Consider the following 57,671-nt stretch of genomic DNA (forward strand, 5'->3'; position numbering starts at 1 on the left):
TTGCTTTCAGCTGACCTGCACTCATATCTTATAGTTGTTATTGCCTAAGAAATGAAATGATCTATGCGCTCCATAACTTTAGCCGTTGCACCCTGCCTGCCGAGCACATATTGCTTAGCAGCTACTGACTTCTTTTGGTACATATCTGTATTATCAAAAGAAACTAAAGCCAGTATCAGATCTTCGGGTTTATTGATGACCTCTGCCCCACCTAATTCAACAAGCTCCACCGCCTCAGTAAACTGGTGAAATACAGGTCCGTAAAAACAGGGCATTCCATAAACAGCAGGCTCCAATACATTATGTACCCCTGCCTTGCCAAACCCGCCACCTACCCATGCAGCCGTGCCATATCTATATAATTGCAGCAGAAATCCTACCTTATCTATCAGCAGTACTCTTTTATCACTCTTGCCGTTCCAATCGCTCCACTTCACCACATCATTTCCATATAACCTTACTATCTCATTAATATGGCTTACATGTACCTCGTGCGGAACTAATATTAATTTCCAGCCGGTGGGTAATGATGGTAATGCATTGTAAAGCAGTTGTTCATCATCGGCCCACGTACTGCCAGCTATCAATATTTTATAGCCCTCGCAAAACTCTTCTGCAATAGGTAGCACCGCTACCTGAGCAGCTGCCTTCACAACTCTGTCAAAACGGGTATCTCCGCCAATTATTGCGTGATTGATGTTTATACTCTTCAACAGATCTATGCTCACCTGGTCCTGTACAAAAATATCAGTGAAACAATCCAGCATTTCTCTTTGCAAACTACCATACCATTTAAAGAATCCCTGTTCTTTATTGAACCGGGCGGAAATGAGTATCGTTTCAACAGCATTCTGTTTCAATGCAGACAAATAGAAATACCACAACTCGTACTTAACGAACAGGCAAATAGAAGGGCCAACAATATCAACGAACGCCTGAGCATTTCGGGGACTATCCACTGGTAGGTAAAATACATAGTCTGCACCATCATAATCTTTCCTTACCTCGTAACCTGATGGAGAAAAAAACGTCAACACTATCGCATAATCAGGATGCTTAGCTCGTAACGCCTCTATTACCGGCCTGCCCTGCTCAAACTCGCCTAACGACGCGCAATGCACCCATATACGGCGACGTTGCTCGGTACTCAGTGCCTGCCTTATCTTATCCAGCAACCCTTTACGGCCGGCTATAAATAACTTAGCCTTGGGTTTAAATAGCGATGCTACCCTTATACCCAAAGCATATAACCCAATAACTAACCTGTAAATGAGAACGTTGATCATTCAAATGTTATGTCTTCTGATTTGCGTTTGAAAATAGGTATCATCCACCCTGCACGCACTCCCAGCAACACATCATTCCTCTTCTTATCATCGGCATGGCCTACATCAAACAGATAGGCTCTTCTACCTTCTGTAAAGCCCCACATAAGATCCAAACCAAAATTGAAATTTAATAGACCATTTTTAGCAAAGTAAGTATAACCCGCATACTGTTCCACGAACATGCCCTGCGTAAGCCTGTCATACCCTTTCTTATAGTCACCTTGCAGCATCTCCACATCACCATCACGATTGTAAATATTAATCCTGTGCTGTATAAAACCAACAGTGGTCAGCAACATTAGTCCATTGTCCTTTTCGCCTTTCTTAAGCGGAATGATCTTACCTGCCTGAATACCGGTAAGAAAACCACGCTCGTATACCGGCACACCCACCCGCTGTCCATTAATATTAATGGTCTGGAATACCTTACCATTAAAATCACCGGAATACTTGTCTTTTATATTAATAGCAAAAGAATCTTCAGTGATCTTGTTACCGAGCAGAAAATCGTACTTAATACCAAACAACCAGTTGCCTTTTGTTTTGTAAGTAACCGAAGCCCCTATCCTGTAACTGGCGCCGTAACGCTTAGCCATATCCAGCAGCGGCTTGTCGGCAGAAACATTTCCATTGAGTATAAAACCGTAATGCTGCTTCTTAGCAGCACTTGTGCCAAATAGCTCGTCCTGACCATAAGAAATGATACCGGAAAATAATAACAGGGTTGTAAAAATATATTGCTTCATATAAAGACTGCTTCTGCAAATGTGAAATTAGGTAAAAACTTAAAATTTAAAAGTAAAAAGCGCGAGTTGAGACGCGCCAGATAAACCCATTTCAAATCTCCTTCTGCAAATGTTAATATTTTATTTATCCCAAAAATAAAAGAAACATGTTTCAAAGAAATTTATAACTTTGTATCTCAAAGTGCTTTTGTATGGACACAACCAATAACAATGCCTCATTAGAAACGCTGCAGGATATACGCAGCATTATGGATCGCTCGGCAAGGTTTGTATCTCTGAGTGGAATGAGTGGTATTTGGGCCGGAGGTGTAGCACTGGTTGGCTCTTATATAGCTTATCAACTTTTGCAGCAGCCCGCATACAAATACATAGGCAAGCCGCTTGATGGCACGCCAGAGTTTTTCGACAAATTCACGCTGCATCTGTTATTGTTGGGTATGGGCGTATTTGTGGTTGCGCTGGTCGGAGCATTCTACTTTACATATAAAAAGGCCCGTAAACATAATCATACGCTCTGGAATAATGCATCTCGTCAACTTTTGATACAAGGTTTTTTCCCACTGCTTGCAGGTGGCGTTTTCTCAGTAGCATTTATCTATTATGGATGCGGCATGTTTGTAGCTCCTGTGTGCCTGGTGTTTTATGGCTTGGCATTAATAAGTGGCAGCAGGCACACATTATCTGACATACGATATCTGGGAATGCTGGAGGTAGTATTGGGCTGCAGTGGACTTTTTTTCCCGGGTTTCGGTCTATATTTCTGGGCAATAGGATTTGGTATACTGCACATTTTTTACGGCGCTATGATGTGGAATAAATACGATAAATAGCAACTGATGAGCAACCCCATAGAGCAACTTAATAAAGTATTTGACAGTCGTATACGCATTGGCATTATGAGCGCACTCATAGTGAACGAAAGTGTGAATTTTAACGACCTCAAATCGCTTATTGATGTTACCGATGGTAACCTTGCAACTCACCTGAAAACACTGGAAGAAAACGCTTATATAAAAGTAGAGAAAGGATTTATAGGCCGTAAGACCAACACTACCTACACCATAACAAAAGCAGGCGAAAAGGCTTTTAGAAGCCACCTGGATGCACTGGAAAAGATAATTAAAGGGTTGGGGTAAATATTATGAATCGCTCACAATAAAAGAAAAGCCACACAGTTATATTAGCACAAGAAAGCAGGATACTCCTGCATTTTTTTAGCGCACATCACTTTGTATTTAAAAGCACTTTCAATAAAATAAATAATCACACCTAAATCAAACAAACCACATGTACACAAACGAACCGGAGCCAGGCTTCTATGAAAAAAACAGTATTCTGATAAAGGGATTGCTTGTAGGCTTCCTCATATTGATCATGCTCATACCGGGTGTTTTTGTAAGCAACCTGGTGAGTGAGCGACAGGCCAGACAGGAAGCTGTGGTCAATGACGTAAGTAATAAATGGGCTGGCAAACAAACCGTAACCGGACCAATGCTGCTACTGCCGTACAAAACAGACGCCGGCACCGTGAAAATGGCATATGTGCTACCAAATGATCTACGTATATCCGGCAACATAAACCCCATAAAGAAAAAGCGCAGCCTATACAACGTGATGTTGTATACATCTAACCTGCAATTGGATGGAAGATTCGATATCCCTTTTGAAAAACTACAACTGAACAGAGCGGATGTACTTTGGGGAAACGCCCGACTGGTGCTTGCAGTAGGCGATCTGCATGGTATAACCGAACAGGTAGCACTCAACTGGAATGGGACCAAACAGTTTATGGAAGCCGGAGTACCGGAGAATAAACAAGTGTCTGAAGGGTTAAGTACACCCATTGTGATGAATGAAGATGGAACTGCAACTTTCTCTATCAATCTCAGTATTAAAGGATCGGAATATCTATACTTCACGCCATTAGGCAAAAGCACGGACGTTAACATCAGTGCGGCATGGAAAGATCCCAAATTTGATGGTCAGTACTTACCCGACACTTCTGTAATAGGCAAAGACCATTTCACCGCCCACTGGAAGATCCTTCCTCTATCTCACAATTATCCGCAGAGCTGGAAGGACAATGTCTATGCCCTGGAAAAGGCAGCGTTTGGTGTAAGCCTGATACAGCCTGTGGATGAATACTCGAAGACAAACCGTTCAGTAAAATATGCCATCCTCTTCATCGCACTCACCTTCACATTCTTTTTCTTCCTCGAAATACTACTGAAGAAAAAGATACACGCCATTCAATATCTGTTGGTAGGTATGGCGCTCACTATCTTCTATACACTACTACTTTCCATATCAGAGTACGCGGGTTTCAACGTAGCCTACCTTATAGCATCTATCGCTACCGTAATGTTGATCAGCATGTATGTATGGAGCATTTTCAAAAATACCAAAACAGCCATAGGCTTCACATGCACTCTTGCAGGATTATACGGCTACATATTTATACTTATTCAATCTGAAGACTATGCCCTGTTATTTGGCAGCATTGGCCTGTTCCTTATACTGGCAGTGATCATGTATTACTCCAGAAAAATAGAATGGTATGCACCTGCAAGAGTAAAAGCAGAAGTGCCCCGCAACGATTATAAAGTAAACATAAAAGATGACAACAATGAATCACGTGACGAAGAAAACAATGAACAGATCCAGTAAAAACATGACCCTCACTTCCCGACGCAATAGCATTATTTATGCTCTTAATGGCATAAAGCTATTGCCCGGGGAGCCCAATATAAAGCTCCACATTATAGCTACAGCTGTAGTAGTTATAGCAGGGTTTCTCAAACACCTTAATGGCAACCAGTGGATAGCAATAGTAGCCGCAATAGCACTTGTTTGGATCTGCGAGACCATCAACACCGCCATAGAGAAGCTCTGCGATTTCGCCTGCAATATGGAACGCAGCGATGCAATAAAAGCAGTAAAAGACATATCGGCAGGGGCAGTACTCATGGCATCTGCAACAAGTGTGGTAATAGCAGTGATCGTTTTCTTTTTTCAATAATTATATAACCGATACAAAATGAAATTCTTCAATCAATACAAGTGGCTGGTACCACTCCTTTCTTTTACTGCCGTAGTATTACTTATGCGCATGGTTCATACCCGCACGTTAATTTTCTTCTTTATTCCATGGAATCTGGTTCTTGCTGGCATACCGCTTGTATTCAGCTACTGAATAAGTAAGGTAGAAGATAAAACAACAAGCTGGGGAATTTTCTTTCTGTGGCTACTCTTCTTCCCTAATGCAATGTACATTGTCACCGATCTGTTCCACTTAAATGAAAGCACCAATGTACCTAAGTGGTTCGACTTGCTACTCCTCTTCTCAGCTGCACTGAATGGTGTACTTATGGGTATGTCATCGCTATACAACATAGAGCAGTTCTTAAAGAAGAATATTTCGGTAAAGTATGTCCCTGTTGTTGTCTTTTCACTGTTGCTCTTATGTGGCTATGGCATATATCTTGGTCGCTATATGCGCTGGAATAGCTGGGATATATTTACTCAACCATTCGGGCTATTAATGAATATTGCTCATGATGTTAAACACCCATTACGCAAGACAGACAGTTGGATGCTGAGCGGACTGTTCGCAACATGGTTATTTATCTTGTACAGGTATGCTACGCAGGTATTCTCAAAGAAACAGACACAGGAAACTGCATAGAAGATCACGAGTAAAAATAGATTTGACAACTTTCTAAAAAGTTGTCAAATCTTATTTTCAGGCAATAAAAGAATACGTGCACTAAACAGGAAACAATTCCTCAATATTCTTCAATTGCGTTTTAACAATAGGCGTCACAAATGCATCTGGCAATAACACAACAGACGTTCCCTTTTGCTTCCACCAGGTATCTCTAACCAGTTTAGAAAAATGAACAACACCCACCACATACGTTCGTGCATCATTACCGGACCACTCATCTATCCGCTCAAAGAAATTAGCCGGAATTGGATCATCAGGACCTGTACTTACATAAATGCGTAAATAAAAGTCATTGGTAAGTTTTGATGGCGACTGATTGTATAGTTTCTTGTACTCATACCGATAGTTATAACGTAGCGCAGATAGGTCGCTGATCACCGCAGAAGCTGTAGGAAAGCCACCTGCGCCCTTACCGTTAAAGAATTGTTTATCTGCCAGTCCACTCTCTATGATCATCCCATTGTATTCATTTTTTACATGGAACAGTGAATTGTCTTTTTGCAGAAACTGTGGAAATACAAAGGCCGCTATCTTACCATTGTCCAACTTGTGCGCATGAGCCACCAGCTTTATCTCATATCCTTTCTCTCTGGCATATTGGGCATCATGCTCTTCCAGGTGATGAATGCCTGTGTAGGTAAGCTCGCTGGGGTGACTGACAACTCCATAGGCATGTACAAGAAGTATGGTCAACTTATTCAAAGCATCTGTACCTTCAATATCCAATGTAGGATTACTTTCTGCAAAGCCCTTTTCCTGTGCCTGTTTTAATGCCTGCGTAAAGTCCAGACCTTCTTCCGCTATTTTTGTAAGAATGTAATTGGTTGAGCCATTCACTATTCCACTGATGCTTCTCAACAAGTCATTATCGTAATACTCCTCCAGATTACGAATAACGGGTATACTGGCACAGCAGGCAGCTTCATAAAGAAATGGAGCATCAAACTCTTTTTGTAAGGCCAGCAACTCCGGCAAATGTTCTGCTATCATTTTTTTATTGGCACTCACTACAGCCTTACCACTCTTAAGTGCACTGCTTACTATATCATAGGCCGCATTGGCATCATCGATCAGTTCTACTAAAACATTTATAGAATCGTCACTAAGTACCTCATAAGGATTAGCGGTAAATAATTCCTTTGGGGCGTTACGTTCTTTTTCAGGATGCTTAATACAGACCTTACTGATCTGAGCATTGAGCGATGTATTGTTTTGTAATACTTGCCACAGGCTCTCGCCCACTACACCAAAGCCGAAGAGGCCTATATTGAGTTTTGTTTGTTTAGACATTTTATGTGTTTTTATGGTTTGATAAAAGAATTAAAAGGGGCTGTAAAAATTGCTATTGACAGGTATCGCAACTATCAAAAAAGGCCACTAATAAGCTATGGCAGCAGTCTCTTTAGTATATTTCAACTTAACGGATCCGGTCAATGCTTTATCAATATCTTCAAGCAGATCAGCCACATCTTCCAGCCCTACACTCAATCGTATAAGGCTATCCGCGACACCCGATGCATGCCTTTTTTCTGCTGGTATGCTTTTATGCGTCATTGTTGCAGGGTGACAAAGCAGGCTCTTTACACCACCCAGGCTCTCCGCCAGTTTGAACAGTTTAGTACTACACACCACATTTTTCGCTGCTTCTGCTGTGTCTTCTTTCAGCGTAAATGAAACCACTCCGCCACCTGCGCTCTGCTGTACTGCAGCAATGCTATGATTGGGATGTGTAGAAAGGCCAGGGTAATATACATTGGCAACAGCAGGATGCTTTTGCAGGTAGCGGGCTACTATTAGTGCATTACGGCTATGCTCCGCTACGCGCAGATGCAGCGTTTCTATTCCACGTATCACCAGCCAGCTATCATGTGGTGCCAGTATGGCTCCGCTCGCATTCTGTATAAATTTGATCTCATCGCCGAGGGCTTTTGTTTTGGTTACTACAAGCCCTGCAATCAGGTCGCTATGGCCCCCAAGATATTTGGTGGCGCTATGCACCACAATGTCAGCGCCCAGCAGTATCGGCTGCTGTAGAGCAGGCGACGCAAAGGTATTGTCTACACACAGTAACGAACCATTGTCATGGGCTATTTTTGCTATCGCCTCAATGTCGCTGATCTTCAGTGTAGGGTTGGTAGGTGTCTCCAACCAGACCAGTTTGGTTCTAGCAGTTATAGCAGCCGCTACATTACGGGCATCTGTGGTATCAACGTAGTTGACATTAATGCCGAACTTCTGGTAAATGTGCGTAAACAATCGGAATGCGCCCCCGTAAATGTCATCAACCGCCAGTATCTCGTCGCCGCTTTGTAATAGCTTCACTACCGCATCAATAGCCGCGAGTCCGCTGGCAAATGCATACCCTGCGGCACCTTCTTCCAACTCTGCTATCACTTTTTCAAGCACAGCTCTTGTGGGGTTATTACTACGGGCATAATCATACCCCTTATTTTCTCCGGGCGCGTCTTGTACAAATGTGGATGTCTGGTAAATAGGTACTGAAATGGATCCTGTCAATGGGTCTACCGGAATACTGTGAATCAGTTTTGTTGCTTTGCTCATCTTTCTTGGTTTTTATATGATTAATAAATAAAATACTTATCTAATGATCACTTACCAAGGTTTACCGGCAGAGCATTTTTATGTGCATGTCAAGTACTGACATACCACAAATAAAAAAAGCTCCCACCGATAAATCAGGGGAGCTTTAGTTATGTAAATTCCGTGTGTTGCTGCACGAAAAATATTGCCAACTATTACGTCTGACTTATCTTTCCTGCCTTCAGAATTTCTTCTTCAGGAGGATGGAATTAGCACCTGTTTCCCGTATTGCTACGAGAGAGGTTGCTAAGGCTTCAACGGGCCATAACCCTCTGCCTTTCTTGATAAGCGATCTTTTAAAAGAACTGGTGCAAAGGTAAACGCACAACTTTCAATTTTCCAAAACATTTTTTCAAACACTTGCAAATATGCAGCTTTCAAACCCACAAGACCATTTCCTGAAACCATTGTCCATCAATGGTTTACAACAATATGGAACCGCGCAATTAAAACTTAAAATTGTAAGTGATACTAGGTAGCAAAGGGAGAATATAGACCTCTTTCACCTTCAGTTTTATGGTGCCGGTGTTACCCACCTCCGACCTGTCTACATACAAAAAGTAAGGATTAGCATGATTGTAAATATTATACACAGAGAACGTCCAGCTACCCTGCCATTTATGCGGCTTAGTATGCTGCGGAGTGTAGGTAGCCGACACATCTAAGCGATGATATGCAGGCATACGATACGAGTTGGTTTTACTGTATTGCTCCACCAGCGTACCACCTACAAAATAGAAAGCTGTTGGCAGTGTTATAGCATTACCAGTACCATAAATAAATACGCTTGAGAATGTCCATTTCTTACTTTGCTCATAGCTCGCTACTACAGATATATCGTGCCTTCTGTCGTACTTGGCAGGGAATTCATCACCATTATTTAGTAAGGCAAATTTTTGGTATGTCCACGATAAAGTATACCCTACCCAACCCGTAAATCGGCCTTGTGTTTTATTGATAAACAACTCTGCACCATATGCGGTTCCTCTACCAAAAACATAAGACAATTCCGGGTCCTGAAGTGAGTTAGGAACGTAGCCATCCTTGTACTGCACCTGGTTATTCATTCGCTTGTAATATACCTCTACAGCGGTTTCCAGCTTATTATCGAGGAAATTATGAAAGTAACCCGCTGAGTACTGCCATGCATTCTGTGGCTTTACAATGTAAGTACTTGGTGCCCACACATCGGTAGGTAATGTGCTGCCATTATTAGTTACCAGGTGCAGGTATTGGTATGTCTTGGCCACACTTCCTTTTACTGACGAATTTTCATTTATGGTGTAGCGAATATTAAATCTCGGTTCAAGCCCATCGTAGACTTTTGCAAGGTCACCTTTGCCATATTTTGTACTATCCCTTTTGTTACCGTTGGTATCCACATCATAGGCTGTGTAAGGCCCCACCTGACCGAACCATGTGTATCTCAATCCTACATTTATTTTGATCCTTTTAGTAAGGTCAAAATCATCCAACACATATGCACCTGCTTCATGCACGTATTTGATCAAAGCATTGTTGGGTTGCAGTTTTATAGTATCTGCCTGGCCCGATACCTGGTTAGGGATAAAGGTGTGATTGGTATATACGAGCCCTCCCTTAATGTGGTGATTGAAAGATGTATAATAATCAAGATCGCTCTTTATGTTGTAGTCTTTTACACCCGATGATATCTTTATACCAAATGCTGCATTTGCAGATGCCCCACTACCCTGCTCAAAGCTTGATGCAAAATTATAAGTGTTGTAAACAGCGGTAGTATTCAAAAATAACTTATCACTAAACTGATGATTCCACCTTAGCGAAGCAGTGGTATTACCCCAGGGTATCTTCGCTTTAAACGTACCGTTCTCACTTTCAAATTTAAACTTATCAAGCCCCAGATAGCCACTTAAGTATAGTCTGTCTTTCTCTCCCAATCTGTAATTGGCCTTCAGATTAAGATCATAAAAATAATAGCCTGTGTTCTTCAATCGTTCTGTAAATGGTCGCAACAATACATCAATGTAAGTGCGCCTTCCAGCTATCATAAACGACCCTTTATTTTTCTTAAGTGGACCTTCCAGTGTAAAACGGGAAGCTATCAATCCTATACCACCCTGCCCGTGAAACTCCTTATTATTCCCCTCCTTCATAGTCACATCCACCACCGATGACAAACGACCACCGTAGTTAGCAGGTGCGCCACCCTTAACAAGGGTTACATCCTTAATGGCATCTGAATTGAAGACAGAAAAGAAACCAAATAAATGGCCCGTGTTATAAACAGCCGCATCATCAAGCAGTACCAGATTCTGATCCGGACCGCCGCCGCGCACATAAAAACCTGCATTACCATCACCTGCAGATTGCACTCCGGGCAACAGCTGTATCGTCTTTAACACGTCAACCTCGCCAAACAAAACCGGCAGTTTTTGTATTCGTGCAATGGATAGAGTTACAGTCCCCATTTCCGTATTCTTCACATTCTCATTCTTCCTGCCGGTAGTTATTTCCACCTCCTTCATCAAAGTAGAGCTGCGCATCTCTGCATTGTAAGTATGATTTGTGTTAAGGTCGATCTTTCGTATTTGTGTCTGGTAACCTACATAAGAAAAAGTGACAGTGTAAGTGCCTGGAGGTACGGAAACCGAATAAAATCCATATCCATTAGTTTGTCCGCCAAGATTAGCTTCTTTAATGTAGATAGATCCGCCAATCAGCGTTTCTCCCGAAGCCGAGTCGCGCATATAGCCGCTCAGCGATGCCTTTTGGGCAATAGCTAAGACCGGCAGGAGTATCAGCAGAAGTAGAAAACGAAATTTTATAAACATGATAGTTGGTATAGACTGTATAAGTAGATCTTAATTAAAATGATTCCTGCACCTCTCCACACTCCAGCATTTTCTTGCCGAAATACGGATTCTTAATCTCCTCTTCTTCACTCAGCCAATACGCGCCCTTATCATTGAAGGCCATTGGGCAATATTGCTTGTGCACTCCTCCATTCTTCAGTCCTGCATGCTTTAGCATGGTATACATAGCTGTAGAAATGCCGCTGAATGCCAGCCGCTGCTTTTCACAGGTATTATCTTTTATTCCTGCTATCGTTTGGGTCTGCATGATCACAGTATCAAGGTATGGCTGCAGTGGTAGTTTATTTGCCGAATCTGCGCTAAGAAAGGCGCTCATATTCCTTGCTTCGTTCATCAGTTCATTACTTTGGGTGGCAGTTTTTGCTTCGTCAGAAGCCACCAAAGCATTTTTTAATGAGTAGTATTTGGTCACTAGGGTCATCATCTTAGTCGTACCTGCGGCAGACAAGTTACTGCTCAATGGTCCCTTTTCTACTTTCTTATCATCTGCCTTGGGAGAACTGCTACTGCAACTCAAACAAAATAAAAGGATGGCTACACTCAGGCATTGTACAATACGCATGATCGGTAAAATTGAATTGCAAAAATAATGTAACCGTGGTTAATCATTTCCTTTAATAATCAATAACAATATTTATACCATATAACTGCACCGTCAGAATTATTTTATTGGCAATATTCACTACCTCACGTTTTAATTTACATTTGTGTCAAATAAAACCAAAAAATGAAAGCATTAAAATTATCCATAATGGCGATTGCCATTTCTGCTACCGGCCTTAGTGCTTATGCTCAGAAAACCGGTGACGAAGTAATTCAGAAACATATTGACGCTATAGGCGGCGAAAAAAACTGGGATAAGATCAAATCTGTAAAAATGGTCGGCGCAATGAGTGCACAGGGCATGGAGATCGCTGTAACCCAAACCATCGTTAATGACAAAGCAATGAGAATGGACATTGCTTTAATGGGCCAAAACGGATACATGATCTATACCGACAAGAGCGCATGGCAGTTCATGCCATTCGCCGGCGATACAAAACCAAAGGAACTGCCTGCCGACCAGGTAGCCGCCAGCAAAGACAAGCTCAACTTTAAGAATACCGTGATGGCAAATAAAGCTATGATCTCAAAAGCAACGCTTGACGGTACCGACACTATCAATTCTGCGGCTTGCTACAAGGTAAAGATCACCGGTAAAGACGGTAATGAATCTGTATGCTATTTCGACGCTAAAACATTCTACCTGGTAAAGCAAGATGCAAAAGTGAAAGTTCAGGATGAAGAGCAGGAAGTGTCTTACACTTTCAGCAATTTCAAAAAACAACCTGAAGGCGTGGTTATTCCTATGACTTACGGTACTCCACAAGGCGATATCGTTTTCAAAACTGTTGAGATCAACAAAAAGATAGACGAAAAATTATTTCTACCTGAAACAAAATAATGTTTCAATAATTCTAAATAAAAAAGCAGTTTACGGTTCACACCATAAACTGCTTTTCCTTTTTTAGGATGGTTTTTACTTTTTAGTTTCTACTTTTTATTTTCGATTATATCCACCCATTGTTGTGCAATAACTTGGCTATCTGCACAGCATTGGTTGCGGCACCTTTTCTCAGGTTATCGGCTACTATCCAGCAATTCAGGGTATTGGGCTGTGAATAGTCCCTCCTTATCCTGCCTACAAAAACCTCATCTTTACCTTCTGCTTCAAGCGGCATAGGATACCCATTCATTGCAGGGTTATCTATGACCACAACGCCCGATACATTAGACAACTCCTCCTTTATATCCGACTCATAGAAATCGTTGACAAATTCAATGTTCACACTCTCACTGTGCCCACCTATTACAGGTACACGCACTGCTGTTGCCGTTACCTTTATACTATCATCACCCATTATTTTACACGTCTCCAGGCTCATTTTCATTTCCTCCTTGGTGTATCCATTCTCCTGGAAAACATCAATATGGGGGATCACATTCAGATCTATGTGGTGCGGATATACACCCTGCCCGCTTTTGCCGGCACGTTCATCCATCAACTCTTTAACCGCTTTCTGCCCTGTACCCGATACCGACTGATAAGTACTTACCACCACCCTCTTTATCTTGTATTTTAAATGCAATGGCTGCAAAACCATTACCATCTGTATTGTGGAGCAATTAGGATTAGCTATGATCATGTCTTCCTTGGTGACAACGTGCCCATTCACCTCGGGCACCACTAGCTTTATATCATTATGCATGCGCCACGCCGATGAATTATCTATCACCCGGCAACCAGCTGCGGCAAACTTTGGCGCCAACTCCAGAGATACACCGCCGCCCGCAGAAAACAATGCAACGGCCGGTTTCATATCAATAGCAGTGTCTGCAGATACTACATCATATTCTTTCCCCTTAAAAGTAACTTTCGTTCCAACAGATCTTTCAGACGCAACCGGAATGAGTTCTGTCACCGGAAAATTCCTTTCCTCCAGTATTTTCAGCATCATGCTACCTACAAGGCCCGTGGCACCAACTATGGCTACTTTCATATTATACGATATTTAAATTGGTATTTCATTGAGGTAGCACACACAAAAAGAATGCCTCCAAACTATACATTACAAAGTTATAGCAACATATATCATAACGGTAATGAAAAACTAATTTTCACAAAATGAAAATTTAAACAGGCAATATCAAATAACTTTGCCCCACCAATGAGTAAGCTCAGTTCTGTTAATAAATACTTTATCAAATACAAATGGCGCCTGTTTCTAGGATTGCTATTCACCACCGTATCCGGCAAATTTGCTGTAATGCCTGGCAATAAAATTGGTAAGATTCTAGACGACGTCAAACAGTTAGTAGATTCCGGCGCTTCCAAAGAAGTAGTGATGCCAATTGTTGTAAAAACGGGACTCGTGCTATTAGGATTGGCATTACTTAGAGGCTTCTTTATGTTTATGACTCGGCAAACTCTCATTGTAATGTCTCGCCATATTGAGTATGACCAGAAGAATGAGATCTATAACCAATACCAAAGACTAAATACAGGGTTCTACAAATCCAACTTTACCGGCGATCTGATGAACCGCATATCAGAAGACGTTTCTCGAGTGCGCATGTATACTGGGCCGTCTATCATGTACTTCACCAACATGCTAGCCATAACAACCTTTGGTGTCATCGAGATGTGGAAGGTAAATCACATACTCACGATCTACGTGCTCACACCATTGCCATTTCTGGCATTGTCTATCTATTATGTGAACCGCATCATCTTCAAAAAAAGCGGTAAAATACAAGCACAATTATCCGGACTCACTACCACAGCGCAGGAATCTTTTTCCGGTATTCGTGTCATCAAGTCATTCGTACAGGAAAAGAACATGATGCGTTTCTTCAATGAAAATTCTGAAAACTATCGTCAGAGTTCTATTAACTTGTCTGTTACTGAGGCTGTTTATTTTCCCTCCATGAACTTTTTTATTGGCCTAAGCATGCTCAGCACCATTTTGATAGGTGGCTATTTTACTATCAATGGTAAGATCACCGGCGGAGACATTGCAAAGTTTGTTTTTTTAATAAATCTCCTCATGTTCCCTATATCAAGTATAGGCATGGTAGCCAGTATGACCCAGCGCGCGGGTGCTTCACAGAAAAGGATAGATGAATTCCTGGATTTGGAACCAGCCATTACTTCGCCGGCAAATGCAGTAAAACAAACATTAAAGGGAGATGTTGAATTCAGCAATATTTCCTTTACCTACCCCCATACCGGCATCAATGCTATTCAGCACCTGTCACTAAAGATCAAGCCCGGACAAAAGGTAGCCATCATTGGTAAAACCGGCTCGGGCAAATCTACGCTCGCGCACATGATGCTGCGTATGTACGACACTACGGGCGGAGAAGTATTACTTGATGGTGTGGACATTAAAAAGTTTGACCTTCACGATCTACGTCGGCAGATCGCCTATACCCCGCAGGAGGCCTATCTTTTCTCAGACACCATATACAACAACATTAAGTTTGGCAAAGACGATGCTACTGAGGCAGAAGTAAAAAATGCAGCCCGCATGGCCGATCTGGAAAACGACATCGCAGGCATGTCGCACGGTTATGAGACTGTTGTAGGTGAGCGGGGCGTAATGCTGAGTGGGGGGCAAAAGCAGCGCATGGTGCTTGCTCGTGCCATAATTAAAAACAGTCCGTTGCTGATATTAGATGAGTGCTTATCTGCTGTTGATACACAGACGGAGAAAAATATACTGGCTAATCTTAAAGAATTCCTGGTAGATAAAACCACTTTGGTAATAACGCACAGGATCTTCACCTCTTGGACTTTCGATCAGATCATTGTACTTGATGATGGCAATATTGCAGAGCAAGGTAATCATGAAGAACTGATGCAACTCAATGGCAGGTATGCCCAGTTATATATTCACCAGACCAGTTAGTCATCATTTTCATCCTCAACTTCTTCTTCCTCGGTTTCATCCTCTTCCCTGTTCTTGTACTTATTCTTACTCTTGCCTGTTTCTTCCTTTACCACCTTCCCTTCTATCACCATTACAATTTCTCCCTTTGGCGGGTGAGCTTCATAATGCGCTGCCAGTTCGGCCATAGTAGCCTTATTGGTCTCTTCAAACATCTTGGTCAATTCTCTGCACACAGCCCCTCTGCGATCTGCACCAAAGTAAGTAACAAACTCCTGCAGCGTCTTTACCAGCCTGTGAGGCGATTCATATAAGATGATAGTGCGTTCTTCTTCCGCCAGCTTCTTCAGCATGGTTTGCCTGCCCTTTTTAGGCGGTAGGAATCCTTCAAACACAAACCTGTTGCTCGGTATACCCGACTGTACCAATGCAGGTACAAATGCCGTAGCTCCCGGCAGGCACTCTACATGCACACCATTAGCTATACACTCGCGCACCAGCAGAAAACCAGGATCAGAGATGCCCGGTGTGCCCGCATCTGTGATCAGCGCGAAAGATTTCCCGGCCTTCATCTGGTCTACCAGGTGCGGTACTACTTTATGCTCATTATGCTGATGATACGCTGTTAGCGGCTTCTGTATGTTGTAATGCCTTACCAATACCCCACTTGTTCGGGTATCTTCGCACAGAATGCAGTCTACCTCCTTCATTACCTCTACCGCCCGGTAAGTAATGTCACCGAGGTTGCCAATAGGAGATGGAATGAGGTATAATGGCATTTACTAAGTCAAAATTTAAAAGTGAAAACCCAAAAGTGCTACATTATATGCAATGGACTCGCAGGTGCAATATCAAAGACATAAACAAAATGAGCAGCCCTGAAAGGGTTACGTAAATAGAGAGAGGTTTAAACCCCTCGTATGAAAAACAAAAAACATAAAGCCCTGTAAGGGCAGCATACTATTTGAGCAAACAATAAAAAACTAAACCAATCACATCACTTTACAGTCTAATGTCTGTCAATTGCAACACTTTTTGGTTTTCACTTTTAACTTTTGCCTTAAACCTACTACCCTTCAGTGATCGTCAGTTCAAAACCTTCCATTACCTGGTTAGCCAACAGCTTCTTGCATGCTTCGTGAGCAGTCTTTTCTGCCGCGTCAGCTGTTGCTGCTTCTACCTGCATTGTAACGTGTTTACCAACTCTTACACCCTGCACGTTAGTAAGACCCAGATTGTGCAAACTATTGCTTACTGCCTTACCCTGTGGATCAAGCAATTCCTTAAGAGGCATGATGTTGATATGCGCTGTATATTTCATGATATAATTATTTTCAGATTGATTATTGAGCAGTTGTTTGTTCTTCCGGATATTTATACACCAACGACAACAGCACATATAGTGCAAATGCCAGTGGTATAGAAGCAAAGCCTAAAAACGGAATAGCTACCAATGCAGATATTACCACAACAAGTTGCGGCCAGCTATACGCCAGCTTCATCTTAGGGGGTATCATTTTAAAGAACTTTATTTTGGACACCATCAGGAAACACATTAAAGCAATGATGCCATACAATGCCCATTTGTTATGTAGCACTTGTGGTATGTTCAGTGAATTATTCCACAGTATTATGGGAAACGAACCAACCAATATACCCACAGCCGGTACAGGCATACCAATAAAATAGCTCTTCTGGCTATCAGCAGTAATATTATACTTGGCCAATCTTAGCGCTGCAAAACAGGCTATCAAAAATGCAGGACACATACTCAGCATGCTGGCATCAAGTGCATCATGCCCCATCATCACCGTATCCCACAGACATTTGAACATAATAATAGATGGTGCTACTCCAAAAGAAACTACATCGGCCAATGAATCAAGATCTTTACCTATCGGCGAGAAAATGTTCAATGCACGCGCGGTAAAACCATCCAGCATGTCGCAGATAGCGGCTATGCCTATAAATATGCTGCCCATATATATCTGCTCCGTACCCATTATCCATTGCAGGGAATGATCACTCACACTACGGTATACATATGGCTGTGCAGTAAGTAAATATGCGATGGCAATACAACCGCAAAACAGATTTCCCAGCGTTAGCAGGTTGGGCAAGTGCTTCATATTGGCCCAAAAGTAAGGATAATGCACCAATTGCTCAATAGCGACCTATAATCTTAGGCACCAATAAAAGAACAATCTTTTAAAAATGGAAAAACCCACCTGTTTAGGGTGGATTTTTCCATTTAATGTCAAGCATAAATTAAGCATTCACCAAGGCTGGATAATCATTATATCCCACTTCACCCGGTGTATAGAACGTTGCCTGATCCGGAGCGGCCAAAGCAGCGCCTGATGCTAAACGACTTACCAGATCCGGATTGCCGATAAATGAGCTACCGAAAGAGATCAACTCAGCACGACCGGCTGTCAGATCTGCTTCTGCCCTATCCTTTGTGTATCCACCATTAAGAATAAATGTGCCGCCAAATATCTGGTGCAATTCATCTACCAGTTCAGCAGGCATAGCAAAGGTCAGGAAGTGTATGTAGGTCAATCCTACTTTCTTCAGTCCTTCTACCAATGCCTTATACTGTTCTGCTTCATGCTCATCCGCCTTCATATCATTGAACGGGTTGAATGGAGAAAGGCGGATACCTACTTTATCCTTACCTATTGCCGCCGCCATAGCTTCAGCCAGTTCCAATACAAAACGGTTCCTGTTTTCAAAGCTACCGCCGTAATTATCAGTGCGCTGGTTAGCGGCAATGTTCAAAAACTGCATAGGCAGGTAACCATTTGCTGCATGTATTTCCACACCATCAAATCCTGCCGCTATAGCCGATTTTGCGCTATGTACAAACTCTGCTATCAGAGCAGGAATGTCAGCCACGGCCTCAGGCACAGGCAGTTCCTTCATACCTTCTGCATCTGTCCACATTTGTCCCGCAGCAGCAATAGCCGATGCACTTACCACTTTACCACCTTCAGGCAGGTTTAATGAATGGCCCTGACGACCGGTATGCATCAATTGCACAAATATCTTTCCACCCTTTGCATGAACACCTTCTGTAACGGCCTTCCAGCCTGCTATCTGCGCCTCACTGTATAACCCTGGTATGCGTGCATAACCCAATCCGTTTGGCGATGGAGACACACCTTCTGTGATGATCAACCCTGCCTCAGCTCTGTCGCTGTAATGCTTTACCATTAATTCGTTAGGGATATTTCCTATCGCACGGGCACGTGTCATTGGGGCCATTACTACCCTGTTCTTCAATTGTATGCTACCCAGCGCATACGGGCTGAATAGTATTGATTGTGTTTGTTCCATTTTAAATTGGCTATGTTTATAATGCCAATACAATATTATGCACCATACTCCATGTAGCTACACCTATTATACAAATCTCGCAATAGAGAAAAAATATAACTAGCTCCTACTCATACTTCGCAAATATCCCCTTGTCTAGTATCGCCCACAAACAACTCCTTTGTCCGCATCTCTTTAAAGCACTATTAGCCCAGGTATTACAAGTATAGAACAAACTATACCTTCCGGTGGCTTCATAAAATGCATCAGTCATTCCGTAGTTGGCTTTGGTGTCAATATGTACAAAATGACCATCCTTGTCTCTTTGAAAACTATTGACTACATGTGTTACAAGCCTTGCATATTGTTCTTTGCTGATGTTGATCTTTCTGCAAGTACTATTCTCCCGTATCTGTTTGTAGAAGGTGGCATGCACCGCGGTAGTGCTCAGGCCAAATGCAGCTTTAAAGGCAACAGAAAATTTCAGGTCTTTCCACTCAGGTGTTTCCAGGTAAAACCCCTTGTCCCCCCACCCAAGTGCCAGGTATTGGCAATTGGTATCTTTTAGCCCAGTAAATGCATATTTCACTTCCTTACTCCAGTCCATTTGCTCACTCCTTACAGGTACCACAATATCAGTATGCACACCATTGGTCTTTATGTAAATGGCTATTTCTTCTTTAGCGTCTTTTTCCCTTTCAATAGTAATACGAGAACAAGCGTATGCGGCAAGACCGTACACCACAAGAAATAATACTATACCCAACAATACTTTGCCTGAAAGCTTCAAAGTCCTTTTTAGCATCCTACTCATAGAGATCAAGATAATGGTGGTAACCAGCTACCTGCCGTTACTTAATACTACGGATAAAAGAAAGTAACCTACCTGATTACTTAAGGAAATGGTAATTAATGTTCCTGCCAATATCAGTAGTCTGACAGCATCTATGAACAGCACTAAATCACTCCTTTACAATAACACCATTCTGATTTACATCTGCTCCTACTACCTGGTAAGAATAAATACCTGCTGGTAATGCACGCAATGAAGCAGTTGCATCACCGGATATTTCAGCAATATAAACCGGCACGCCTGTTACACTAAAGATCGACAACTTATACTCTTTCCCCGATGGCACAGAAATATGTACATCATCGCGACACGGATTAGGATATATACTTACAGACAACGAATGGGCATCACTGCCAACAGATGCTGTACCACACAGCGCGCAGTTCTTCAAGTAATTAATAGCAGCATCAGAGGCCAACTTAGTATCAAAATGATTACCGGCAATACAATCTCCTTTCAGATGAAAGTTAAGCCAGGGTACCAGGTAGGTATCTATCGCCGCCTGCTGCATGGCCCGTGATATCGCAGGTGCAGGGGTACAGGTAGCCTCGCCAAAACTACAGGTGGTGCTTGCATCTGCCATCTGGCAATGGCTGCCACCTATGATACCAATATATTGCTTGCACGAACTTCCAAGAGCAGCATACATTAATGACTGGTTAGTAGCCGGCGGAGCTACACAATCATTTACACCCGCAATGACCAGCCCGGGCGCAACGATAGATGCTGCGGCAGATACGGCAGATGGCGTGGTTTCAGCCGCAGCCAGTGTAACAATACTTTTTATTGTGTTGTCTGATTGCGCAGCAAGAAATGCCGCTCCGCCACCCATACTGTGGCCCATCACACAGTTCATAGTATCTACCTTATTGTATAATACAGAGGTGCTGTTATTTCCAAGTTTCGCAACACTCTTCAATACAAAAGCAAGGTCTTTTCCAAATGCATCGTGACTAGGAGACAGAGAACCTTCTGTAGTAGGGAAAGCAATAATGTAACCCTCTGCAACTACCGAATTCCTGATATTGAAATACGCATCGTAGGTCATCACAAACCCATGTCCAAAACTGATCACAGGCGCTTTGCCGGCCATTGCTGTAGCAAAACTTACATTGTCACCTGTCATGTCTGCAGGATAATATATCTCTGCCGTTACCGACCTGTTACTACGGTTGCTATCGATGAAGGTGGCAGTTATATGCCCAGTCTGATAAGGCTGCGCATTGCTGCAAGTGACAACCAGGAATAAAAGTGCTGCAACTATTAAATATTTCATGATCGACAATGTTTTAAACAACTAAAGTTAATTTATTTCCGGTCTGCTTGCCCGCTTCTTCTACACGATCATTTTTCTCTGGGTAATATCTTTAAATGTAACTACAAACTCTTTTGTTGCTTCATTGTAATTAAAACTCCCGCCTAACTGTTTGCTTAAACTGCTCATAACTACCTGCCCCAGAGTAGCACTGCGGCTCATATCAAAACCGGCAGGTAGTCCGGGTCCACTATCGCGGTAGGTCAAAGTATAATTGCCATCCAGTTCACTCACATGTATGTTTATGCTACCCTTTCCGCCATCTCCAAACGCATACTTATAACTATTGGTCATCAGCTCGTTCATGATAAGTCCAAGCGGCACTGCGGTATCTATGTCGAGCATTTTATTGGTAACATCATGTGTCAGTACAATTTCCTGACCGGGCTTCTTAAAGAGCATTGTCACCTGCCGCATCAATTCGTCGGTAAATCTTGGCAACTCAATACCCGCCATTTCATCGCCCTGATACAATTGCTGATGTATTAAAGAAATAGACTTGATCCGACCCATCCCTTCAGATATAGCCTTACGTGCCACAAGGTCATTAATGTTATCCAATTGCAGGTCCAGCAGCGTACTTATAACCTGTAGGTTATTCTTTACCCTGTGGTGGATCTCCTTCATCAGTATATCCTTCTGCACAAGCAATTTATCAGCTACCTTTTTCTGTTTCTCCACCTCTGTTTTTTCTTTCACCACCTCTGCGGTTCGCTCCACAACTACCTGCTCCAGCTGCTCTTTATCTTTCGTTAATTGTACTGTACGCCATCTCAACAAACAATATATAGCCAGTGCTGCTAACAAAGCATATACACAATAGGCCCACCACGTTCTGTAAAACGGTGGTAATATTTCAAAAGAATACTCCATCGGGACACTCCATACGCCTTCGGGACTCAGCGCCTTTACCTTAAATGTATACTTACCTTCAGGTATATTACCAAAGGAAGCAGATGTTTTATGGGTAAGTGGCCCCCATTCTTCATCGTATCCGTCAAGAATATATTGGTATTGAACAAGGTATGACCTCGAAAGGTGAATCGCAGCAAAATCGATGGTAATTTTATTGTGTTTGTAGGGTAACACCAGTTTGTAAGGTATCGCATAAAACCTGCCCAGACTATCGAATGTAACTCCGCCAAACTGCTTTCGCATAGTATCTTTTGCGGCCGCACTAAGTGCACTGCCGTAAGTCGTCACTTCTTCGTTTATAGCCGCCAACGAATCATAAGTGGCATATCTACCATTCTTTACCTGCAATGTATGCCAGGAGACACTTCCCCCGTTTATTTTCACATCTTTTATAAATACTTTTAGCGGAGAGGTATCGCGGTAAATACCCGTGCGGTCGAATCGCACAAGCATATCTCCCGCACCTGCCCAGATCACCCCCTTGCTGTCCGCATACATGGCTTTAGCTTTTACATTGCGCACGGGGTATCCATTCTTAAAATTATATGTTTCAACTACCGGAGCATACCCTTTGCAAATAGCGTCATTACTAATATCTGCATCAACAGGCACTACCTCCTTACCCAATACGCCACCGCCATTCTTCCTTAACCCCGTTATGCCACTAAAGCCTTCATTTGTGCCCATCCATATCGTCCGATCCTGATCTTCTACTAATGCAGTAACATAGTTGTTAGCAAAGCCATCAGCCATGGTAAAAGTGAAAAACGTTTTTCCATCATAACGCGTCACGCCAACCCCATCACTCCCAAACCATACATTGCCGCTACTATCAGAAAGTATGCAGGGCACCACATTAGATGGCAATCCTTGCTTCGTAGTATAGTTAGTAAATACTCGCCCATCAAATCGGCTCACACCACCACCATTCGAGCCAAACCACATATTGCCATTCTTATCTTTCGCCGCGCTAATTATATAAGGATGGCAAAGCCCCTGGGCTACATTGTAATTGGTACTTACATTTCCTTCCAATCGCGTTACTCCGTTATAAGTTGTAAACCATTGAGCACCTCGCCCGTCTTCAAGTATGCTGTATACGGTCCTGTTATTGAGCAATTGTGCATCATCATATGTAGTGCACGTTTTACCGTCAAATCTGGTTACGCCAACCCCACCTGTACCAACCCACAGATTGTTATTCCTATCAACCTTTAATTTTTCAATAAATCCAAACGGCAATCCCTGGCGCACGTCAAAAGGAGTAAATGAGATACCGTCATAACGTATGATACCAGACCCTGCTGTTCCAAACCACATCACACCAGCTGTATCCTCGCCGATAGTTGTTATGCGGTTATTAGTTAATCCTTCCCTGGTAGTGAACGTAGTGAATGCATTACGGTCATAGCGGCTCGCGCCGCCACCTAGCGTACCAAACCATATGCTTCCGCTTTTGTCTTGTACTATACTCGACACCCTATTGTCTCCAAGACCATTCTCGGTATTAATTGTAGTGAATGAATGTCCATCGTAGCGGCTTACACCACCGTCAGTAGCAAACCATAAGTAACCTCTGTCATCTTCCAATATATCGGCCACATTGTTATTCGCAAGCCCATTAACTGTAGTATAGGTAGTAAATGACTGACCGTTGAAACAGGAAGCACCACCTCCTCCCGTACCGAACCAAATATTACCATGCTTGTCCTTTATCGCGCACCGTACTATGTTGTCGCCAAGGCCCTGCTCTTTGCTATAATTGGTAAATTTATGCCCGTCGAAATGGCTTGCACCTCCGCCCCCAAGGCAAAACCATACACTTCCCCTTTTATCTTCAAGCATATCAAAGACAAGGTTAGCACCCAGGCAATCACCATTACATACCCAGCCAAGCCCCTGCATATCTGTATACACTTCATAGCCTTTGCCATTATAGCAGCTTACACCACCACCAAATGTGCCGTACCAGGTGTTGCCAGAAGAATCAACAAGCATGCTGGACACCCCATTATTATCAAAATTTGTTATTTTAAATTCGCTTGTGTTGTGTGTGGTAAATTGTACACCATTATACACACTCACGCCCCCTCCCATGGTACCAAAACAGATATTGTCTTGCCTGTCTTCATTGATCGTTAAGATGCGATTATTGCTTAATCCCTGAGCTTTGGTGTAAGTAGTAAATGTTGCTCCGTCGTATCGGATAGAACCTCCACTTTCAGTACCAAACCACATATGGCCGCTTCTGTCCTGATACATACATGAAATGTTGGAAAACAGGCCGTCATCAGCATTATAAGTGGTGATGCGTGCGCGGAAACCTGCCGGCTTTGAGATAGCCTGAGCAAGATGAAATGTATCATTATAATAATTGTATTTCCCCGACTTTGCCGATGTAGAAACTATGAGTGGAGCAACACAGGTATCTAACAAACGTACAACAGGCGGCTTCAATGTATCCTGCCTGGGAACAATTCCTACAGCCGCTATCGGCGATCTGCCTGGTTGTTGCTGATGCGTGTCCTTTTGACTACATGAAAACAATAATAACGTCAGAAATAGCGCCAGTGCTACCCTACACAAAGCAAGGTTTCGGACTATAAACTGACAGGACAAGCAATTCATTTTCTAAAAATACACTTTCATAGCATTATTCCACAGGTTTTAATACATCGCAACAAATACACATACAACCACCTATTAATTCGCTAGTCTTTAAATTGAATAGATCTCGCTACTGCATTAAATAACGGCCGGTATCTGCGGGCATATTTTACCTGTGTTCCGGCAGTAATAATGTAGGCAACACCATTCTTAGGAAATATGTACGATACCAAAGTCGACTTGGTCCCCTCCAGATCTATTTCGTAATCATACCAGCAGCCAATTATGCCGTTGGCAGTTATAGACCCTGTATCAAAGTTAGTGGCATTTGGAATGTACTTTTTTACCGACTCCATCGTTTTTGTCCTGTACGTCTCCAGGCTCAGTTGCTGCATACTTTCCGTGATCACGTTTATACTGGTATTGGGGTCTTCTTTTGTTTTAGGAGCCAGTAAATAAAAGTAATCCACTCCATACATAGTTTTATGCTCTGTGATCCAACCGTCTGGTATAGAAATGCTGTACGCCGCAGACCCAACATTCATGTTCGTTGGCTCAGGTAATTTTGCGGCAATTTCCCTTACTGCCTTTCTGTATGCATGTCTGCCTTTACATGACAACAACATCACAGACAATAATATAATTTGTACAACATTCATCATGATACTTCAATTAGCCTTTCTCTCCGACACCTCAACCATTCCCTGTATCTTTCCCTACATCGGCATATGAATATGTATCAGTCCCTGCTTTTGCAATAGATACAATATTCCACCAACTATAATAAGCAAAATGAGTAACGCCGGAATAATAGGAAAACTCTTCTTGGTAAACGGATCGTTCAGGTTAACTTTCGCATCCTTAGGCAACGCTGCAAGCTGTGTAAGCGTGCGTCCAAACTGAATATTTATTTTCACCCTTGCATTTATGGCCCAGCCATTTGCATCCAGTATAGGCGCAAGATTGCGCTTCCTCAGCTTAAGGTATGCAAGTATCATCGACGGTGCGGAAATAATCAGCAGTATACCCATGATTACCAGAGGCATTTTCCACCAGGTAAGCTTCATAAACCCACCTATGGCAGCTGCCAGCACAGTACCCAGCGCGCCTATTGCTAATCCTATCGCCGCAAATATTCCGGCAAATTTAGCCACGTCAAATGGTGGTGGAGGAGGTGGTGGTGGAGGAGGAGCTTGCGACACATCATTAGTCGTTTTCAGTTCTTCTCCTTTTGCTGATGCGGCCACTACATTTTCATTCATTTTGGCTGCTATCTTCTCATTTGCTGCAGATGCCGCCTTATGTACCTGTGTTTCTATAAGATTTGACAACTTACGGTATGGCGCAAAAAAGGCCTGCTTTATGCTCGTAGGATTCTCCATTATCTTAACAATGGTCGCATCCCAGTCAAGGCCCTGCCTGTCATAAAAGATGGCATTCCTACCTATCACAAGGTCATCTACATCCCCGTTGGTCAGCGCCGCTACAATGGTCATCTTTTCATTGGTCGCTTTCGATGTGCATTCACAATAAATTAGGTACATACCTCCATATTGCGCCAGCGCACCCTGCCGGGCCATATCCCGCACCCTTATGCATAGATCGCAGCTACGCTGGTCTATATACAATGTACCTGCCTGAAACACCGCCTTGCCACCGGGAGTATAAAAATCGAAGAAGGTCACAAAATTCTTCAACAGCGTAAACAGATCGCGGTGATACCTTACCAGCTTATCTACAAGTATTATGTTGTTGGCCTCACTCTCTACTGCCATATCGCTCGCTATCAAGGCCGTCAGTTGGTCTTTCATTGAGCCTGCCAGTATTTCCCTTATCCTTGTCAAACCAAGCAATTCAACACTGGCACCCTCCTTTTCAGATTTCCATTGGGCAAAGGCGGCAAAGGTCTGTGATACCTTAATCCACTCTTCCTCTGTAATACTGTCCTTCCCCGAAAACAATCGATCTGTCACCAAGCGTTTGAATACCGCTATATGCGCCTCCCAGGCCGGGTTTATACCTGTTGCTAACGGCAGCGATCCATTGGCCCTTACCTTTGCTATCGGATATCCGGCTATCTCACTGATACAATCAGAAAGATCTTTATCGGCAATACTTTCCACTCTGGCCACTTGCAGGTTCAATGTCTCTGTCGATTGATGATCAAACGCTGCCAACCGGCACCGGAGAAAGAAGTCATCGATCTTCGCTTTTACCTGTAGATAGTTACTATAAGCTGCATCCGTGCTATCATCTAATGGAAGTATTACTTCCGGTGCTGCTTCTTGTTTCGCATACCAGGCGGCATACTTTTCACATTCATCAAAAAATAGCTGCACTATCTCCTGCGTGACGCCTGCCTTGCCATTGCGGTCGACCGCACTACCGGCATACACCATTACCTCTGCCAGCAACATTGATAACTCCTCATTGCCACCAACAGTATCTTCTGTTATTATGCCATCTCCGTTAAAAAGAGTACCGGCAAATATTCGGGTAGTATCAGATGTATCTTCTACAAAAAGTGATGTCGCAGATTCTTTCCCTAGATTTTTAAGGATTGTCCTTGCCGAATCCAGCAACTGCCTTCCTTGTTCTGTATGAGTATTGATCGCGGACAAAGGAAATTCGCTGGCTTGCTTCAGCAGATCATCAGGATTATTGATCACAGAAACGATCCAATCTATAGCACCCAGTATTTCGGGCACCCGTATTTGGCCATCACTGTCAGTATCTATAAGCTCCAGTGTCTTCCGGTCTATTTCCAGGTCACTAGCCGGGCAGCTCAATGCGGTCCACAACTTAGGGTCCAGCTCATGCAAATGCACCAGGTCGCTACCCGACTCCAGATTCACACGCTTAACACCACCAATGGTAGAAAAGCTCCACACATGACTACCGCGCTTTGTATTGTCCATAACTCACACTGTTTGTAACAATAGTAATACCAAAAAAGCAAAAAAACAAACAACAACAACAACATAAGTAGCATCCCTGTGGGCCTTCCTACGTTCTAAATATCTACCAATACAATCAACATAACATACGTAATCAACATAACATCCAACTAAATGACAATCAAATATTTGCAAAATGAAAAACTTCAATTTACCATTGCTGATACAGAAGAAATTATTTAGTATTGTAAGGTCAATGTGAAGTCTGGCAATCACAATAAAAACGGGGCACATCCGAAAAGCCATAGTAGTAGGGATCAACTAAAAAAAATACAGAAACATGAAGTTCCTGATCAATGCATCTTATTCAGCAGAAGGCGCTAAAGGCGTATTACAATCCGGTAGCGGCACCAAACGCAAACAAATGACCGAGTCAATGATCAACGGCTTGGGCGGTAAAATGGAAGCATACTATTATGTGAGCAATTGTGATGCCTTTGTGATCTGTGAACTTCCTGATGCTGCAGCAGCTGCTGCAATTGCCTTAGCCATTAAAGCTAGCGGAATGGGATCTATTACAACCACCCTACTGCTCGAAACCGAAGAAGTAGACCGAGCAACACAACTAACAGTACAATATCAACATTCAGCAAGTTAGTTTTGCCATATATATTTATAAGGAGAAAGGGAATAATTACTGGAAAGGGATCGGCAACCAATGGAAGCCGATCCCTTCTAATTTACCAAATATGCGGAGTACAATTAAAATACGTCACTGCTATTGCAAATCTTCAAATGGCGAAACGACACCTATCTCATATCAACTATAATAACTCCACGCCAGCCCCTGCGATACACTATTCAAGTAATCACCTGATCTTAGTTTATCCGCTCCAAACCTGTCATTCATCACATCCTGCAAAGCCCTTACCTGCGCCGATCCACCTGTAATAAATACTGTGTCTATCTGGTCAGGTGATATCCCATTCTTAACAAGAAAGGAATCAAGGTATCCGCCAATTTTGTTTATGTCACCACCAATGATGGAATTATAATCGTCAATAGATACATCTTTAATGATCTCGATCGACTCCCTGTCAAACTGAAACGTTGTCTCGTCCATATCAGACAGATCGATCTTCGTGCTTTCTATTGCTTTAAACAATGAATAACCCAGATTCTTTTCTATGAGCACCATAAGGTTCATCAGCTTTTCATCCTTCCGGGTATAGACATAAAAACGGTCTATCTCTCGTATCAACTTGTGTACATTAAAGAAGTTCATCTTCTCCCACGAAATGATGTTGTCAAACAGCACATTCGGCACTTCCAGCATTTTGCCGGGGCTCGATTCGTAAAGTAGATTCTTCCCAAAATATGGCGTCAGCGCCTGAGACATAAAAGAAGAATCAAAACTATCACCACCTATGTATACACCGCCCTGGGCCAGTATATCTTGGCGCCTGTTGGTCGTCTTGTATTTCTCAGGCCCAAGCTTCATCACGGTAAAGTCAGAGGTACCACCACCAATATCTGCCACCAGCACAGTTTCATCTTCAGCCAACGTTCGCTCATAAGCAAATGCCGCAGCTATAGGCTCCATCTGGAAGGAGATATTGGTAAAACCTGCACTCACCGCTGCTTTTTGCAACCTGGTCTGTGCCAGTTCATCTTTTACCGGGTCCTCATCAAATACTACCGGCCTGCCCAATATTATTTCCGTTATATCCTCACCAATATATGCATCCGCCATCCCCTTCAGGTAGCTAAGTATCAGTGTTACAAGGTCGGCTGCTGTATACTTTTGGTTATACACTTTTGTATCGGTAAAGCTGGCCCGTGGTAAAACCCTCTTTACCGACTTCATAAACCTGCCGCCCATACCATTGGCCAGGTAAGCCTCAATGGCCGGCTTACCTACATAGCTCACTACCTTACTGCTACCCTGCAGCTGTATAAAAAAAAGTATAGATGCCTCATTAAACGTCTTAACTATCTTATTTTCCTCCACATCCAGAATAGACAATGCAGAGTTGGTGGTACCGAAGTCGATACCGTAAATATATTTTTTCAATGGTGTTTATTATTGTTGTACTTCAAAAAAGGAAATCATGAGTAATGGAAAAGCGAAAAACCTATGCAACAACCCTCAATCTCATCCTACACGTCGCATCTATTTTGGCGGCAAAAATAGCGTTTCCAACAACACAATATTCACCTTTAAGTGAATGTTAAAACATTTCGTTTTCGATATTATATTGACCTTTGATTTAGCAGAGTAACACATATCTCTGGCCGACGCATCACTCCAAACGCAGAAAATCCAGATCATGTCCCGGTCGCCGCTGTAACAATTATTGCTTTGTCGGCTTGTTGGTCATCTTTGTCAATGACAATATTTATCTTGTTGTATTTTTGCTTATCAGTGCGAAACCCATTAATTTGAGGAATGAAATTCTGAAGATGTATTTTTGACATCTGCAAGGATTGTGCAGAATGATCATGCGGCCCGTCGCCTCATAGTAACCTCATCGTATGAATGAAGAAATAAGGATCCTGTTAGTTGAAGACGAAGAGGTTTGGCGCAAGTCACTTACTATAAAGCTGAATCAGCTTGGATATACAGTGGCCGGTGAAGCTGACACCTTTGAAAGTGCAATTACTTTACTCAACACTGCTCAGTACGATCTGGTGTTACTAGACATCAATCTGAACAAAAGAGACTCAGGTATAGAACTAGGCCATATGATCAACCTGATCTACAAAAAACCCTTCATATACATATCCTTAACGCTCGATTCTATGATCGGCGACAAAGTAGCCGGTACAAACCCGTCTGCCTATCTGCATAAACCTGCTAACACCATTTCCTTGCGCGTAGCTATCCAAAATGCTTTGAAGCGATTTAGCGACCCTTCTCCCGGCCCTTTCCAACATACCACTGCAGAGCAGGATTTCTTCTTTATAAAACAAGGTACCAATTATAAAAAACTGGAATGGCAAGACATCGTACATTTACGGTCGCATAAAAATTATACGTTGCTATATAATGCTTCAGACAAAGTTGAATATTCTATCCGCAATACACTTACCCGCACGCACCAGCTTATTCTGCCCGAGCAGCAGAAAGGCAACTTTATCCAGATCAATCGTTCAGAGATACTGCAACTGTCTTTTATATCAGAAATAAGGGGCGAAGAGGTAAGAACAAAATTTGGTACATACGCTGTTACAGACGGTTACCTTGACAGCCTGAAAAGCAGGATGCATATACTCTCCTAGACGGCAAGGCGCAACAAATACCAGCTTGCTTTCCACACTCCTCAGCTTTTAATAAATTAATGTAGGTTTATCCTTTACTAGCCTTGTCAGTTCGGCGTATATCTTCAATTTGCAAATGTCCACAAAACAAAAACGGAGAACACATCGCTATACGCTCTGCCGCTCTCCGTTCTCTTAATTGTACCCCTAACTGACATTTCTTCTAACCAATTGCGGCAATTCTTTGTCGAAATTTATGCCTCTTTAAGACAAATTTCAAATTGAAGTAACTAATGGGGATATACGATTTAAAAATGCAATTAGTTTTCAAGATTACTTTTCAAAGTCACCAAACTTATATTCATATCTTTTTCCAGCATTTTTACTATCATTGGCAACATTATGTTTAGCGGGTATTTTATTTCACTGGCGGTATTCCAGATAACTTTTGTTTGATTATCTGATAATGATTCAGTGGTCATCTTTGCATTGGCAATACCTGCAAAAGGTCTTACGAAACGTAGTTCCATTTCAATATCCTTCCCTTCGACAATTGCCTTGATTTCTTGCTCCCCTTCACCTGCTTCTTTATTCCCGTTCCACGCATAAACGAATCCAACAGTTCCGTCAGTTCCCCGGTATTCTTTTTTCATGTTAGGATCAACCATTATCCATTTATTAAAGTTGTCTTGGTTCCTGATTTGCTTTAGGTAATCAAAAACCTTTTGCTTAGGCAGACGAATGGTTATTTCCCGGTGCGTATTATACCGTTTTTTCATAAAAAGGGCGATAATTAGAAGCAAGAGAATTAGTCCTGCTACAACCGATAAAATTGCAATCACAATATTCATTTTTTATTTTTAAGATTAGGTAGTTTTAGTCATCTCCACTTTTCAAAAAGGACTATGTCTGTTTTAAAATAGTTATTTATTATTTGAGTTCAGATAAAAGTTCATCCAGCTTTACAACGGTTAATCTCATACCATGTTCTAGACAGGCTGAAATTATTTTAAAAAACCATCCCCTTAGAAATGAAAAACCCTTGAAAGCTGCTGCTATCAAGGGTTTCCGTTTTTGAATTGTGCCCCAGACGGGAACAATTTATTATACCGTATTGAGCCACTGGCAACACTTCCATTCGTTTGTATAGTTTTCTGGGGACAAATAAGGGACAAAAACTGTAGTTATAACATCTCAGAATGCGAATATACAGTTAAGACCTCAAAATGTAATAAGCGCTATTCTGAGAAATTATGGATGACTCCATATGAATAGCGCTTATTATTATCTGCTGGGACGATTTGCTTAAATTACATAGGCAGTTTGATTATAATGAAACAATATTGTGGATTTACGTTTTCAGGGGTTTTTGATTGGAGATAAAAACCGTCTCAAAAGTAATCAGCGTAAAATGAGGTAATGTGCACTTACATCATTCTCTTATAGCTGCAAACAAAATACAGCGTAAACTCTCGGTGCCATGTAACTCCGGCTATACCCGGTATGCCTAACCATACCATGCCTTATAGGTGGGTATTTCGCATGTTAGAAATTGGCAACTATTTTAAAATTCTTGTGATAGTATGCGCCCTCTCCGATGAAGTAGATCAGCTCATCTTTTTCACCAGCGGAAACTTCATCTACATAAACGAAAGAGCCTGTTTTAAATCTGCCAACGGCCTGAGTGCATTGCACTTTAAAGGGAGTGTGCAGGTGTCTTATCAGTCCTTTGCTATTAATTATCAGGATGCTGCTCTTATCACAATACTGAACTGAATACTTGCTACTGGCCATGAGTATGAATGCCGGTAGAAATTACTGGCTAATTTTATGGGTTATTAATTCAGGTACCAGCAGGTACCTTTTTGCTTCAGAGCTGTCCTCAAGGTGCTTGCAAGTTGGAAAGCGTTCAATCCCCGGTCCAGAAAAGTGTCTATATAGCTGCTTTTGTTAGCTCCGGTAAACAAATTGTAGAGTTTCCACAGATTAATACTGCCGTCAGGATTACTGCAAAAGCTATTGTCCGAATAGTAGTCTTTACAAACTGAATTTATCTGCGCGTCACCGAAACTCATATCGGGTATGTCCTGCCTTAAAATTTCAGGCATGTGGCGGTACATCCTACAGCGACCTAAGAGGTTAGCAAATTGACGTTCCGAAAGCTCATAGTTATTCAACTCCTTCAACTGGCCTGCAATGTTTACTGCATCGAAATCCTGAAGCATCATCCTTATTTCATTTCTTAGCATGTCCACATTCTTCACCTTCAAGTTGGCTTGGTATCCATCGGTAACTACACACAGATTACAGCAAACAGTATTTTTGAAGCCGACAAAGATTTTGAAATGCTGGTCTTGTCCAGACTTATTGTAAAGATTGTCCAGGTTGTATGCCTTAACGCCACCGACAGTAAGATTTAACCGGTTACCATTAATGTCAGTGTAGATCGTTGGCATTTCAATAACGAACATCATTCGTTCAAAGTAGATAGTCTTTTCGTGTTCTAACAGCATATTGGCCGGCTTATTCTTGGCTTCCGGAACTCTACCCTTGATTTCATGTGACAACCTCACATTGGGCTTTAAAATGCCCTCTCCCCGAAATACGTCCATGGTCACGCCCAAGGCTGTTTCTATAAACTCCGCATGTGATATCACAGGCTCATTATCCTTGACCCAAACCGGTATGATATGGCCGTGCTTCACCTCGGTCAATGTGCTGCCGATGGTATTGGCTTCAATAAAAGCCTTTCCATCTGATACAATTTCAATTTGATCGATTACTGCAGGCAATGACTCTCCGACTGATTTGACTTCTTCGCTAGCTGTTAACTGCTCCATTTTGAATAGCTTTTTGATTGTTTGAAATGTTGTTTATTGTTTCTATTTCCATGCGGCGCTTTGAAAATTCAGCAGTCATCGTTTGCTGATATGCCGGATAGGTATTGTATAGGGTCAGCAGGTCTTCATTTGTCTGGCAAGAAGCAATGGCCTGAAGCACGTCCTCTTTGGTTATGGTAGGATAACTGCCGATACCATCGTTGCACCACTTCAGGATGATTGCACCAGTATCAACAGTAGGTATAAATTCAGGCTTGCCAAAGAATAACTGTGTCCTGTCTTTAGATGACTTTGCTTTCAATGCCATGTCCAAATCCAGCACTACCGTAAATTCATAGTCCATACCTTCCCGGGTAATACCTTTCATACCCACTTTTTCCGGCACCTGCTTGCCATTCTTTTCAGACAACACGTATTCCTGCTTGGTGCGGATATTACTGATGATATGAACGTCTGCCTGTAGTAATGTCTGGACAAATGCATTATGCCTGGGAGTAAGCTTTGCCCAGTTAGTGAAGGAGTTGCCCAGCATACCTGAATGAGCCTCCAATATGCCGCCAGTGCCTTCCCACTCATGTGAAACACTATCGACGATTATAACCTGTATGCCGGCTGCGATGCATACACCAATAGCCTCGATGTAGCGCTCCGGCGTAAAAGGAGGAATTAAAGGCAACACGTTGTAAGGGCCAAGATCAGCATACAAGTCTGCCGACCTATTCTCTGTGTCTATCACCCCAATCTTCTCCCATGACCCGCAAAGGCCATAAGCTATTAGTAAGGCTGATTTTGTTTTCCCGCTGCCAGACGGGCCTTGAAGTGCCATCTTGATTTTGGCTTTCTTTCGGCTTGCTGTTTGTAACTGCATGGCTGTTGTTTTTATTGATTAAAAATGACTTCTAACAAATTCAAAAGGGAAGTAGGGAAATTAACCCCACCTCCCTCCGGTTCACAGTAGATAGCGTCTATTTGGTCTTTGCTATTTCATTTCTCTTTCGTTGTGAAGCAGCCTTAACTCCATCAGCAGGTTTCTCCTGCGCTTTAGGTTCTTCAATCTCGAAAGCTCCATGTCCAATAAGTTCTTTAGAGCCAGCCGGCTGATACGAGTAGGTATAGGCAAGTGATATAGCTTCCCCGGTACGTTTTACTGTGTAATCGTAAGGGTCACAAGGCACACGTACTATTTCTCCTTCGATCTTTGAACCAATCATCATTTTGGCTATTTCTGCATCAAACGTAGAAGGTATGCTGCACTTGCGTACAGTGGCATACATGTTCCCAGTGTTCTGGGATTGAACAATTTCTAATGACCCCATAAGATCAAGGGCAATAAACTCCTCTCCGCTTTTGTTTTTGCGGATGTTGTAACCAATTACCTGTACCATACAATGTAATTTGAAATGAAATGAAACCTCCTTTTCTTATGCCTGGAGGAGATGGGCAGCAGCATTAAGTACCCGGTGTAGCCGAGGTCAAACACTTGTGCTCCAAGAAAGAAAGGCAGCGGGATTAAGTGGAACTTGAGGTGAAGGTCTTGTCAACAGGACACTTCTGCCAAAGGCGGAAGTAAGAAAGGAAGCAAGGTTTAGAAATGGAGTTGATGTACTATTATGGGAAAGAAAGAAGCGGGTTTAAAGTGGGAGTTCGTAAAATCCTAATGGAAATAATGTAAACACTGGATGCGGTGTTTTCACTACATATAAAATACAGAAATTCAGAAGGTGGGGGGTACACCGGATTTAGAAAGCACCGGGGGCAGTGATGCATGGTAGGATTGGTGTCACTCAAATATAAAAGTAAAAATTTGGAGAAATTTATTTTGCAACGAATGCTTCACTCGTGAAAATAGCCTTTGCTCATTTGTTCAACCATATGTTCTACTAGAACATAGAAACCAGCATGATATTTTACCAGTTTAGTGTGGTGCGTATTCCTATTGATAAGTTTTCTGCATAACAATTACTGCACTCCCTTGAAAATATGTATAGCTAATAATTGGATTCCCGGTGTCTTCAGTCAATTCTAAACTTGATTGCCCTATGATTGACTTACTATTATTTTATGCCTACAAGGTTTTAAAAATACAGAAATAATCCCTATGCCGCGGCTGTATAGACAAAGTTAATGTTTTCAGCGGATGTTCTCTACCTGTTTATTATTGACCACCTAAGAGGACATACTGGATATGTCAGTGAATGGTCGGTTAAATAGTATCTCCACGATAATAATACCATTGGTAATTAGGTATCGGATTATTATGTCAACAAACAGTATTTTGAAATTGATTGAGTGCAGGATTATTGATAAACTTGCCGAATACGAAAAGTATCACTTTTGAGTAATTATGTCATTGATTACAATAATTCGAGAAATTCTACCCTCGCAAACAGTAGATTTTTTCATCCTTGTTTTAGTCTGAGAACAGACCAGCCCCTATAAACCCTATCACCATGAAAACAAGATAAAAATAATAGATCGGCAATAATGCCATTCTATTGTACTACAAATTTCTTTCTAACAAAAAGATTGTTACTATCGGAAATAGTAAACATATAAATCCCCGCACTTAAATTAGATAAATCACATCTCAATGATTGATCTCCGGCGCTTAGCTTTCCAAAATTTGTTGTTTGAATTGTTTGACCGACTAAATTACTAACAGACAATGTAACTTCTGCGGAAGAATTGAGCGAAAAATATAAAACTGTTTGGCCATTAGCAGGGTTAGGAAATATGGTCAATGGGTTGGTGTCTTTTAAATTATCAAGACCTACCGGACCACACAAATTAGAAGCAACATATTCCCAAGTGCTTACAGAACCTCGTGGATATTTGTTCAGCGTATCTTGATAAACCTTCTTATTCGGACAGATAAAGTATAAGGTCGGGAAAAAAGTATTGTTATAATTGCTAAGGAAATCGTTTAAAGCAACACCTGTTGGGTTCATTATTGGATACTGGCTACCTGTTATCCAATCGCCCTGCGTGCTTGTTCCTGTACCCTGAAGATCAGCTAATGTCGTAGCACCATCGCCTTCAAGAAACAGTACTTTCCATGTATTATCACCTGGAACATCGTGTTGTGTATATAAGCTATCGAATGACCCTGTTTCATGATACAACCAACAAGGGTGGCACCATGTAGCTGAAATGTCAATCGCTACATACTTACCTGCGTTCAGGTAAGCATATAGCGATTGAGTATTCCCATTAAGATCAGTAAACGTAAAGTCAGGTGCAGTAGAACCATCAACTAACTGGCAATATGAAAAGTTTGTCTGAAACACCACAAGAAGAAATACCACTAAAGCCTTTTTCATAAACAACCTTTTTATTTAAAGAACATAATTTATTGAACAATTACTTTACTATAGTAGCTTTTGCCTGCCTCGTCCTGCATTACAAAGTAATAACCGCCTTTTGCAACACCAGATAACGAGAAGGTAGCTTTGCCGTTAGCAACAACTGGTTTCAGCTCAATGTTCCTGCCTGAGTTATCTATAAGAGAGCAGTAGCTTATACTACTTACTTTATTTAGGGAAACAGTAAACTCTTCATTTGCAGGGTTAGGATAAATTTCAATTCTTTCTTTACCTGCAACATTTTCAATAGAAGAAGGTACAGTGTAAGTACCCTTTACATACATCACTTTACCTGAATTATCGTCTTCCCAAACAATATGTATTGCTCCCGGTGTCATGGCGACATCGGCATTCATCATTCCGCTACCTGTAGCGGTTGGAACAACTGTATATGCAGGTAAGCCGGACGTAATATTGTTTGTAAATGAATATACAATAGAGTTGCCTGATGAAGTGTTTTGTTTCCATACAGCTGTAGCAGCATTTCCTGCATTAGCTATGCGAGGGTAGTTTTGGGAAGATAAGCCGGTGAACATGCCAGTAATGGGGCTATGCTTCGCTGTCATGCCACTTATGGAAGCACGGCTCAGGTGTACTAACGCCGTACCTGTAGAAGTACTCATGAAAACGGTATAAATGCTATCGCCTATTATAAATCCATCAGGGCCGCTTGACGGGCAGGACATAATCATCCAATTGGTCGTATCAACAGGAATATTCATTGGAAAGGTTGCACCACCATCAGATGACATACCAGCCCATATATCCCTGATGTTGCTCAAATTGTTACGGAAAAGCATGATAGCCTTGCTTCCTGAAGATATTATTGAAGCGGGGCAACAATCACAAACATCCCCAGCAGTGCCACTTGCAAGCGCATCGGCTGAAAAAGACATACCATAACTGGTCGAGCGGGAAACGACATATTTAGCGTCTCCGAACGTTGTATTAAATTTCATAAAGGCAACCAGCGGATTACCAGTGGATGTCGTAGTTACTATAGGGAATCGGGACATGCTTGTATCGATATTGTCAATCCTCACTGTGTCTGAGAATGTAACGCCGCCATCATACGAATGAGCCATATACATGTGGTTCATATTCATCGTTTCTGGAGAACGCTTCATAGTAACGTACACGGTGTCACCGTAAGATGCAATATCCGGACCTGCCCATGACTGCGCAAATACATTTATTCCCATATTGCCAACGGCAACAGGGGTAGTAAAGGCTGTTCCATTCCAGCGGGAGAAATATGCTTTGGTATCCGTCTTACCCCAAAGTACCATTGGGTTGCCGCTCCGGTTGAGTGTTACACGGGGGTGCAAGTTGCCCAATGTACCACCTGTACTGACAGTGACGGGTGTTGACCACGTAACTTGTGCGAAAGATTGCAGAGAACCTGCGACAAGAATTAGAGAAGTAAAAATTTGCTTCATATATTTTGATTTATTTTAACGAATGTTATTCTACAAACATAGCATTCTTAACGTAAGAGTGCTTACCTGTTTTGACTTAATTCTTATCTCAAATTACTTAAAATACAGATCGCATTCTACATTATTAACTGAAAATTAAAATTGCATAACCCCCTCCATATTAAGTACGAAACTGCTATCGTGTGGAGCTTCTATCGGTTCTTTCCCTTTGAAGAAAAGTTTTGTTCCTGCCTTACCTCCCAAATATACTTTACCAGTATGAACAAAATCATTGTCCAGATTTAAGTAGGCACCCTCAAATAGCCCAACAACCGGTTCTTCATGTACTTGATGAAAATCCGAGATGCTTATATTCGATTTGTCTTCATTTTGCATGGAAGCTAACCCTAAATCAATATGATAAGGGAAGAGGTTCATACCCTCAAATCCATTGTTAGGATAAAATATATTCAAGTCGTTCGGCGTAAAAACTGTTTTACATGCAACATCTGTTCCAGCACCGGAACCAATGTATTGCATCTCACCTGAAAGGATGGAAACCCGAATTGCAGGCAACAAATTTCTGAGTTGCAATTCTTTAAGTAGCCGAAATGTGTTTCCGCCATCTATAAAAATAGCCTTGGTTGCTTTTAATTCTGTAAGAAGCCTTTCCTCAGGTATTTGATGAACTCCCAACACAGCTATACCAAAACTATTGAAGAACACCCTGGCTTTTTGAGTATCGGCATCCCATTCACTTTTGTCAGCGGCATATGGAACAAATAGCAACAATGGAATGCCTTTTAGATGTTGCTTAATTGGTTCCACATAGTGAGCAAGATAGCCGCTTCCGTTAACATAGGAATTTGAAATAAGAAGAATTGAACTTTTCATTTATAATTTAAACTATGATTAAGGGTGATGTAATTCGTGAACATGATGTATTGAATCTAATACATGATGCTCATGCAGGTCATGACCATGAAAGTGGTGATCTGTATTATCATGAGTATGGTAAGATGTCACGATTACTAGTGAATCATGTTCATGGCCTGCATCAGGATATGTGTGATGATGGTGAGCAGAATGATCGACCGTAGAATCATAATGTACCCAAGTGTGATGATGGTCGTCATGTGTACTAATCTCGTGATGATATTCGTGATGATAATGCCAGTAGAGCGAATCATGATGGTGATATAAGCTGTCCCAATGCAACTGATGTGTATGGTGAGGTGTTGCGAGCATACTGTCCAGCATTGCTTCCATGCTTCCGTATTCAGCCCTCATAGCAACCGCAGTATTTGAATCAGCTATACTTAATGCGACAATCGGTGTGGTAGTTTGAGTACCACTGTCATTTTTTTTACACCCAACTACAATAAGCAGGGCAAATAAGGCAACAATTAATGATCTCATAAGTATTTAATTTAGTCTTGTAAAATTAATTACTGAACATCGGTTTGATTTATCTAATTTGAACTATTTCTTACAACTGTTATCGAAATAACATCGGCTATATCTTATCAATAGGGTTCCGATTCTTTATCTCACTCGCTTTATAGTCTAGCATACTTATTCCTTCATATTTTTTAAACTGAGCAGATAAATGCTGCGGGGTTTTGTAACCAGTCAAAAATGCGATCTCTGAAAAATTGAATTTACTCTCGCTAATCAATGCTTTTACCTTTTCAATGCGTTGCAATATCGTGTACTTCTGTATAGTGATTTGAGTAGTATTAACAAAGACTTTATTAAGTACACGGAACGGCTTTAGCGTTACTTTTTCCAAGTATGCACGAATATTTTTATTATCATTTTCGGTTTCAGAAGCATGATGTATCAATCCCATTATGCTGATTTTAATTTCCCCGGTTAATCGCTCATCCTCAGATTTTATTATCTCGAAACCACGTTTGACTATTGCACTACTTATTAATTCGTCAGATACTTTTTCTGATTGAACAAATACAGCAATGCCTAACTGAACGTTTTTAACATCCAACCCTAAATTGCTTAATGTACCTTCCACAGCTTCTATACATCGCTGGCAGCACATTTGCTTTATGTGTATTGTTCTTAACTCCATATTACTTGTAATTCCTGTTCTGCTAAAAAATGCCCTTTACCCTGCTGGTTAGTATGTAATAGTTAAGCCCCCGCCTATTCCCATGTCACTGTCATAATGGGTAGAAACCGAAAAATACTTAGTTACGACATACTTGAAACCTGCCATGTACTCCCTGTCTGTATTAGCCATAAACTTGAAACGTAGTCTTTTACTAATTGGAATATCCTCCCTGCTCAATTGAAACCTCGCTTTTCCATCAGCATCTATCCTCGCATCTGCAATTATCAGCATTGGCAAAGTATATTGGATGCCTGCGACAGCCGTGCTTCGATTGTTCTTATTGCTTTGCTGACCGAAGAGATTATATGCTTCACCATGACGGATAGCGTCCTTCATTTTATAATGGTAATCAAACCCGGCATATACAAACCACCATTGCATCCTCCCCAGGTATCTTCCAATATTTGTTTCGCTTTCATAGCCATGATGCGGTTGAGATCCTAGATGCCACATCGTTTCTAATTTCCAACGGGTATTGGCAAGCATAGCTACTCCATCACTACCATTACTTTCCAATCCAATTTCAGCCATCAAATGGAACATTCGATCATCCCTAAATAGCTTTCTTTGAGCGTATCTTTTATTAGGTAACTCAGGATTTAGCGGGCTATTCTCATAGCTGAATACTCTGCCCATTCCACTCATCATATGGTATAGGATATGGCAGTGAAAGAACCAGTTACCACTTTCAGTAGCAGCAAACTCGAGAGTATCCGTTTCCATGGGCATAATGTCTATCACGTTTTTCAATGGAGCATAATCACCCGTCCCATTCAGTACACGAAAGAAATGACCGTGCAGGTGCATTGGATGGCGCATCATTGTGTTATTAAACATCACTATTCGGATATTTTCCCCTTTTTTGATGTATATGTTTTTCGCTTCAGAAACAGTCTTGTTATCAATTGTCCACACATATCTATTCATGTTTCCAGTGAGGTTAAAATAGAATGTTCGTTCAGGCCAATTAGGTAAAGTGGTTTTTTTAGGTGCTTTCAGCATTGAGTAATTAAGCGTAACAATATCAGAACCAGCATTGTCCATATCCATGCCCTGCATATCATGACTACTCATTTTCTTTTGATCGTCCATATTGCTTTTACCCATGCTGGCAGATGAATCACCTGAATTTGAATTACCCTCTTTTCCGGTAATTTCCTGATACATTACTGTGTTCATGTCCATTGTCTGATTAGTCATAGCCATGCCTTCCATGCCTGACATATCGCCATTCATCTTCATCATGCCATTCATCATCTTCATCCCTTCAAAATATTTCAGCTTTGGTAATCTTTCAGCAGGCATAAGCATTCCATCCCCAAGCCATATTGAAGAATGTTTGGTTCGATCTTCAGGTGTTACTAAAAACTCGTAATTCATGTCTTCGGGGATAGTAATAATCACATCGTAGGTTTCCGCAACTGCAATAATCAGCCTATCCACTTCTACTGGCACAACATCTTCACCATCGTTTGCAACTACTGTAATTTTGCCCCCGGCATATTTCAACCAGAAATAAGTAGATGAACTGCCATTTACTATACGCAACTTTACCTTGTCTCCTTTTTTATATTGAGGCATATGAAGTGATGTGTCACCATTTATGAGAAATCTATCATAGGCTACATCACTCACATCCATAGCTAACATACGCTTCCATTCATTCTCTACTTTTGTTTTAAAATGTCCTTTCCTTATCGCTTCTGTATAGCTTTGAACCGTATTCTTTCTGATACTGAACCAATCTGTCTGATTATGCAGGCTACGATCAATTTCGTGTGGTTTCATATCAGCCCAATCACTTAACACTATAGCCTGTTGCTTGATATCCGGCTCTTCTTTTTTATAAAATACAAGTGCGCCATACATACCACTTTGCTCCTGCACTTTGGTATGCGAGTGATACCAATAAGTGCCATTCTGCACTATCGGAAAACGGAAAGTTCTGCTTCGCCCCGGTTTAATAGGCGCAGTAGTTAAATATGATACCCCATCCTCTGTATTGGGAAGAATAACGCCGTGCCAGTGGATAGAAGTTTCGTGCTTTAATGTATTGTGTACACTGATTTCTGCCGTATCGCCCTGAGTAAAATATAGAGTTGGTGCTGGGATTGTTCCGTTTATAGCTATTGCTTTTCTGTGTCGTCCAGTATAATTCACTACTGTATCGGTAACATATAAATCATAATGCACTTTCTTCGGTTTACCTGCTTTAATAGTTTTCAATTTTGTCTCGGCAGTCACAGCCTTTTCTTCTTTATTGGTAACATCACGCATAGGCATCCCATACATGCTGCTATGATCATCGGGTTTCCTTTGCTCCATTTTCTTTTCTTCACTTGTCTTTTCAATGGGCCTATTTTTAACCGGAGTCTGCTTAGGAGCATCTTTGCGTTTAATTACTTTCTTTACTAACTGCATACCACACTTAGGACACTTCCCTGGCGTAGCACTCCTTATTTCAGGATGCATTACGCATGTAAAAATCACCTCATTGGTTTCCTTTGGAGGTATTTTCATGTCTTTCATATCCGTTTGGGCATACCCTATTGTTATTGTTGTAAGCAGAAGAATTATCGTTAAAAATTTAGTTTTCATGGCTATTAGTAGTTTTTAATATTGCGGCTATTCGCCCAACTGTTATCAGGTCTTTATCCGCTACAGATAATTTAGCTTTCTTGTGAAAAGCTGTATAGGTTGCTATGGGCATTAACTCATTCTTTACTTGTTCAATAATAGATTGAAGTTTATGCGCTTGTTTTCTCTTGGAATATGAACCAAACTCGCTAAAATTGAGGTTATTTTTTCCTTTAGTAATGTGATAACTCCTAAAGCTTGCACCCGGCTGCACCCACGAATACCAAGTATATTCAGTTTTGTTGCTGTGACAGTCGTAGCATGATACTTTAAGTATATCATGAACATTCTTAGGAACAATAACGACCTCGCTGATGTCGGTTGATAATGCCCCTTCACTACTGTTATGGGTAGGCTGTATTACCTGAATACACAGGAAAATCAATATCATTCCTATCCAGATTTTTGTAGTGAAACTCATTTACGATCTACTTTAATTCCTCTTTAATTTCACCGCACTTTGACATTTCGCTTCCGAAATATGGATTCTTTATCTCTTTTACCTCGCTTATCCATATAGCTCCCTTCTTATCAAAGGCCATTGGGCAATAGTCTTTGAATAATGGTTTATCAGTACCAAATGTTTTAATGAGGTCATATAAATCTGTACTCAGCATACCAAAATGCTCCCGCTGATGTTCAATCTTGCCAGAATTAGCACCAATATGTTCGGCATTCTCTTTAAGATCATCAGATATTGCCATATACGTCTTTCGTTGTGCCGCATCCATTACTACGGTATCTATATTGTACATCGCCGTTAATATTTCCTTTCCAGCAGTTGCGGCATCTTTACTGTTGTCAGTTGCCAATGCATTTTTCAAATGCAGGTAACCATCGGTAATGCCTTTTATGGATGCTTTGGCTGTCGTTGCCGTATGGTTAGAAGGAGGAGGAGCAGTCGTGTCTACTCGCTGCTTATCTCCGGCATTTTCTTCAGTATTGCCTGTATTGCAGCTTGTATTCGCTATGATAATTATTGAAAAGACTGTGATTATTTTTTTCATTTTCGTTTAGATTAGATTTTAAAGTGGAGTTACTTAATAGCATTAAACAACAAATGTTCTACTCGTAATAAAAAACCGTCCGGCGCAGTACGTAACATATTGCTGTATAACTCTTTCTTGTAACCGATATCAACGCGTGTCTGGCTATTGAAAATCAATTGCAGAGATGCGGTTACATCCATAAATGATTTGCCTTTTTCCGGTAGACTTTGCCCGAGTAGTTCGGCCATTATATTTAAGTTTGTCTGCTTATAGCTGGTATAATTTTTAGGTAGGACTAAGCGACCAGTAGAAAGTGTATAATTTATCGCCCTGCTATCCTGATAACGAGGGAACTCATTGCCGCCTGCATTGCCATACGCCTTTTCATAACTTACTGTTGCCGATATTGCTTGTTTATGGAGCAATTGTGTAGCAATTATGCCCGTCTCATATCCAGAGTTATGCCCGTTAGTTTCAATCTCCTCTTCATGTATTACACTGTTATTAATGGAGAAGCGGGCAAATGCTGCCATGCGAAAATGCTGATAGACCTTGTCATTGCTGAAAAAGCGATACTTAGCATATCCTGCAACTCCTTCAGGTGATATTTTTTTGCTTCGGTTACTTAAAAATCCTTCTACATGGAGCATGAGGTTCTTATTTACTCCCCACATGATCTCGGGTAAGAAATGATAGTTTACATCTCTGTTTACCTTTTCTTCCATCAACCAGTTACTTAATCTTATGCCAACTGATTTTGCAGGCATATTGCTTGCAGGCTCAGTATAAATAAATAGTTCCTGAGCGTTCACATTCTTAGCGGCTAGAAGGGCAATGAAAATACCCAAAAGTGTTTTCATACTGTTTTTCATCTTCTTATATTTTAGAAAGGGTAACATTGTATATTCGCTTTCCACCAGATTCTGCAACTACAGATTTTTCGTACCTCCTATATTCTTTAACAGGCAGATAATTTTTATCTACTACTTCAAAAGTTTTCACTCCCTGTAGTGTTTGTTTAGAGACATTTATAAATCGGTAGTAATTTCCCTGAAGATTTACTTGTGCATTTTGTCCTACCTCTACCTTATCAAAGTTTGCTGTTACTTTTAGCGAAGCGACAGAGAATCCGGCATCCTCTACAGCCTTTTTTATTACATCGAGAGATACTTCCGCTTCATCTCTAAACGTGATTAAATAGCTTGATTTTTTTATGTCCACTTTTATATCTCGAATGACGGAGATTTTTTGAAGCGACTTATAAATGGCCTTGCTACACATACTGCATGTCAGGCCACTTGCAGTAAGTTCTGCAGATTTAATTTGTGCGAACGATGGTATAGATAGCATCAATGCCAATACCAATAAAATATTCTTCATGGTAAGTTTTTAATAGTTAGGGATAAATTATTTCTTAATAACATTAGTAACCTCACCACACTCCAGCATTTCATCGCCAAAATATGGGTTTCTTATATTCACCTCATCACTTAACCAAAATGCCCCTTTGCCATCAAAAGCCATTGGGCAATGCTCCTGATAAATGGTTTTATCAGCACCGTAATTTTTCATGAGTTCAAATATGTGCTGAGATAATACAGAGAAATAATCACGCTGCACCTTTATATCCTGCGTACCTGCGATATTTGCTGACGTTTCCAGTATGGCAGCAGAATGCATTTGGTAGGCTTTTATTTGATCTAAAGGTATACCTGTAACATCAAACTCTTTTGTTAGATTATTAGTGGCTGTGGCACTTGATGCAGCTTCTTTACTTTTGCCCGATATAAGTGCTGTTTTTATCTGTAGATAAGCATTGTAAATACTTTGTACCTGGGCTGATAATTTCGGGTCAACACTTGCTACTAACGGCTGAATAATAGTAGCATCCGCAAGGGCTTCCTGCATAGCAGTATCACTTGGTTTTGGGGTGGCGGCTTTATCTTGTTTAGGTACATCACCCGAACATGCTGCAAAGAATATTGAGGTTATAATTGCTAATGTGACAATTTGCTTGTTCATTTTTTATCTGATTTTTAATATTGTTAGTAATTACCCGGCCATTGTTGAAATCAAAATGTCGTGAAATAGAAAGCAATAACAAAATAGCATACAGCCACTAGGCCAAATGCACTCGTTATTGCAATAACAATATGGTATCAGACACGGAAATTACCTGTCAATATGTAGATGGGACAATCAGAAACGATTAAAGGGGGAGCGTGAGCTTGCGAAACTCTATGTGGGTTATAATTGCTAATTCTTATGCTTGAATGGAGTAAAGTCTGTCTTATGGGAAGTATATACTCGCTAAATTGCAATTTTGCACCTACATTCTTAAAAATGACCTGATCGGTAGTACTCTTAATTATTTTATGTTCATCTTTGCAACATCCATTTTTAGATGACTTCTTATCCATTCCACAATGAGAACAATGATGATCTTCGTCTTGCTCTATAAAACTCACCCCAACTAATTCACCCATGCAATAATGCGTATGCACAGTAACTCCTATGCTAAGACATAGGTAAGAGACTGCTAGTATTATTGATAAAAGGCGTTTCATTATTAATAAAATATGAATTTCAGAGTGTTGATAAGTAAATTCAATTTATACTGTGTATCGCATTTACTCTTCCTCATGTTACATGGAGAAAAAGTGCTATTTACATTAGGATTGGTATCGTATTCTAAAAAGCATATTCGCAAAAATATAGTTTAACTACGCTTTTTTCTTATAGAATTACAATAGAAGTTTATAAAATTTTAAGATTAACGTGTCAATAGGCTAAACCGGCACTTTTTATTTAGTTAAAAAACACAACCTTCAATTTACGCTTAAAAGAACTGGGCCGCTAACAATGTGATCAATGACAAACTTGATCATTCTTTTGTAAAATATAATAATTATAAGGTAAGGAAAGTAGAAATCCAATTACCATTGCAATTGCCATGATTTGCAGATTATGGTTTGAATGCATGTGCATTTGATCCGTTGAAGATATTGGAGCGATCAACCGCATTGCAGCATTTTCAGATAATATCATTATGGACAATGAGATAATACTCATTTTGTAACTCATTCGAAAAGACGCAATAAAATTCATTTTGTTGAACAGCATATCCCATCCAATCATAAATAAAAGGCAAGTAATCAAACCGCAGATGAACGAAAGTAATAAAACAACTAGCCATGGGTAATTGACAAGGTAAAACATCACTCCCATCACTCCTATTGAACATCCTATAAGACAAATAAATGTGGATATTAAACACCTTTTCCAAATTCCAATCTCAGTCCAAATCATCCGTTGATTTATTAAATTTGTTTTATTTTAAATGAAATCTAATTAAAACAACATAGCTATATAAGCAATACAATTTAATATAATGGCAAAAGGAAAATAATTTCCTTTTGCCGTTAAAGTTATTTTATGCTTTTGCTAACTCAGCGCATAATTCAGCGCATTTTTTACAGGCATCGGCACACTCCTTACAACTTTCGTGATGTGCTGCATGTTTTGCACACTCTTCAGCGCACGCTTTGCATATTTTCGCACATAAAGCATGTAAATCGCTTCCGTATTTAGAACCTCTCGCATCAAATCTTGCACACAGTGCGCAGATGTCGGAGCAATCACGGCAAATGACAATACAGTCCTGATTATTTACTTTAATGCAGTCAGTAATGCATTTTTCACAAGCGATGAGGCAAGCGAGGCAAGCAGCGATACAATTCTTGAAATCAGTCATGGTAATAATTTATTAGTGAAAGAATTTTCACTAAACAAAGGTTGATTCTTTCACGGTCTAATTTGTTACAGTATTAAAAATATTATTTGCAAAATTACACTTCAATAAGTGCTGCTATTTTAAACCCAGCAAATTGTACCGCCTGCTTTACTTTTTCGACAGATATCGTGTCTGTAATCACCGTCAGTATTTTGTCAGGATTGCTCGTATCTACGTTCCAGCTATTAATCTCCTGTATCTTCTCAAGATGCGGTGTTACAGCCTTGATACAGCCACCGCAATTAATGTTAGTTTTAAATTTTAGAGTTTTCATTTCAGTAAATTTGTTTGTTATAGAAAAAATTGGTTTTACATTAATTATAAAATTTAAGATTACAGCTTCGCATATTTCAAACGGAGGCTATTGCCTACTACCGAAATAGAACTTAAAGCCATTGCTGCCCCTGCAATCATTGGACTAAGTAAAAAACCATTAATAGGGTACAACAAGCCAGCCGCAATCGGAATACCTATAAGATTATAGATAAATGCCCAAAACAGATTCTGCCTGATCACCTGCACTGTTTTGCGGGAAAGGGAAATTGCATTAGGAATACTCATCAGGTCCGATGAAATGAGTGTCATTTTGGCGACATCCATCGCTATATCTGTCCCTTTCCCCATAGCTATGCTTATATCCGCTTGGGCTAATGCCTGGCTATCGTTAATTCCATCGCCGACCATAGCAACTATATGTCCTTGCTTTTGCAACAGTTTTATAAAATCAGCTTTATCAGTCGGCAATGTTTCGGCCTTAAATTCTGTAATACCTACTTTTTGTGCTACTGACTTTGCCGTTTGTGGGTTATCACCAGTTAGCATATACGGAGTTATTCCCAGTTCTTTTAATCGTTTAATTGCTTGAGCCGAATTACTTTTAATTTTATCTGCAATAGCTATAATGGCAACAGCTTTTTCCTTATCGCTAAACCAAATTACAGTGTATGATTCCTCAAGCCATTTGTTTGCTTGTTGTTTTAAATTGTCAGGAGTAACGATATTTTGCGACACTATATACTTTTCGCTCCCAACATAGTAAAGACCATTATTGTATGAACCCGAAACACCTTTCCCTGTTTCGCTTTCAAATCCTTCTATGACGACTTTTTGTGTTTTTGAAACCCAATAACGGGTTACAGCATCAGCAAGCGGGTGTTCCGATAGGGATTCCAAACTATAGAGTATGGGAGAGAGTTGGTTTTGATCTTCTGATTTTGCCCATACAATGTCAACTACATCAGGGTTGCCTTCAGTTATAGTACCCGTTTTGTCAAGGATAATACTATCAATTTTATACGCTCTTTCAAGACTTTCAGCATCCTTAATTAATATTCCATTTTCCGCACCTCTACCTACACCCACCATTATGGCCGTGGGCGTAGCCAAACCAAGCGCACAAGGACATGCAATTACCAAGACAGTTACCATCGCAAGCAATCCTTGTGTAAACCCGTTCCCACTACCCAAAATCACCCACATGATCAAACTAAGGATTGCAACACCGATAACAATCGGAACAAATATTCCTGCAATTTTATCAACAAGTTTTTGTACCGGGGCTTTGCTACCTTGCGCATTTTGTACAGCCTGTATTATATGCGCTAATACTGTATCACTTCCTACCTTTTCAGCTATAAACTCAAAGCTGCTTTTCTGATTTATAGTGCCGGAAAACACCTTAATACCTTTTTGCTTTAGGACAGCAACAGGCTCCCCTGTTATCATACTTTCGTCAACATATGAACTACCTTCATTAACAATACCATCTACAGCAATTTTTTCTCCGGGCTTTACTAATAAAGTATCACCAACCTTTACGTTTGCGATAGAGATTTCCATTTGATGACCACCCTGATGAACTATTGTAACGGTTTTTGGTTGTAGCCCTATCAGTTTTTTAATAGCTGATGATGTGTTGCTTTTAGCACGTTCTTCAAGCATTTTGCCTAATAATATAAACGCAACAACTACAGCCGCTGCCTCAAAATAAACATGCGCATGTAAACCTCTGTTATGCCAGAATTGAGGATATAAGGTATTAAAAACACTGAACAGGTAAGCAATACCTGTACTCATTGCCACTAATGTGTCCATATTAGCTGACCTATGTTTGGCCTGCTTCCATGCATTAATAAAAAACTGCTTACCAAATATAGCCACTACTGGTGTAGCTAATAACCACATGGCGTAATTTGCATACGGCATATTCATAAAGAACATTCCGATAATCACAAGTGGTAAAGAAAATCCAATAGACAGAAACGTTCTGTTACGTAAACTATTTGCGTGTTGTTCCTGTAGTTTTTGCAGACTTTCGGCAGCTTCTTCACTTTCGTCAATAATTAGATCGTAGCCAACGGACTGGATAGCTTTTTTAAAATCTTCAATGTTAGCGATGCCTGGTACATACTCGACATTAGCAGTGCTGTTGGCGAAATTTACAACTGCGTTAATCACTCCGCTCTGCGCTTTTAACATGCTTTCTACGCTAATTGCACATGAAGCGCAACTCATCCCTGTGACAGTAAATGCTTTCTTCACGGTATCTACACCATATCCTAAATCACGGATTGCGGTAACGGCATTAGGGAGAACTTCCAATGGGTTGTCCGTTTCTATTACAGCCCGTTTATTATTTAATTCTACTTTATGGGATTTGATTCCGTGTATTTGCCCAAGTCCCTTATCAACTATAAGTGCGCAGTGTTCGCTTTCGACATCAATTAACGGTAGCGAAAATGTATCATTCATACAAGATTATTTACAATGCAAAGCTACTTGCATTGTAAATCTTGACTATTACAGAATTTGAAAAGAGATTTATAAGATTACCGGATATTAGATAATTTTCGCAACTCTATCTAATGATTTCCTGTCATTACTATGGGTTGCTTTGTACTCTGAAGGAGTAATGCCCATCACTTTTTTGAACTGGCTACTCAAAGCAGCAACACTGCTATAACCCATCTGCAAAGCAATTTCACTAAAATTAAGCTCTCCATAACCAATCAATTCCTTTATTTTCTCCGTTTTTTGCTGAATAATAAATTGCTCAATAGTTACGCCTTCCTCATCAGAAAATGTTTTACTTAAATATGGGTACTCGTAGTTTAAGTGTTGTGACAAGTATTCGCTATGCTTTATCTTGGTATCGTTATTTTCACGATGTACCATCTCAATAACAGCGACTTTAACCTGCTCAATAATCATGCTTTTACGATCATCAATAAGTTCAAACCCGAGATTTTCAAAGCATATTCTTGCATCATTTAATTGATTAGCAGATAAAACGGGTTCCGACAATTCCACTTCGCCTAAATTTACAGAAATGGGGTGAAGTCCAAATTTTTCAAGTTCTGCCCTCACAATCATTTTACACCTGTCACAAACCATGTTCTTTATATACAGCTTCATAAAAATATTTATACTCGACTACTAAGGGTTATTCAACGACTAATTTTCGTGTGGTAATTCCGTCTTTATTTACGATAGATACCGCATACACCCCTCTTGACCATTTAGAAATATCAATTAGGCACGTTAATCCGCTTATTGATGTTTTATATACTTGCCTTCCAATCATATCAGTGACCGATAAGGATAGTATTTGACTTGAGTTCTTTGATTCGATAATTAAGTTATTTGTGGCCGGATTTGGATAAATTTGAAAGGCAGCATGATCTAAATTCTCTAAGTCGGAAACACCTAATGCACTTGAATCTATTACTATAAAGCTCCCCATCATACCGTCATCTTCATGGTGAAGAAGATGGCAATGATACATATAAGGCACTGTAGGATTAGTAAATGTTTCAAACTTGGTTAAGAATTTAACGCTATCCATCGGCATAACAAGCACCACATCTTTCCAACCTCTTTGACTGGCAGGTAGTGCAATTCCATGTTCTTCAATTACATTAAACTGTACATCATGAATATGAAAAGGGTGCGCTATTAACGTGTTATTTTTTAAAGTCCAAATTTCTGTTGTATTTAAATAGGCAATCTGGTTTATACTATCCATGTCAAAACTCCTGCTATTCAAACCAAAAGGCCCGTCTGCTCTATTAGGAATATCTGAAGGCAAAAGCCTGATCGTATCTAAAACGATAGTTCTATTTTTAGTAGCATTAACAGGGTTCAAGGGCGCAAGGGCAACTAAAGATGGAACAATACTTGTTACCGGACTTGAAGTAGGGGAAGTTATATTGAGTTGTAATAACGTAAAATCAGCCCCGTTTAAAAAATTATCTTCATAATCGTGTACTGTATCGATGCCACTTCCTACAGTATCTGCGCCATATATTCCTGTAGGTAATTCTGATGCGTAACTTTTCAAGTAAATAGTTTGCCCTGTCATCCCTGAGAAATCTATTAATACCTCAGCTCTCTCGCCGGGTGAAAGTATCAACCTCGTCATTGTTTTTGGAGTATCTAACAATCCGCCGTCAGTACCAATTTGGTAAATGTTCTGCCCATTTGATAAACCAAAGTTGTAGCTACGCAAACTACTACCATTTAATAATCTAAAGCGCACAACTTGTGCCGGAGCATTAAAATAGGGATTCAATGTGCCGTTTACAAAAATAGCGGTATCCATATTTGTGGCAATAGCTATTTGCTGTAAAATATCAAATGCTTTGCTTTGAACTACTATAGGAACATCATCTATGCCATAAGTATGTGGGATATTCAATGCAAGCTCAGCAGCATCATGTACAATAAAAAAGCCAGCCAATCCTTTTGAAACTTGAGGATCAGTTTGCCCTGCACCGTGGGGATGGTACCAAAAAGTGCTTGCATTATTTAATATCCTAAATGATGGACTCCAAGTAGCCCCAGGATTAATGGGCTGATGTGGGCCACCATCATTTTGTGGAGCCACATGCAATCCATGCCAATGCATAGTAGTCTTGATAGACAGGTTATTGGTTACATTTAATGTAACGCTATCTCCCTTGTTTACTATAATAGTAGGAGACATCCACGATCCGTTAATGCCGTAAGTAGGTGTGGTAGTGCTTGAATAAAAGCTCTGCGAGCCGCTTTGAACATTCAAATTAAATGTAGTCCCGGTAAGTGCTGGCGGGATATTTAATAAATTTTGCGCATTGATGGTTGAATATAGCAACAATGAAAGAGCAGATATTTTAATTGCGTTTGTCATCAGAACTCAATAATTGAATATTTTGGTAATAAAATTTCGTTTTCCAGTAAGTTGAAGTATAAGGACCTCTGTAGGGTACTCTTGAGTTGATATGCTTGTTTGCCCTGCTTGAATATCTTTATGACACAGCACTTTGCCATTCAAATCATGGAGGATGACTTGTGAATACTCATCGTTTAGCGTTTTAATGGCTATGCGCTTATTATAAATAATGATTTCGGGTTGTAATGTACTTACTTCAATTACCGCATTTGGTGCTATTGCTGTAATGATCCATGTAAGTGTGTCTACTTGAGAGGGTGTATTTGTGGCGAATATGGAGTAGCGGATAATGCCGGTGCCAGATTGAAGGTGAGGATTGACATGTAAACTCATTAATCCGTTATCTCCTGTTACAATTGTCGCCATAGTACCGCTATCTTTTAGTGTAGTATAGCAGTTGCCATTATCACATATACTTGCTTCCCATGTCGCTGGAATAGCTACACTATATTTTTTCCATCTAAAGGAAATCGTATCTGCCGTTGGGTGTACCTGAGTAATATTAAAAACGCTTACATCCTCATATATGGCAGTGCCAATGATTGTGTCATTGGGCGAGTGGTAATAGCTTTGAGCGAAAGACACACTGACAGTCGTGATAAATACGACTATCAGTGTGATACTTCTTTTTAATTGATTAATGTATAACATTCAGCTTTTGATTTACAATATTGCCATTTAGGTTGATTCTAATCAGATAAAGACCGCTAGCTAATGTGGCAGTATTGAACTGCTTAGTGTTAATACCAGTAGATGCATTCTCCTTGCTGATTACTGCCACTTGCCTTCCAACCATGTCTGCGACATCTACAATTAAACTTCCAGCTGTTTTTATATCTACAGATATTGTTACATTATTGTTTGCAGGATTAGGGAATACATCAATGCTATTTATATTGTCTGTAATCTCATTAATCCCTGTTGGAGTACCCATTAATGCAAGAATACTATCCCTCATAGTAGTTGTGTCACTAGTGCTAAAGCTAAGTGTTGAAAACATAACCCTATGATTACTGCCGCCAACTAAAACTACCGTAGGCATACCGAAGCCACCGTAGCTTGCAACTGCCGTTGCCCCGCTATCCATTGGTGCGTATAATGGCAATGAATTGGAGGTCACCCAAGTTTGTGAATAAGAACAAGCTGTAGTGTTATTGAAAGGAAAAGCATAGGCTTTTACCATACCGGGGTGCGTGGCGTTGATATTATTAGCCATTGCCTGAATTTTTTGAGCTGGCGGGGGGCAACTTCCACAGCTTGGCATGTAATAAAATAACACAACTGCTTTTCCTGCATCAAGGTCAGAAAAAAGATGTACAGGATTGCCATTGCAATCGTTTGTATTAAAATCCAGAGCAGTCTGCGCTTTGGAAGTTGTTGCAGTGAATAAACAAGCTGCAATTGCTACTTGAAAAATCTTTTTCATTTTTTAAATTTTGATTGTTATATACTATATTCAATTACGAACTAATGCTAAACTTATTCAACAACTAACTTTTGAGTGTCTGTGCCAACTTCACTATCAATTCTTATTATATACACGCCCTTCGATAAACTATTTAGGTCAACTTGAATTTGATTTTTGCCGCTTATTACTGATGGTTGCATAGTTTGTATTAGTTTTCCGCTTATGTCGTTAACAGATACTTTTATGTTTTGGCTGCTCTTACTCGTGTAATTGATGATAGCAACATTCTTAGCTGGATTGGGGAAGATTGAAAAAGAACTACCGCCATTAACTATAGAACTAAAGCCAGTAGGTACCGTTCCGCTAAAAGCTAAATTATCTACATATAAGTAACTACTATTAACGGGTGTAGTGCCGCTTGCGGAGAGAACAATTATTGCGCTGTCAGGAACCGCACCCGTAAGGTAAGTAAGCGGAATTGTAAAGGTAGCCCAGCTCATAGCCATTCCGGGCAATGCGTAATCGGTATAAGATATTGTATCACGCATATTCATAGCAGTATTCCATTTAGATAACAGAACAGCTACATGCCCCTGGTCGCTACCATATGCCATATACTGCCAACTACCAGTGAGGCTTACAGGGCGAACTATGCTTGCAAAACCTGACTTTGGCTTAATTGTAGCCATGTCAATAATACCGCTCACCGCTACACCCGGCATTACACCCATACCTGTAACTGTTTTTGATACTAATTTGATATAACTGCTTCCTACAGTTCCGGGAGTTCCTTTCATACATGTATAAGTGGACATGGAAGAAGTCATTGAATTCAGTTGATCCCATCCTGTAGGAACGTCATAACCACCAGTAGTCGTCCAAGTTTCAAAACCTGCATTGGGAATTTGTGCAGCTAATATGCCACTGAAAAGGATTGCAGTCAATAAAGTTGATATTTTTTTCATCTTTCTGTTATTTGATTATGATTGAAATAATTTGATAAATGCTAACCACGAGGTGTTTAGCTGACGCTGGTGAAAAAGGGATAAAACAGCGAAATTCAGGCATGAAAATGCCTGATTACTTATTTACAGTAAATATCAAATTAAAAACTGCCGAATTTGCAGATAGATGGGAACCGTTCGGACAAACGGTGGAGGGTTTGCTATTGGTACCGCAAAGGAGCAAATTCCGTGAGGTATGCAATTACAAGTGACAAAATAATAGAATGTAGGTAAAGCATAGAGAGCAAAATGCTTTTCGATAGATATTTTAGCTGAAAAGGACTGTTCCTTTTCTACCTTAACCTTTTCATGTTTTGTATGGCAGCAACCTTTCTTTTTCTGGGTGCCACCGCAGCAGCATTTACTTTTTTTCTTTTGTCCATTAAAGGCAGAATATTGGAATATTTTGCCACAAAAATGATATGATATGCTTGCGCCACTAATGTTAGCAGCAAAAAGCATTATAAGCATTATGGCAATAAACTTCTTCAAGGCAGAAAAACTTTGTATTCAAAACTACCAGTTAATAATAAGAAAACCAAATGTATCTACCGTTGTGCCGGTAAGTATAAAGTGATAATGGCATCTAATTGGATGTAATTCTCTAGCTTGTGTGCCTCAATAGTATTTTAAGTCTTTGCACAATCGTGAAAATTTCAATCTCATATCAAAAATTTGGTTCTATATTACCTTGTTGAGCCTACAATGAGTGGACAGATAGGGAAACTGGTGAAGTGTTGAATACTGTAAGTATTATAACCTCTCCTGCAAATCTACTAATGTCCAAAATTCATAATAGTAAGCTAAGGATGCCATTCATAGTGGCCCAAGGCGAGTGGGATCAGTGGTTTGATAAAGCAACGGATGTAGAAGCAGTAAAGGCAATGATGCGACCTTACCAAGACGGCATATTACAGTCACACGGTATTAGCAAGCTTATTACCTCCAGGAGTGAAAATAGCAATCTACCTAATGTGCAGAATCCATTCAGTAATGATTTATTTGGATAGTCAAAATGGTACCACATAAAATGTTTATAGGGTAAATGAGCTATAGTATGGTTGTCAGTCGTCAAACAAATTTTGTGTAATTCTCAAATAAATGGCTTATTACCACATTGTAAACCTGCCTTGATTACGTGCGCTTCTACATAAAAGGTTTTTTCTTTGAAGCAGAGTACCACATTTTTAGTTTAATGATAAAAAGTAAAGCCCCCACGTGTTAGCGTGAGGACTTAGTTACATGCGAACAATTTATAGTGTTTTAATCAAAATCACTTTGGCCGGGTAGTAGCGACCTAATATAATTCATGTATAATCTCCCCATGTACCTGATCGACAATATCTTCTATTTGATTAGATGTGATATTCATTACTGACTGCATCTTTTCTATAAATGGTGAACTTTTGCAAAACTTGGCTACTTCTCCAATTATACATGTTATCTTTAGATGATTTTGTAGTGGATTATCAGTCTTTTCGTAATTCAATACCTCGCTTAATTTTTCTAAAGTAAAATTGCGAATTAACTCCTTTAATTCTAATATTTCATTTTCCATTACAAACATTGAGTTTAATGTTTATAATCAAAGTCTCCTGTTGCGGGATATGTAGCACCGTTATAAAGCAAGTTAACATTAAATGTCCCCTTTACTTCGCTCCCATTTGACAAGGATACATTTACAGTAGAAAGTGAATCAGAAGTACCGCTATATACTTTTCCACCATCGCCATAATCCGTTACAGTAATATAACAGCCAACTAAGATTGGAGTATTTGAAATACTGTAACCTGTTATATAAGTTCCAAGTGCCGTAGATATGTCATACTTGTGTGCACTTATAGTTACATCGACTTTATTCAAGTCCAATGATCTTAATCCAAATACAAAAACGTTATTTAGATTTTGTGTATTAGCTGTAATTGTATTACCAGGCACTGTACCAGTAACACTTACATTATAAGTCTTCCCATTAAATGTAATGTTACATGTACTTGTTGTAACAGAAGGAGTAACAGTAGTACTCC

The 57,671-nt window shown here is 40.6% G+C and carries 58 protein-coding genes, 1 pseudogene and 1 riboswitch (2 of these 60 running past the window's edge); of the genes and pseudogenes, 11 read left to right on the forward strand and 48 right to left on the reverse strand.

The genetic code is table 11. The features are described from left to right. The 3 genes in view from CJD36_RS23330 to CJD36_RS18945 are tightly spaced (at most 19 nt apart) and all read right to left on the reverse strand, a layout consistent with a single transcriptional unit that may run on beyond the window. A protein-coding gene (locus tag CJD36_RS23330; RefSeq protein WP_161499383.1) for a hypothetical protein crosses the window boundary here: on the reverse strand, positions 1–25 show its start. The gene continues 275 nt to the left of window position 1, outside the view; the window shows 25 of its 300 coding nt (coding positions 1–25); its start codon is at positions 23–25; its stop codon lies beyond the left edge, outside the window. 19 nt (positions 26–44) lie between these two features. Continuing rightward, entirely contained in the window at positions 45–1,286 is a 1,242-nt protein-coding gene (locus CJD36_RS18940; RefSeq protein WP_105040775.1) for a 3-deoxy-D-manno-octulosonic acid transferase, read from the reverse strand. Further along, positions 1,283–2,074 carry a hypothetical protein gene (locus tag CJD36_RS18945; RefSeq protein WP_105040776.1) on the reverse strand — a complete coding sequence of 264 codons (792 nt, stop codon included), beginning with the start codon at positions 2,072–2,074 and terminating at the stop codon, positions 1,283–1,285. Before CJD36_RS18945 ends, CJD36_RS18940 begins: the two co-directional genes overlap by 4 nt. 191 nt (positions 2,075–2,265) lie before the next feature. Between CJD36_RS18945 and CJD36_RS18950 the strand changes: the two genes are divergently transcribed. From CJD36_RS18950 to CJD36_RS18970, 6 genes are all read left to right on the forward strand, one after another. Next, entirely contained in the window at positions 2,266–2,904 is a 639-nt protein-coding gene (locus CJD36_RS18950; protein WP_105040777.1) for a hypothetical protein, read from the forward strand. Positions 2,905–2,910: 6 nt separating this feature from the next. Continuing rightward, complete coding sequence (locus CJD36_RS18955) at positions 2,911–3,210, forward strand: winged helix-turn-helix domain-containing protein (RefSeq protein ID WP_105040778.1); 300 nt, start codon at positions 2,911–2,913, stop codon at positions 3,208–3,210. 151 nt (positions 3,211–3,361) lie between these two features. Then, positions 3,362–4,741, forward strand: a complete 1,380-nt coding sequence (gene creD / locus CJD36_RS18960) for a cell envelope integrity protein CreD (RefSeq protein WP_105040779.1) — start codon at positions 3,362–3,364, stop codon at positions 4,739–4,741. Continuing rightward, positions 4,725–5,093 carry a diacylglycerol kinase family protein gene (locus tag CJD36_RS18965; protein ID WP_161499384.1) on the forward strand — a complete coding sequence of 123 codons (369 nt, stop codon included), beginning with the start codon at positions 4,725–4,727 and terminating at the stop codon, positions 5,091–5,093. Before creD ends, CJD36_RS18965 begins: the two co-directional genes overlap by 17 nt. Positions 5,094–5,111: 18 nt before the next feature. Beyond that, complete coding sequence (locus tag CJD36_RS23335; protein ID WP_161499385.1) at positions 5,112–5,267, forward strand: hypothetical protein; 156 nt, start codon at positions 5,112–5,114, stop codon at positions 5,265–5,267. Between the two features lie 36 nt (positions 5,268–5,303). Further along, a complete protein-coding gene (locus CJD36_RS18970; protein ID WP_262497530.1) occupies positions 5,304–5,759 on the forward strand; it encodes a DUF1361 domain-containing protein in 456 nt (151 codons plus the stop codon). A gap of 81 nt (positions 5,760–5,840) precedes the next feature. Here CJD36_RS18970 and CJD36_RS18975 read toward each other — a convergent pair whose 3' ends face one another. From CJD36_RS18975 to CJD36_RS18990, 5 genes are all read right to left on the reverse strand, one after another. Continuing rightward, positions 5,841–7,091, reverse strand: coding sequence for a homoserine dehydrogenase (locus CJD36_RS18975; protein WP_105040782.1), 1,251 nt, complete (start codon positions 7,089–7,091; stop codon positions 5,841–5,843). Between the two features lie 87 nt (positions 7,092–7,178). Then, entirely contained in the window at positions 7,179–8,363 is a 1,185-nt protein-coding gene (locus CJD36_RS18980; protein ID WP_105040783.1) for a trans-sulfuration enzyme family protein, read from the reverse strand. A gap of 202 nt (positions 8,364–8,565) precedes the next feature. Then, a riboswitch (SAM riboswitch) is annotated at positions 8,566–8,693 on the reverse strand. Further along, a complete protein-coding gene (locus CJD36_RS23340; RefSeq protein ID WP_161499386.1) occupies positions 8,649–8,810 on the reverse strand; it encodes a hypothetical protein in 162 nt (53 codons plus the stop codon). Its footprint overlaps the riboswitch before it by 45 nt. Positions 8,811–8,848: 38 nt before the next feature. Beyond that, positions 8,849–11,215 carry a TonB-dependent receptor gene (locus CJD36_RS18985; protein ID WP_105040784.1) on the reverse strand — a complete coding sequence of 789 codons (2,367 nt, stop codon included), beginning with the start codon at positions 11,213–11,215 and terminating at the stop codon, positions 8,849–8,851. A gap of 34 nt (positions 11,216–11,249) precedes the next feature. Next, positions 11,250–11,819, reverse strand: coding sequence for a DUF3347 domain-containing protein (locus tag CJD36_RS18990; RefSeq protein WP_105040785.1), 570 nt, complete (start codon positions 11,817–11,819; stop codon positions 11,250–11,252). A gap of 165 nt (positions 11,820–11,984) precedes the next feature. On the opposite strand from CJD36_RS18990, the gene CJD36_RS18995 reads away from it, so the two are divergent. After that, the gene (locus CJD36_RS18995; protein ID WP_105040786.1) at positions 11,985–12,701 is read left to right on the forward strand and encodes a LolA-like protein; all 717 of its coding nucleotides are present in this window, start codon (positions 11,985–11,987) and stop codon (positions 12,699–12,701) included. Between the two features lie 106 nt (positions 12,702–12,807). Here the strand turns inward: CJD36_RS18995 and asd are convergent, their stop codons facing one another. Continuing rightward, positions 12,808–13,797, reverse strand: a complete 990-nt coding sequence (asd, locus tag CJD36_RS19000; protein WP_105040787.1) for an aspartate-semialdehyde dehydrogenase — start codon at positions 13,795–13,797, stop codon at positions 12,808–12,810. Positions 13,798–13,965: 168 nt separating this feature from the next. On the opposite strand from asd, the gene CJD36_RS19005 reads away from it, so the two are divergent. After that, on the forward strand, positions 13,966–15,708 hold the full coding sequence (locus CJD36_RS19005; RefSeq protein WP_105040788.1) for an ABC transporter ATP-binding protein: 1,743 nt from the start codon (positions 13,966–13,968) through the stop codon (positions 15,706–15,708). Here the strand turns inward: CJD36_RS19005 and rsmI are convergent. From rsmI to CJD36_RS19050, 9 genes are all read right to left on the reverse strand, one after another. After that, positions 15,705–16,466: a 16S rRNA (cytidine(1402)-2'-O)-methyltransferase gene (gene rsmI, locus CJD36_RS19010; RefSeq protein ID WP_105040789.1), complete on the reverse strand. Its 762-nt coding sequence runs from the start codon at positions 16,464–16,466 to the stop codon at positions 15,705–15,707. The two genes, CJD36_RS19005 and rsmI, sit on opposite strands and share 4 nt — an antisense overlap. A 290-nt stretch (positions 16,467–16,756) precedes the next feature. Continuing rightward, positions 16,757–17,008: a phosphoribosylformylglycinamidine synthase subunit PurS gene (purS, locus tag CJD36_RS19015; RefSeq protein WP_105040790.1), complete on the reverse strand. Its 252-nt coding sequence runs from the start codon at positions 17,006–17,008 to the stop codon at positions 16,757–16,759. A gap of 22 nt (positions 17,009–17,030) precedes the next feature. Further along, positions 17,031–17,816, reverse strand: a complete 786-nt coding sequence (locus tag CJD36_RS19020) for a CDP-alcohol phosphatidyltransferase family protein (protein ID WP_105040791.1) — start codon at positions 17,814–17,816, stop codon at positions 17,031–17,033. Between the two features lie 139 nt (positions 17,817–17,955). Next, a complete protein-coding gene (locus CJD36_RS19025) occupies positions 17,956–19,026 on the reverse strand; it encodes an alkene reductase (protein ID WP_105040792.1) in 1,071 nt (356 codons plus the stop codon). A 106-nt stretch (positions 19,027–19,132) separates the two neighbouring features. Beyond that, complete coding sequence (locus CJD36_RS19030) at positions 19,133–19,819, reverse strand: TIGR02117 family protein (protein WP_205685648.1); 687 nt, start codon at positions 19,817–19,819, stop codon at positions 19,133–19,135. Between the two features lie 148 nt (positions 19,820–19,967). Then, on the reverse strand, positions 19,968–21,134 hold the full coding sequence (locus tag CJD36_RS19035; RefSeq protein WP_105040794.1) for a poly(ethylene terephthalate) hydrolase family protein: 1,167 nt from the start codon (positions 21,132–21,134) through the stop codon (positions 19,968–19,970). A 60-nt stretch (positions 21,135–21,194) separates the two neighbouring features. Then, the gene (locus tag CJD36_RS19040) at positions 21,195–24,674 is read right to left on the reverse strand and encodes a two-component regulator propeller domain-containing protein (RefSeq protein WP_161499387.1); all 3,480 of its coding nucleotides are present in this window, start codon (positions 24,672–24,674) and stop codon (positions 21,195–21,197) included. A 125-nt stretch (positions 24,675–24,799) separates the two neighbouring features. After that, positions 24,800–25,357, reverse strand: a complete 558-nt coding sequence (locus tag CJD36_RS19045; RefSeq protein WP_105040796.1) for a hypothetical protein — start codon at positions 25,355–25,357, stop codon at positions 24,800–24,802. Positions 25,358–25,411: 54 nt separating this feature from the next. Next, positions 25,412–27,613: a hypothetical protein gene (locus tag CJD36_RS19050; protein ID WP_105040797.1), complete on the reverse strand. Its 2,202-nt coding sequence runs from the start codon at positions 27,611–27,613 to the stop codon at positions 25,412–25,414. A 319-nt stretch (positions 27,614–27,932) separates the two neighbouring features. Between CJD36_RS19050 and CJD36_RS19055 the strand changes: the two genes are divergently transcribed. Continuing rightward, complete coding sequence (locus CJD36_RS19055; RefSeq protein ID WP_105040798.1) at positions 27,933–28,250, forward strand: GYD domain-containing protein; 318 nt, start codon at positions 27,933–27,935, stop codon at positions 28,248–28,250. A 162-nt stretch (positions 28,251–28,412) separates the two neighbouring features. Here the strand turns inward: CJD36_RS19055 and CJD36_RS19060 are convergent, their stop codons facing one another. Further along, positions 28,413–29,666: an Hsp70 family protein gene (locus CJD36_RS19060; RefSeq protein ID WP_105040799.1), complete on the reverse strand. Its 1,254-nt coding sequence runs from the start codon at positions 29,664–29,666 to the stop codon at positions 28,413–28,415. A gap of 461 nt (positions 29,667–30,127) precedes the next feature. Here CJD36_RS19060 and CJD36_RS19065 point away from each other — a divergent pair, with 461 nt between their 5' ends. Further along, positions 30,128–30,874, forward strand: a complete 747-nt coding sequence (locus tag CJD36_RS19065; protein WP_105040800.1) for a LytR/AlgR family response regulator transcription factor — start codon at positions 30,128–30,130, stop codon at positions 30,872–30,874. Between the two features lie 299 nt (positions 30,875–31,173). Here the strand turns inward: CJD36_RS19065 and CJD36_RS19070 are convergent, their stop codons facing one another. The 27 genes from CJD36_RS19070 to CJD36_RS23065 form a co-directional block, all read right to left on the reverse strand. Further along, positions 31,174–31,704, reverse strand: coding sequence for an SRPBCC family protein (locus CJD36_RS19070; RefSeq protein ID WP_105040801.1), 531 nt, complete (start codon positions 31,702–31,704; stop codon positions 31,174–31,176). Between the two features lie 694 nt (positions 31,705–32,398). After that, the gene (locus tag CJD36_RS19075; RefSeq protein ID WP_105040802.1) at positions 32,399–32,647 is read right to left on the reverse strand and encodes a hypothetical protein; all 249 of its coding nucleotides are present in this window, start codon (positions 32,645–32,647) and stop codon (positions 32,399–32,401) included. A gap of 44 nt (positions 32,648–32,691) precedes the next feature. After that, positions 32,692–33,693, reverse strand: a complete 1,002-nt coding sequence (locus CJD36_RS19080; RefSeq protein WP_105040803.1) for a DUF3871 family protein — start codon at positions 33,691–33,693, stop codon at positions 32,692–32,694. Next, entirely contained in the window at positions 33,674–34,561 is an 888-nt protein-coding gene (locus CJD36_RS19085; protein WP_105040804.1) for an AAA family ATPase, read from the reverse strand. Before CJD36_RS19085 ends, CJD36_RS19080 begins: the two co-directional genes overlap by 20 nt. Before the next feature lie 97 nt (positions 34,562–34,658). Beyond that, on the reverse strand, positions 34,659–35,078 hold the full coding sequence (locus tag CJD36_RS19090; protein ID WP_205685649.1) for a hypothetical protein: 420 nt from the start codon (positions 35,076–35,078) through the stop codon (positions 34,659–34,661). 1,107 nt (positions 35,079–36,185) lie between these two features. Continuing rightward, the gene (locus CJD36_RS19095) at positions 36,186–37,013 is read right to left on the reverse strand and encodes a T9SS type A sorting domain-containing protein (protein WP_105040805.1); all 828 of its coding nucleotides are present in this window, start codon (positions 37,011–37,013) and stop codon (positions 36,186–36,188) included. 29 nt (positions 37,014–37,042) lie between these two features. Then, complete coding sequence (locus tag CJD36_RS19100) at positions 37,043–38,494, reverse strand: T9SS type A sorting domain-containing protein (RefSeq protein WP_105040806.1); 1,452 nt, start codon at positions 38,492–38,494, stop codon at positions 37,043–37,045. A gap of 135 nt (positions 38,495–38,629) precedes the next feature. After that, a complete protein-coding gene (gene pepE, locus CJD36_RS19105) occupies positions 38,630–39,367 on the reverse strand; it encodes a dipeptidase PepE (RefSeq protein ID WP_105040807.1) in 738 nt (245 codons plus the stop codon). A gap of 18 nt (positions 39,368–39,385) precedes the next feature. Further along, positions 39,386–39,892 (reverse strand): hypothetical protein, encoded by a 507-nt coding sequence (locus CJD36_RS23060; protein WP_133162714.1) that lies wholly within the window; start codon positions 39,890–39,892, stop codon positions 39,386–39,388. 97 nt (positions 39,893–39,989) lie between these two features. After that, on the reverse strand, positions 39,990–40,562 hold the full coding sequence (locus CJD36_RS19115) for a helix-turn-helix domain-containing protein (protein ID WP_105040809.1): 573 nt from the start codon (positions 40,560–40,562) through the stop codon (positions 39,990–39,992). Between the two features lie 48 nt (positions 40,563–40,610). Beyond that, the gene (locus CJD36_RS19120) at positions 40,611–43,202 is read right to left on the reverse strand and encodes a multicopper oxidase domain-containing protein (RefSeq protein ID WP_105040810.1); all 2,592 of its coding nucleotides are present in this window, start codon (positions 43,200–43,202) and stop codon (positions 40,611–40,613) included. After that, on the reverse strand, positions 43,192–43,632 hold the full coding sequence (locus tag CJD36_RS19125; RefSeq protein ID WP_205685650.1) for a heme-binding domain-containing protein: 441 nt from the start codon (positions 43,630–43,632) through the stop codon (positions 43,192–43,194). The genes CJD36_RS19120 and CJD36_RS19125 overlap by 11 nt, the downstream gene beginning before the upstream one ends. 37 nt (positions 43,633–43,669) lie before the next feature. After that, a complete protein-coding gene (locus CJD36_RS19130; protein ID WP_105040812.1) occupies positions 43,670–44,248 on the reverse strand; it encodes a DUF3347 domain-containing protein in 579 nt (192 codons plus the stop codon). 29 nt (positions 44,249–44,277) lie between these two features. Next, positions 44,278–45,102 carry a hypothetical protein gene (locus tag CJD36_RS19135; protein WP_240609387.1) on the reverse strand — a complete coding sequence of 275 codons (825 nt, stop codon included), beginning with the start codon at positions 45,100–45,102 and terminating at the stop codon, positions 44,278–44,280. Positions 45,103–45,106: 4 nt separating this feature from the next. Then, on the reverse strand, positions 45,107–45,610 hold the full coding sequence (locus tag CJD36_RS19140; RefSeq protein ID WP_105040813.1) for a heavy-metal-associated domain-containing protein: 504 nt from the start codon (positions 45,608–45,610) through the stop codon (positions 45,107–45,109). Positions 45,611–45,637: 27 nt separating this feature from the next. Continuing rightward, positions 45,638–46,252 (reverse strand): DUF3347 domain-containing protein, encoded by a 615-nt coding sequence (locus CJD36_RS19145; protein ID WP_105040814.1) that lies wholly within the window; start codon positions 46,250–46,252, stop codon positions 45,638–45,640. Positions 46,253–46,389: 137 nt separating this feature from the next. Then, on the reverse strand, positions 46,390–46,797 hold the full coding sequence (locus CJD36_RS24090; RefSeq protein WP_449401677.1) for an HYC_CC_PP family protein: 408 nt from the start codon (positions 46,795–46,797) through the stop codon (positions 46,390–46,392). A 301-nt stretch (positions 46,798–47,098) separates the two neighbouring features. Then, entirely contained in the window at positions 47,099–47,539 is a 441-nt protein-coding gene (locus tag CJD36_RS24035; protein ID WP_105040816.1) for a DUF4396 domain-containing protein, read from the reverse strand. 124 nt (positions 47,540–47,663) lie between these two features. Beyond that, entirely contained in the window at positions 47,664–47,984 is a 321-nt protein-coding gene (locus CJD36_RS24040; RefSeq protein WP_105040817.1) for a four-helix bundle copper-binding protein, read from the reverse strand. 94 nt (positions 47,985–48,078) lie between these two features. Beyond that, positions 48,079–48,297: a heavy-metal-associated domain-containing protein gene (locus tag CJD36_RS19165; protein ID WP_105040818.1), complete on the reverse strand. Its 219-nt coding sequence runs from the start codon at positions 48,295–48,297 to the stop codon at positions 48,079–48,081. 59 nt (positions 48,298–48,356) lie between these two features. After that, a complete protein-coding gene (locus CJD36_RS19170; protein ID WP_105040819.1) occupies positions 48,357–50,774 on the reverse strand; it encodes a heavy metal translocating P-type ATPase in 2,418 nt (805 codons plus the stop codon). Between the two features lie 87 nt (positions 50,775–50,861). Next, the gene (locus CJD36_RS19175) at positions 50,862–51,437 is read right to left on the reverse strand and encodes a helix-turn-helix domain-containing protein (protein ID WP_105040820.1); all 576 of its coding nucleotides are present in this window, start codon (positions 51,435–51,437) and stop codon (positions 50,862–50,864) included. Positions 51,438–51,465: 28 nt separating this feature from the next. Then, complete coding sequence (locus CJD36_RS19180; RefSeq protein WP_105040821.1) at positions 51,466–53,190, reverse strand: multicopper oxidase domain-containing protein; 1,725 nt, start codon at positions 53,188–53,190, stop codon at positions 51,466–51,468. A 6-nt stretch (positions 53,191–53,196) separates the two neighbouring features. Further along, on the reverse strand, positions 53,197–53,817 hold the full coding sequence (locus CJD36_RS19185) for a hypothetical protein (protein WP_133162715.1): 621 nt from the start codon (positions 53,815–53,817) through the stop codon (positions 53,197–53,199). A 52-nt stretch (positions 53,818–53,869) separates the two neighbouring features. Continuing rightward, on the reverse strand, positions 53,870–54,658 hold the full coding sequence (locus CJD36_RS19190; protein WP_105040823.1) for a T9SS type A sorting domain-containing protein: 789 nt from the start codon (positions 54,656–54,658) through the stop codon (positions 53,870–53,872). A 53-nt stretch (positions 54,659–54,711) separates the two neighbouring features. Continuing rightward, positions 54,712–55,605: a T9SS type A sorting domain-containing protein gene (locus tag CJD36_RS19195; protein WP_105040824.1), complete on the reverse strand. Its 894-nt coding sequence runs from the start codon at positions 55,603–55,605 to the stop codon at positions 54,712–54,714. A 135-nt stretch (positions 55,606–55,740) separates the two neighbouring features. Then, positions 55,741–56,136 (reverse strand): HYC_CC_PP family protein, encoded by a 396-nt coding sequence (locus tag CJD36_RS23065; protein ID WP_133162716.1) that lies wholly within the window; start codon positions 56,134–56,136, stop codon positions 55,741–55,743. Positions 56,137–56,357: 221 nt separating this feature from the next. On the opposite strand from CJD36_RS23065, the pseudogene CJD36_RS19205 reads away from it, so the two are divergent. Next, positions 56,358–56,654, forward strand: a pseudogene (locus CJD36_RS19205) (SOS response-associated peptidase family protein); the annotation flags it as partial. A 287-nt stretch (positions 56,655–56,941) separates the two neighbouring features. On the opposite strand, the gene CJD36_RS19210 reads toward CJD36_RS19205, so the two are convergent. Continuing rightward, a complete protein-coding gene (locus CJD36_RS19210; protein WP_133162717.1) occupies positions 56,942–57,202 on the reverse strand; it encodes a hypothetical protein in 261 nt (86 codons plus the stop codon). A gap of 14 nt (positions 57,203–57,216) precedes the next feature. Next, a protein-coding gene (locus CJD36_RS19215) for a hypothetical protein (protein WP_105040828.1) crosses the window boundary here: on the reverse strand, positions 57,217–57,671 show its 3' portion. It continues 61 nt past the right edge of the window; 455 of the gene's 516 nt are visible here — the last part of the coding sequence; its start codon lies off the right edge, out of view; the stop codon is at positions 57,217–57,219.

The organism is Flavipsychrobacter stenotrophus (assembly GCF_002954265.1).
Taxonomy (GTDB): domain Bacteria; phylum Bacteroidota; class Bacteroidia; order Chitinophagales; family Chitinophagaceae; genus Flavipsychrobacter; species Flavipsychrobacter stenotrophus.

Bases quoted from the DNA above. Each gene is read 5' to 3' on its own strand.
- CJD36_RS19075 (WP_105040802.1), bottom strand. From the start codon at position 32,647: ATGGCCAGTAGCAAGTATTCAGTTCAGTATTGTGATAAGAGCAGCATC.
- CJD36_RS19170 (WP_105040819.1), bottom strand. From the start codon at position 50,774: ATGAATGATACATTTTCGCTACCGTTAATTGATGTCGAAAGCGAACAC.
- CJD36_RS19085 (WP_105040804.1), bottom strand. From the start codon at position 34,561: ATGCAGTTACAAACAGCAAGCCGAAAGAAAGCCAAAATCAAGATGGCA.
- CJD36_RS19120 (WP_105040810.1), bottom strand. From the start codon at position 43,202: ATGAAAACTAAATTTTTAACGATAATTCTTCTGCTTACAACAATAACA.
- CJD36_RS19070 (WP_105040801.1), bottom strand. From the start codon at position 31,704: ATGAATATTGTGATTGCAATTTTATCGGTTGTAGCAGGACTAATTCTC.
- CJD36_RS19140 (WP_105040813.1), bottom strand. From the start codon at position 45,610: ATGAAGAATATTTTATTGGTATTGGCATTGATGCTATCTATACCATCG.
- CJD36_RS18985 (WP_105040784.1), bottom strand. From the start codon at position 11,215: ATGTTTATAAAATTTCGTTTTCTACTTCTGCTGATACTCCTGCCGGTC.
- CJD36_RS19080 (WP_105040803.1), bottom strand. From the start codon at position 33,693: ATGGAGCAGTTAACAGCTAGCGAAGAAGTCAAATCAGTCGGAGAGTCA.
- CJD36_RS19130 (WP_105040812.1), bottom strand. From the start codon at position 44,248: ATGAAAAAAATAATCACAGTCTTTTCAATAATTATCATAGCGAATACA.
- CJD36_RS18955 (WP_105040778.1), top strand. From the start codon at position 2,911: ATGAGCAACCCCATAGAGCAACTTAATAAAGTATTTGACAGTCGTATA.
- CJD36_RS18965 (WP_161499384.1), top strand. From the start codon at position 4,725: ATGAACAGATCCAGTAAAAACATGACCCTCACTTCCCGACGCAATAGC.
- CJD36_RS18990 (WP_105040785.1), bottom strand. From the start codon at position 11,819: ATGCGTATTGTACAATGCCTGAGTGTAGCCATCCTTTTATTTTGTTTG.
- CJD36_RS19045 (WP_105040796.1), bottom strand. From the start codon at position 25,357: ATGATGAATGTTGTACAAATTATATTATTGTCTGTGATGTTGTTGTCA.
- asd (WP_105040787.1), bottom strand. From the start codon at position 13,797: ATGAAAGTAGCCATAGTTGGTGCCACGGGCCTTGTAGGTAGCATGATG.
- CJD36_RS19175 (WP_105040820.1), bottom strand. From the start codon at position 51,437: ATGAAGCTGTATATAAAGAACATGGTTTGTGACAGGTGTAAAATGATT.
- CJD36_RS19090 (WP_205685649.1), bottom strand. From the start codon at position 35,078: ATGGTACAGGTAATTGGTTACAACATCCGCAAAAACAAAAGCGGAGAG.
- CJD36_RS19115 (WP_105040809.1), bottom strand. From the start codon at position 40,562: ATGGAGTTAAGAACAATACACATAAAGCAAATGTGCTGCCAGCGATGT.
- CJD36_RS19065 (WP_105040800.1), top strand. From the start codon at position 30,128: ATGAATGAAGAAATAAGGATCCTGTTAGTTGAAGACGAAGAGGTTTGG.
- CJD36_RS18950 (WP_105040777.1), top strand. From the start codon at position 2,266: ATGGACACAACCAATAACAATGCCTCATTAGAAACGCTGCAGGATATA.
- CJD36_RS18940 (WP_105040775.1), bottom strand. From the start codon at position 1,286: ATGATCAACGTTCTCATTTACAGGTTAGTTATTGGGTTATATGCTTTG.
- CJD36_RS19190 (WP_105040823.1), bottom strand. From the start codon at position 54,658: ATGAAAAAGATTTTTCAAGTAGCAATTGCAGCTTGTTTATTCACTGCA.
- CJD36_RS24040 (WP_105040817.1), bottom strand. From the start codon at position 47,984: ATGACTGATTTCAAGAATTGTATCGCTGCTTGCCTCGCTTGCCTCATC.
- CJD36_RS18945 (WP_105040776.1), bottom strand. From the start codon at position 2,074: ATGAAGCAATATATTTTTACAACCCTGTTATTATTTTCCGGTATCATT.
- creD (WP_105040779.1), top strand. From the start codon at position 3,362: ATGTACACAAACGAACCGGAGCCAGGCTTCTATGAAAAAAACAGTATT.
- CJD36_RS19020 (WP_105040791.1), bottom strand. From the start codon at position 17,816: ATGAAGCACTTGCCCAACCTGCTAACGCTGGGAAATCTGTTTTGCGGT.
- CJD36_RS24090 (WP_449401677.1), bottom strand. From the start codon at position 46,797: ATGAAACGCCTTTTATCAATAATACTAGCAGTCTCTTACCTATGTCTT.
- CJD36_RS19050 (WP_105040797.1), bottom strand. From the start codon at position 27,613: ATGGACAATACAAAGCGCGGTAGTCATGTGTGGAGCTTTTCTACCATT.
- rsmI (WP_105040789.1), bottom strand. From the start codon at position 16,466: ATGCCATTATACCTCATTCCATCTCCTATTGGCAACCTCGGTGACATT.
- CJD36_RS19030 (WP_205685648.1), bottom strand. From the start codon at position 19,819: ATGAGTAGGATGCTAAAAAGGACTTTGAAGCTTTCAGGCAAAGTATTG.
- CJD36_RS19100 (WP_105040806.1), bottom strand. From the start codon at position 38,494: ATGAAGCAAATTTTTACTTCTCTAATTCTTGTCGCAGGTTCTCTGCAA.
- CJD36_RS19035 (WP_105040794.1), bottom strand. From the start codon at position 21,134: ATGAAATATTTAATAGTTGCAGCACTTTTATTCCTGGTTGTCACTTGC.
- CJD36_RS23335 (WP_161499385.1), top strand. From the start codon at position 5,112: ATGAAATTCTTCAATCAATACAAGTGGCTGGTACCACTCCTTTCTTTT.
- CJD36_RS19125 (WP_205685650.1), bottom strand. From the start codon at position 43,632: ATGATATTGATTTTCCTGTGTATTCAGGTAATACAGCCTACCCATAAC.
- CJD36_RS18975 (WP_105040782.1), bottom strand. From the start codon at position 7,091: ATGTCTAAACAAACAAAACTCAATATAGGCCTCTTCGGCTTTGGTGTA.
- CJD36_RS19055 (WP_105040798.1), top strand. From the start codon at position 27,933: ATGAAGTTCCTGATCAATGCATCTTATTCAGCAGAAGGCGCTAAAGGC.
- CJD36_RS19180 (WP_105040821.1), bottom strand. From the start codon at position 53,190: ATGACAAACGCAATTAAAATATCTGCTCTTTCATTGTTGCTATATTCA.
- CJD36_RS19025 (WP_105040792.1), bottom strand. From the start codon at position 19,026: ATGGAACAAACACAATCAATACTATTCAGCCCGTATGCGCTGGGTAGC.
- CJD36_RS19145 (WP_105040814.1), bottom strand. From the start codon at position 46,252: ATGAACAAGCAAATTGTCACATTAGCAATTATAACCTCAATATTCTTT.
- CJD36_RS19165 (WP_105040818.1), bottom strand. From the start codon at position 48,297: ATGAAAACTCTAAAATTTAAAACTAACATTAATTGCGGTGGCTGTATC.
- purS (WP_105040790.1), bottom strand. From the start codon at position 17,008: ATGAAATATACAGCGCATATCAACATCATGCCTCTTAAGGAATTGCTT.
- CJD36_RS19095 (WP_105040805.1), bottom strand. From the start codon at position 37,013: ATGAAAAAGGCTTTAGTGGTATTTCTTCTTGTGGTGTTTCAGACAAAC.
- CJD36_RS19210 (WP_133162717.1), bottom strand. From the start codon at position 57,202: ATGGAAAATGAAATATTAGAATTAAAGGAGTTAATTCGCAATTTTACT.
- CJD36_RS19195 (WP_105040824.1), bottom strand. From the start codon at position 55,605: ATGAAAAAAATATCAACTTTATTGACTGCAATCCTTTTCAGTGGCATA.
- CJD36_RS19005 (WP_105040788.1), top strand. From the start codon at position 13,966: ATGAGTAAGCTCAGTTCTGTTAATAAATACTTTATCAAATACAAATGG.
- CJD36_RS18995 (WP_105040786.1), top strand. From the start codon at position 11,985: ATGAAAGCATTAAAATTATCCATAATGGCGATTGCCATTTCTGCTACC.
- CJD36_RS19135 (WP_240609387.1), bottom strand. From the start codon at position 45,102: ATGAAAAACAGTATGAAAACACTTTTGGGTATTTTCATTGCCCTTCTA.
- pepE (WP_105040807.1), bottom strand. From the start codon at position 39,367: ATGAAAAGTTCAATTCTTCTTATTTCAAATTCCTATGTTAACGGAAGC.
- CJD36_RS23340 (WP_161499386.1), bottom strand. From the start codon at position 8,810: ATGGTTTCAGGAAATGGTCTTGTGGGTTTGAAAGCTGCATATTTGCAA.
- CJD36_RS23060 (WP_133162714.1), bottom strand. From the start codon at position 39,892: ATGAGATCATTAATTGTTGCCTTATTTGCCCTGCTTATTGTAGTTGGG.
- CJD36_RS24035 (WP_105040816.1), bottom strand. From the start codon at position 47,539: ATGATTTGGACTGAGATTGGAATTTGGAAAAGGTGTTTAATATCCACA.
- CJD36_RS18980 (WP_105040783.1), bottom strand. From the start codon at position 8,363: ATGAGCAAAGCAACAAAACTGATTCACAGTATTCCGGTAGACCCATTG.